General features: G+C 71.3%; 44 protein-coding genes and 1 pseudogene (2 of these 45 cut by a window edge). 25 read left to right on the forward strand and 20 right to left on the reverse strand.

Features of this window, described 5'->3' with window-relative positions:
• The 6 genes and pseudogenes from ACPXBU_RS30480 to ACPXBU_RS30505 all read right to left on the reverse strand — a co-directional run.
• On the reverse strand, positions 1 to 1,031 hold the 5' portion of the coding sequence (locus ACPXBU_RS30480; RefSeq protein WP_425760838.1) for a hypothetical protein. 889 nt of this gene lie to the left of the window's left edge; 1,031 of the gene's 1,920 nt are visible here — the first part of the coding sequence; its start codon is at positions 1,029 to 1,031; its stop codon lies beyond the left edge, outside the window.
• Positions 1,028 to 1,792, reverse strand: a complete 765-nt coding sequence (locus ACPXBU_RS30485; RefSeq protein ID WP_393371606.1) for an ABC transporter ATP-binding protein — start codon at positions 1,790 to 1,792, stop codon at positions 1,028 to 1,030. The genes ACPXBU_RS30480 and ACPXBU_RS30485 overlap by 4 nt, the downstream gene beginning before the upstream one ends.
• On the reverse strand, positions 1,789 to 2,259 hold the full coding sequence (locus ACPXBU_RS30490; RefSeq protein ID WP_425760839.1) for an ASCH domain-containing protein: 471 nt from the start codon (positions 2,257 to 2,259) through the stop codon (positions 1,789 to 1,791). Before ACPXBU_RS30490 ends, ACPXBU_RS30485 begins: the two co-directional genes overlap by 4 nt.
• A gap of 94 nt (positions 2,260 to 2,353) precedes the next feature.
• The gene (locus tag ACPXBU_RS30495; RefSeq protein WP_425760840.1) at positions 2,354 to 3,154 is read right to left on the reverse strand and encodes an FkbM family methyltransferase; all 801 of its coding nucleotides are present in this window, start codon (positions 3,152 to 3,154) and stop codon (positions 2,354 to 2,356) included.
• Positions 3,155 to 3,197: 43 nt separating this feature from the next.
• A pseudogene (locus tag ACPXBU_RS30500) lies at positions 3,198 to 5,754 on the reverse strand (CDP-alcohol phosphatidyltransferase family protein).
• Positions 5,755 to 5,918: 164 nt separating this feature from the next.
• A complete protein-coding gene (locus tag ACPXBU_RS30505) occupies positions 5,919 to 6,737 on the reverse strand; it encodes a helix-turn-helix domain-containing protein (RefSeq protein WP_425760841.1) in 819 nt (272 codons plus the stop codon).
• Positions 6,738 to 6,858: 121 nt separating this feature from the next.
• Here ACPXBU_RS30505 and ACPXBU_RS30510 point away from each other — a divergent pair, with 121 nt between their 5' ends.
• A complete protein-coding gene (locus ACPXBU_RS30510; protein WP_425760842.1) occupies positions 6,859 to 7,203 on the forward strand; it encodes a DUF1330 domain-containing protein in 345 nt (114 codons plus the stop codon).
• A gap of 84 nt (positions 7,204 to 7,287) precedes the next feature.
• Here the strand turns inward: ACPXBU_RS30510 and ACPXBU_RS30515 are convergent, their stop codons facing one another.
• Complete coding sequence (locus tag ACPXBU_RS30515; RefSeq protein ID WP_425760843.1) at positions 7,288 to 8,460, reverse strand: lactonase family protein; 1,173 nt, start codon at positions 8,458 to 8,460, stop codon at positions 7,288 to 7,290.
• A 300-nt stretch (positions 8,461 to 8,760) separates the two neighbouring features.
• Here ACPXBU_RS30515 and ACPXBU_RS30520 point away from each other — a divergent pair, with 300 nt between their 5' ends.
• The 4 genes from ACPXBU_RS30520 to ACPXBU_RS30535 are packed head-to-tail and all read left to right on the forward strand — an operon-like array spanning position 8,761 to position 12,003.
• The gene (locus tag ACPXBU_RS30520; RefSeq protein WP_425760844.1) at positions 8,761 to 9,687 is read left to right on the forward strand and encodes a hypothetical protein; all 927 of its coding nucleotides are present in this window, start codon (positions 8,761 to 8,763) and stop codon (positions 9,685 to 9,687) included.
• Positions 9,684 to 10,136, forward strand: a complete 453-nt coding sequence (locus ACPXBU_RS30525; RefSeq protein ID WP_425760845.1) for an ABA4-like family protein — start codon at positions 9,684 to 9,686, stop codon at positions 10,134 to 10,136. Before ACPXBU_RS30520 ends, ACPXBU_RS30525 begins: the two co-directional genes overlap by 4 nt.
• 5 nt (positions 10,137 to 10,141) lie before the next feature.
• Complete coding sequence (locus tag ACPXBU_RS30530; protein WP_425760846.1) at positions 10,142 to 11,380, forward strand: sensor histidine kinase; 1,239 nt, start codon at positions 10,142 to 10,144, stop codon at positions 11,378 to 11,380.
• Complete coding sequence (locus tag ACPXBU_RS30535) at positions 11,377 to 12,003, forward strand: response regulator transcription factor (RefSeq protein ID WP_425760847.1); 627 nt, start codon at positions 11,377 to 11,379, stop codon at positions 12,001 to 12,003. The genes ACPXBU_RS30530 and ACPXBU_RS30535 overlap by 4 nt, the downstream gene beginning before the upstream one ends.
• Here the strand turns inward: ACPXBU_RS30535 and ACPXBU_RS30540 are convergent.
• The 3 genes from ACPXBU_RS30540 to ACPXBU_RS30550 form a co-directional block, all read right to left on the reverse strand.
• On the reverse strand, positions 12,000 to 13,790 hold the full coding sequence (locus ACPXBU_RS30540; RefSeq protein ID WP_425760848.1) for a gamma-glutamyltransferase family protein: 1,791 nt from the start codon (positions 13,788 to 13,790) through the stop codon (positions 12,000 to 12,002). The genes ACPXBU_RS30535 and ACPXBU_RS30540 overlap by 4 nt on opposite strands.
• A gap of 161 nt (positions 13,791 to 13,951) precedes the next feature.
• The gene (locus ACPXBU_RS30545; protein WP_425760849.1) at positions 13,952 to 15,169 is read right to left on the reverse strand and encodes an MFS transporter; all 1,218 of its coding nucleotides are present in this window, start codon (positions 15,167 to 15,169) and stop codon (positions 13,952 to 13,954) included.
• Between the two features lie 163 nt (positions 15,170 to 15,332).
• Complete coding sequence (locus tag ACPXBU_RS30550) at positions 15,333 to 17,273, reverse strand: Na+/H+ antiporter NhaA (RefSeq protein WP_425760850.1); 1,941 nt, start codon at positions 17,271 to 17,273, stop codon at positions 15,333 to 15,335.
• A gap of 258 nt (positions 17,274 to 17,531) precedes the next feature.
• Between ACPXBU_RS30550 and ACPXBU_RS30555 the strand changes: the two genes are divergently transcribed.
• The 6 genes from ACPXBU_RS30555 to ACPXBU_RS30580 all read left to right on the forward strand — a co-directional run bounded on the left by ACPXBU_RS30555 (position 17,532) and on the right by ACPXBU_RS30580 (position 20,998).
• The gene (locus tag ACPXBU_RS30555; RefSeq protein ID WP_425760851.1) at positions 17,532 to 17,930 is read left to right on the forward strand and encodes a YbaB/EbfC family DNA-binding protein; all 399 of its coding nucleotides are present in this window, start codon (positions 17,532 to 17,534) and stop codon (positions 17,928 to 17,930) included.
• Positions 17,917 to 18,237, forward strand: a complete 321-nt coding sequence (locus tag ACPXBU_RS30560; protein ID WP_393371645.1) for a type VII secretion target — start codon at positions 17,917 to 17,919, stop codon at positions 18,235 to 18,237. The genes ACPXBU_RS30555 and ACPXBU_RS30560 overlap by 14 nt, the downstream gene beginning before the upstream one ends.
• Complete coding sequence (locus ACPXBU_RS30565; protein WP_425760852.1) at positions 18,234 to 19,394, forward strand: WXG100 family type VII secretion target; 1,161 nt, start codon at positions 18,234 to 18,236, stop codon at positions 19,392 to 19,394. The genes ACPXBU_RS30560 and ACPXBU_RS30565 overlap by 4 nt, the downstream gene beginning before the upstream one ends.
• 1 nt (position 19,395) lies before the next feature.
• Positions 19,396 to 19,593, forward strand: a complete 198-nt coding sequence (locus ACPXBU_RS30570; RefSeq protein WP_393371649.1) for a DUF4926 domain-containing protein — start codon at positions 19,396 to 19,398, stop codon at positions 19,591 to 19,593.
• 204 nt (positions 19,594 to 19,797) lie between these two features.
• Positions 19,798 to 20,352: a Uma2 family endonuclease gene (locus tag ACPXBU_RS30575; RefSeq protein ID WP_425760853.1), complete on the forward strand. Its 555-nt coding sequence runs from the start codon at positions 19,798 to 19,800 to the stop codon at positions 20,350 to 20,352.
• Positions 20,353 to 20,458: 106 nt separating this feature from the next.
• Positions 20,459 to 20,998 carry a GNAT family N-acetyltransferase gene (locus ACPXBU_RS30580; RefSeq protein WP_425760854.1) on the forward strand — a complete coding sequence of 180 codons (540 nt, stop codon included), beginning with the start codon at positions 20,459 to 20,461 and terminating at the stop codon, positions 20,996 to 20,998.
• A 37-nt stretch (positions 20,999 to 21,035) separates the two neighbouring features.
• Here the strand turns inward: ACPXBU_RS30580 and ACPXBU_RS30585 are convergent, their stop codons facing one another.
• Complete coding sequence (locus tag ACPXBU_RS30585; RefSeq protein ID WP_425760855.1) at positions 21,036 to 27,053, reverse strand: DUF4011 domain-containing protein; 6,018 nt, start codon at positions 27,051 to 27,053, stop codon at positions 21,036 to 21,038.
• A gap of 292 nt (positions 27,054 to 27,345) precedes the next feature.
• On the opposite strand from ACPXBU_RS30585, the gene ACPXBU_RS30590 reads away from it, so the two are divergent.
• A complete protein-coding gene (locus ACPXBU_RS30590; RefSeq protein ID WP_425760856.1) occupies positions 27,346 to 28,581 on the forward strand; it encodes a hypothetical protein in 1,236 nt (411 codons plus the stop codon).
• A 63-nt stretch (positions 28,582 to 28,644) separates the two neighbouring features.
• Here the strand turns inward: ACPXBU_RS30590 and ACPXBU_RS30595 are convergent, their stop codons facing one another.
• From ACPXBU_RS30595 to ACPXBU_RS30615, 5 genes are all read right to left on the reverse strand, one after another.
• On the reverse strand, positions 28,645 to 29,412 hold the full coding sequence (locus ACPXBU_RS30595) for a hypothetical protein (RefSeq protein ID WP_425760857.1): 768 nt from the start codon (positions 29,410 to 29,412) through the stop codon (positions 28,645 to 28,647).
• Complete coding sequence (locus tag ACPXBU_RS30600) at positions 29,399 to 29,911, reverse strand: SigE family RNA polymerase sigma factor (RefSeq protein WP_425760858.1); 513 nt, start codon at positions 29,909 to 29,911, stop codon at positions 29,399 to 29,401. The genes ACPXBU_RS30595 and ACPXBU_RS30600 overlap by 14 nt, the downstream gene beginning before the upstream one ends.
• Positions 29,912 to 30,063: 152 nt before the next feature.
• Positions 30,064 to 34,023, reverse strand: a complete 3,960-nt coding sequence (locus tag ACPXBU_RS30605) for a CHAT domain-containing protein (protein WP_425760859.1) — start codon at positions 34,021 to 34,023, stop codon at positions 30,064 to 30,066.
• The gene (locus tag ACPXBU_RS30610; RefSeq protein ID WP_425760860.1) at positions 34,020 to 35,981 is read right to left on the reverse strand and encodes a caspase family protein; all 1,962 of its coding nucleotides are present in this window, start codon (positions 35,979 to 35,981) and stop codon (positions 34,020 to 34,022) included. Before ACPXBU_RS30610 ends, ACPXBU_RS30605 begins: the two co-directional genes overlap by 4 nt.
• Positions 35,978 to 37,294 (reverse strand): hypothetical protein, encoded by a 1,317-nt coding sequence (locus tag ACPXBU_RS30615; protein ID WP_425760861.1) that lies wholly within the window; start codon positions 37,292 to 37,294, stop codon positions 35,978 to 35,980. The genes ACPXBU_RS30610 and ACPXBU_RS30615 overlap by 4 nt, the downstream gene beginning before the upstream one ends.
• A 470-nt stretch (positions 37,295 to 37,764) precedes the next feature.
• On the opposite strand from ACPXBU_RS30615, the gene ACPXBU_RS30620 reads away from it, so the two are divergent.
• The 7 genes from ACPXBU_RS30620 to ACPXBU_RS30650 all read left to right on the forward strand — a co-directional run bounded on the left by ACPXBU_RS30620 (position 37,765) and on the right by ACPXBU_RS30650 (position 44,742).
• On the forward strand, positions 37,765 to 38,532 hold the full coding sequence (locus tag ACPXBU_RS30620; protein ID WP_425760862.1) for a Crp/Fnr family transcriptional regulator: 768 nt from the start codon (positions 37,765 to 37,767) through the stop codon (positions 38,530 to 38,532).
• A gap of 285 nt (positions 38,533 to 38,817) precedes the next feature.
• On the forward strand, positions 38,818 to 40,587 hold the full coding sequence (locus ACPXBU_RS30625) for a hypothetical protein (RefSeq protein ID WP_425760863.1): 1,770 nt from the start codon (positions 38,818 to 38,820) through the stop codon (positions 40,585 to 40,587).
• A gap of 1 nt (position 40,588) precedes the next feature.
• On the forward strand, positions 40,589 to 40,786 hold the full coding sequence (locus ACPXBU_RS30630; protein WP_393371710.1) for a hypothetical protein: 198 nt from the start codon (positions 40,589 to 40,591) through the stop codon (positions 40,784 to 40,786).
• Between the two features lie 3 nt (positions 40,787 to 40,789).
• Positions 40,790 to 41,359, forward strand: coding sequence for a hypothetical protein (locus ACPXBU_RS30635; protein ID WP_393371713.1), 570 nt, complete (start codon positions 40,790 to 40,792; stop codon positions 41,357 to 41,359).
• Between the two features lies 1 nt (position 41,360).
• The gene (locus ACPXBU_RS30640; RefSeq protein WP_393371716.1) at positions 41,361 to 42,926 is read left to right on the forward strand and encodes an AAA family ATPase; all 1,566 of its coding nucleotides are present in this window, start codon (positions 41,361 to 41,363) and stop codon (positions 42,924 to 42,926) included.
• A 13-nt stretch (positions 42,927 to 42,939) separates the two neighbouring features.
• Positions 42,940 to 43,863, forward strand: coding sequence for a hypothetical protein (locus tag ACPXBU_RS30645; protein ID WP_425760864.1), 924 nt, complete (start codon positions 42,940 to 42,942; stop codon positions 43,861 to 43,863).
• A 42-nt stretch (positions 43,864 to 43,905) separates the two neighbouring features.
• Positions 43,906 to 44,742, forward strand: coding sequence for an aldo/keto reductase (locus tag ACPXBU_RS30650; RefSeq protein WP_425760865.1), 837 nt, complete (start codon positions 43,906 to 43,908; stop codon positions 44,740 to 44,742).
• 87 nt (positions 44,743 to 44,829) lie between these two features.
• Here the strand turns inward: ACPXBU_RS30650 and ACPXBU_RS30655 are convergent, their stop codons facing one another.
• Together ACPXBU_RS30655 and ACPXBU_RS30660 are read right to left on the reverse strand one after the other, a co-directional pair.
• Positions 44,830 to 46,899 carry a phosphocholine-specific phospholipase C gene (locus ACPXBU_RS30655; RefSeq protein WP_425760866.1) on the reverse strand — a complete coding sequence of 690 codons (2,070 nt, stop codon included), beginning with the start codon at positions 46,897 to 46,899 and terminating at the stop codon, positions 44,830 to 44,832.
• A 79-nt stretch (positions 46,900 to 46,978) separates the two neighbouring features.
• Positions 46,979 to 47,896 (reverse strand): AraC family transcriptional regulator, encoded by a 918-nt coding sequence (locus tag ACPXBU_RS30660; protein ID WP_393371727.1) that lies wholly within the window; start codon positions 47,894 to 47,896, stop codon positions 46,979 to 46,981.
• A gap of 102 nt (positions 47,897 to 47,998) precedes the next feature.
• Between ACPXBU_RS30660 and ACPXBU_RS30665 the strand changes: the two genes are divergently transcribed.
• The 5 genes from ACPXBU_RS30665 (at position 47,999) to ACPXBU_RS30685 (ending at position 52,674) form a co-directional block, all read left to right on the forward strand.
• Entirely contained in the window at positions 47,999 to 48,829 is an 831-nt protein-coding gene (locus tag ACPXBU_RS30665; protein WP_425760867.1) for an NAD(P)H-binding protein, read from the forward strand.
• Between the two features lie 65 nt (positions 48,830 to 48,894).
• Positions 48,895 to 49,941 carry an SEC-C metal-binding domain-containing protein gene (locus ACPXBU_RS30670; protein WP_425760868.1) on the forward strand — a complete coding sequence of 349 codons (1,047 nt, stop codon included), beginning with the start codon at positions 48,895 to 48,897 and terminating at the stop codon, positions 49,939 to 49,941.
• A 43-nt stretch (positions 49,942 to 49,984) separates the two neighbouring features.
• Positions 49,985 to 50,734 (forward strand): hypothetical protein, encoded by a 750-nt coding sequence (locus ACPXBU_RS30675; protein ID WP_425760869.1) that lies wholly within the window; start codon positions 49,985 to 49,987, stop codon positions 50,732 to 50,734.
• Positions 50,735 to 50,759: 25 nt separating this feature from the next.
• Positions 50,760 to 52,031: an SGNH/GDSL hydrolase family protein gene (locus tag ACPXBU_RS30680; RefSeq protein ID WP_425760870.1), complete on the forward strand. Its 1,272-nt coding sequence runs from the start codon at positions 50,760 to 50,762 to the stop codon at positions 52,029 to 52,031.
• Between the two features lie 142 nt (positions 52,032 to 52,173).
• Positions 52,174 to 52,674 carry a DUF2231 domain-containing protein gene (locus ACPXBU_RS30685; RefSeq protein WP_393371741.1) on the forward strand — a complete coding sequence of 167 codons (501 nt, stop codon included), beginning with the start codon at positions 52,174 to 52,176 and terminating at the stop codon, positions 52,672 to 52,674.
• Positions 52,675 to 52,678: 4 nt separating this feature from the next.
• Here the strand turns inward: ACPXBU_RS30685 and ACPXBU_RS30690 are convergent, their stop codons facing one another.
• On the reverse strand, positions 52,679 to 53,335 hold the full coding sequence (locus ACPXBU_RS30690) for a DUF998 domain-containing protein (protein WP_425760871.1): 657 nt from the start codon (positions 53,333 to 53,335) through the stop codon (positions 52,679 to 52,681).
• A gap of 127 nt (positions 53,336 to 53,462) precedes the next feature.
• The gene (locus ACPXBU_RS30695) at positions 53,463 to 56,816 is read right to left on the reverse strand and encodes a S8 family peptidase (RefSeq protein ID WP_425760872.1); all 3,354 of its coding nucleotides are present in this window, start codon (positions 56,814 to 56,816) and stop codon (positions 53,463 to 53,465) included.
• 334 nt (positions 56,817 to 57,150) lie between these two features.
• Between ACPXBU_RS30695 and ACPXBU_RS30700 the strand changes: the two genes are divergently transcribed.
• Positions 57,151 to 57,671: the beginning of a Xaa-Pro dipeptidyl-peptidase gene (locus tag ACPXBU_RS30700; protein ID WP_425760873.1), read on the forward strand. It continues 1,363 nt past the right edge of the window; only the first 521 of its 1,884 coding nucleotides appear in the window; it begins with the start codon at positions 57,151 to 57,153; its stop codon lies off the right edge, out of view.

The raw sequence follows: 57,671 nt of genomic DNA on the forward strand, positions 1-57,671 counted from the left end.
AGCCCGGCGAGCAGCGCGCCGTAGACCACCGCGAACGCCAGGTACTGCACCCGCAGCGGATGCCGCATCCAGGCCCGCAGCTCACGGCCGGCGACCGCCCGCGTCGCCGCCGGCACCCACGCCCGCCAGCCGCGCTCCGGACGCCGGTCCCCGGCCGCTGCCGCCGCCGTGGTCCCGCGCCGCGCGGCGGGCTGGTCGCCGCCGCGCCGGACGAGCGGGAGCGCGGTGATCCCGCGCGGCCGGAACGGCACGCCCGTGGTGATCACCCTTCGCACCAGCATGAGGTACGCGGCGGCGCCGAGCGCCACGATGCCCACCAGGGCCGCCATCAGGCGCACCCCCTGCCCGGTTGGTCCGGACGCGGCGGTGACCGGCCAGGCGCTCGGCACGTACCCCATGGCACCGACGACCTCCTCCGGCGCTGCCACGAGCAGGACCGACACCCACGGGAAGACCGCCCAGAGCGACCCGGCGACACCCATCGCCGTGCCGGTGAAGACGCCGGTGAGCAGCGCCCCGGCCGGACCACCCGCGTGGCCGACGATCTCCAGTGCGATCGCCGAGCCGATCAGTCCGCAGAGCCAGAGCAGCACCGCGCCGACGGCGGCGACGAGGACCGCGACAAAGCCGTGCCGAGCGGCGTGCACGGGCAGCGCGGCGAGCGCCACGAGCGAGACGGCAGGGCCGACGCCGATCGCCGACGCGGCGAGCAGACCTGTCGCGGCCGGGACGCCGCCGATCGGCTCCAACCGTAGGTGTGCTGGACGGACCCGGCCACGCCCGCCGCCGAGCAGCAGCGGCAACACGATCCAGCCGAGCACCCACGCCCCGACGAGCAGGGCGAGGGTGTGCTGGTCACCGCGCAGCGCGTACCGGATCAGCCAGCCGGCGGCGAGCAGACCGGCCAGGCCGGCCACCGTGGGTCCCGGATGCTCGCGCAGTGAGCGACGCAGCATGGCCGCGCGCATCCGGGCCGGCACCGCGATCGTGCGCAGGGCGCCGGCCAGCGCGGCGTCAGGTTGCGCGCTCATCGTGCCTCGGTCAACCAGTCCAGGCCGGCGCTGCCGGAGGCGTCGGCGCCGACCAACTCGACGAACCGTTCCTCCAGGCTGCTGCCGGCGGCGACCTCGGTGACCGGCCCGGCGGCGGCGACCCGGCCCTGATGGACGACTGTGACCTCGTCGCACATCTGCTCGACGAGCAGCATCGAGTGGGTGGACAGCACGCAGGTGCCGCCGCCGGCCACGAACCGGCGCAGCACCCGGCGGATGGTGGCCGCGGAGACCGGGTCGACCGCCTCGAACGGTTCGTCGAGCACGAGCAGCCGTGGCGCGTGCAGCAGCGCCTGGGCGAGGCCGAGCTTCTTGCGGGTGCCGGTCGAGCAGTCGGCGAGCGGTGTGCCGGCACCCTTGGCCAGGCCGAGCACCTCGATCAGCTCGGCGGCCCGTTCGGTTGCCGCGACCCGGTGCAGCCCACGCAGGCCGGCGCTGTAGCGCAGCAGTTCGGCGCCGGTGAGGCGCTCCGGGAAGTCGAGGCCGTCGGGCAACACCCCGGTCAGCGCGCGGGTCAGGGCGCGATCGCGCAGCGCGTCGTGCCCGAGGATCCGGATCTCACCGGCGTCCGGAGTGACGAGTCCGACGGCCATCCCGATGGTGGTGGACTTGCCCGCACCGTTGGGACCGACGATGCCGTGGAACGTGCCCGAGTGGACCGTCAGGTCGATCCCGTTCACCGCGCGATGCGCCCCGAAGGACTTCACCAGGCCGCGAATCTCCAGTGCTGGGGTGATCACGCGCCGAGCATAGGTGACCCCTCGCTCCACGGTGGACCGATCGCGGTTCGGACGACGTACACCAGTCGGAAGCGTTGGGTGACCACCGGCGTGTCGTCGTCGACGGTGAACCCGGGGTCGTCCAGCTCGGCGCGTACCTCCGGGCTGTGCCAGAACATCTCGTGCCCCGCCCGCCACTGCGCCACCGACTCGTCCCCCTCGCCCTCGGCCACGGCGTGCCGCAGGTCGACGTCGGCGAGCCGGAGCACTCGTACGTCGGTCAGCTCGATGACCGCGACCCGACGGCCGGCGGAGTCCACCACGGCGGACCGCTGCCCCACCTCGGGCAGCGTTTCGTTCGCGCGCTCGTACCCGATCAGCAGCCCGGTCGTCGACGTCTTCGCCCCGGACAGGATCGCGGCGACGAGGCTGTCGCGCAGCGGCCCCGGAAACGCGAACTCGGCCAGCGGAAGATCATCGAGCGTCATCCACGGAGGGTACGCGATCCGTTGCGCCGAAGGCGCTGGCGGCCCCGGTGGTCGGGGTGCACGCCGATCCTTCGGAACCCGCCGACCTCGATGTTCAGAGGGCGGCGGCGGTCTGGCGCACACCGGACACGCAGTAGACGTCGCCGGAATTCGCCTCGTGTGGCAGGTCGCGCAGGTGTGCCGCCATGTCGCTCGCGGGCACCCACCGCTCGAAGGTCATCGACTTGTCGTCGCCCAGCGCGACGTCGAAGCCGTCGAAACCGAGCACGGTCAGGCGATCGAGACACCGCCCGGCAACCGCGCGCGCGATAGTGGTGAACTCGAACGAGAGCGCCGGCAGCGGCCGGCTCAGGCCGGCCAGCACCTCGTCCTCGAAACCCTCCACGTCGATCTTGGTGAAGCGTGGTGTGCCGTACTCGTCGATCAGCGCGTCGACGGTGACCACCGGGACCTCGATGACCGAGTCCCACACCTCGCCCTCCCACCCACCCGCGCCCCGGGCCGCCCGTACGAAGTCGGGCGAGGCGGTCGACACGGTGGGGTTGGCCGAGTTCACGTGCAACCGGGTGCGGCCGGGGACCGCGCCACACGCGGCTCCGACGAGCGTCACCTGGTCGTCGTCGGCGTAGATCGCACGCAGGGCGCGCAGACACAGCGGCTGCGGCTCCACGGCGACGACGCGGGCGCCGAGGCGACGGAAGCTGCCGATGTGGTCGCCCACGTGGGAGCCGACGTCGAAGACGAGATCCCCGCTGGTGACGAACCGGGAGTAGAAGGCGTCCATCCGCGCGTCCCGTGCGGGATCGCCGTAGTAGACGTCGAGTGACAGGTGCAGCGGGGACATCGCCGGATCGCTCCGGAGCGCGGCGATCCTGGTGTCGGTGGTAGCCGTCATGCGTCTGGGTCCAGTCCGTGAGAGGGGTACGACGGGGGCCGGATCACGGTCCGAAGGCGGTCAGGAACCGGTCCCGGAAGCTGTCCATCCGCCAGACCGGTGCCGACGGTCCCGGCTTCAGCCCGTCCTGCCAGCCCCACCCGGAGATCCGGTCCAGGACCGCCCGGTCCTTCGTGATGATCGAGATCGGGACGTCGTGGCTGGCGTTCTCGCCGGTGACGACCGCAGCGGGCTGGTGGTCGCCGAGGAAGACGAACACGAGGTCGTCGTCTCCGTAGGTCTGCACGTAGGAGATGAGCGTGCTCAGCGTGTACTCGATGGACGTGCGGTAGTCCGCCCGGATCTGGGTGGCGCTCCGGCGCCGGTCGTCGTCCGACTCGCCCGCCCCGGCGGAGCGGAAGACCGCGCCGTCGCCCAGGGACGCCCAGTCGAGCATCGGCGGAACGGGCGTCCAGGGCGCGTGACTGGACACCAGCGCCAGCTCCGTCATCACGTTGCCGTCCGGCCTCGCCTGCTCCAGGCGCTGCCAGCGGGCCAGGGTGTACTGGTCCGGCATGGTGCCGAAACTGAACTTCGGGCCACGGTACGCGAGCGCCCTGGCGTCGTAGAACCGCTGGTAGCCGAAGAAGGACCCCTCCGGCCACGCCCTGCTGACCGCGGGCATCACACCCACGGTCTGCCAGTTCGCCCGCCGGAAGGCACCGTTGAGGGTCAACCTGTCACTCGCCAGCAGGGTGCGGTGCCGCTGGTCGTTGTCGATCCAGAGGCCGGAGAGCAACGTGTCGTGCGCGAGCCAACTGCCGCCACCGAACGTCGGTGAGGTGAGGAAACCGCTCCGCGCGGCGAACCCGGCCGCGCCCAGCCGGCTGGTGCCGCCGTCGAGGACGGCACCCACCTGCGGCGCGAACTCCGGGTCCTCGACGGCGTCCCGTCCGTAACTCTCCACGAAGGCGACAACCACGTTCTTGCCCCGCAGCGCGGTCAACAGTTGGTCGCCCGGGGTGTCACGGAAGCTGTCGGCCTCGATCAGGGTGGAGAACGTCTTCCGGTCGTCGAGGCGCAGGCGCACCTGGAAGCCGTGGCCGTTGGCCAGGGTCGTCGCGGACGTGTCGGCGACCGGTACGGCCGGCCCCACCCGCACGTCGAAGGCGGCGCAGGCCACCCAGACGACCACGAGCGCGGCCACCACCCGGGTGGTCCCGGTGCGGTGCCCGACCACCAGCCGCCGCAGTCGCCGCATCGACAACGTCACCAGGACGGGCAGTCCCACGAGCACCACCGCCAGGACGACCGCGACGCCGATGGCGGCGGGCCGGCCGTAGGACTCGCTGAGGAAGGCGAACCCCTCGTCGAGCAACGCCCAGTCGAGCACCGGGTCGAACGCCCTGCTGAGCGCGGCCGTGAACCCCAGGTCGAGCAGCTTCAGCAGGCCGAGCAGGCCGAGGGCCACGCCGGCGAGGGTGGCGACCAGTCGGCTGCCCCGCCGCGGCAGGGCGAGCAGGAGGGCCACGACCAGCAGCGCCTCCAGGGGGATCCGGACGAACGCCGCCGGGGTGAGGCGGCCGAAGTCGTACGGCACGGTGAGGACGAACACCACGAGCAGCGCGGCCAGGACTGTCGTCAGCCGGGCGACGACGGTACGCGCCGCTCGCCCCGCGCCCACGGTGCCGTCGTCGGCGGTAGCGCCCGGGAGTCCGTCCCTCATCGCCTTTCGCCGTTGGCTCGGCAGCTCACGTACTCGCGTCAAGAGCGACAACCCGGGCATCCTTCCGTGGTCCTGCGGAGTGCGGCGTACGGGCGACTCAGACGCGGGCGATGTCGCCGCGAGCCACGGCGACCGTCGGGCGGTGGCCGCTCACGTGGACCATCGTGGCCGGTACGCCCGGGATGGTGTGGAGTGGGGTGCGGCGACGGTGCCGGGTCACCCACAGCCACGCCACGTCGCGGCCGAACGACTCGATCAGCAGCGCCAGTGACGCCACCAGCACGACTGCCGTCAGCGGTCCGGGCAGCGCGTCTCCCATGGCCACCAGCAGCACCACGCCCTGGATCGCCGCGACCACCTTTCGCCAGTAGCGCGGCGGCAGGGACCCGCGCATCCAGCCCAGCACCCAGCTCGCGGCGACGAAGACGTAGCGCATCGCGCCGATCGCGAGCACCCAGCCGCCCACCGCCGGAGCGACGTGGAGGCAGAGCACCAGCACCAGGAAGGAGTCGATCTCCATGTCGAAGCGGGCGCCCAGCTCACTTGTGGTCCCGGTGCGTCGGGCCGTGTACCCGTCCACCGCGTCGAGGGCCAACGCCACGGCCGTCAGGACGACAAGCACCGCGATCGGCGCCGGCCGGGTGAGCGCGTCCGCGGCCAGGGCCGTCACGCCGCCGACGAGGATCGCCCGGCTCAGGGTCACCCGGTCGGCCGGGCCCAGGCCCCGCGCACCCGACCGGGACAACCCCCGACCGAGCAGGAGGCACAGGCCCACCCCGTACGCCAGGCCGGCCACCCACCCCGCGGCGCCCAGACCGACAGTCCCGGCAAGCACCGCCAGCAGCGCGATCTGCACGAGCAGTCCGATGACCGGACCAGTTCGAACCGTTGACATCGTGCCTCCGCGACTCAGGGGGGTGACTCACCGGGAACACGGAAAATATGACCGATCGGTTCATTCTGAAACGCACGCCGCCACGCTGGCACGGCGGACGCGGAGGAGTCGCCTCGGCCGAGGCGCGCCGACCGGCGCCCCGGCCGTGACGGTGGGCGCCGAGGTCAGCGCGTGCCTGCTCCGGGCGCGCCGAGGGCGTGCAGCGCGGCAGTGGTCACCGGATCGGCGGGGAAGAAGGCTTCGACGGCCAGCCCGGCGACGGTGACGTCCAGCGGGGTGCCGAAGAGGGTGGTGGTGCTGATGAAGGACAGCTCCCGCTCCCCGTGGCGGTACCGCAGGGGGATGACGACACGTGGCCGGTCGGCGCTTGTCGGCGCCACGGCGTCGTCGCCACCGGGATAGCCGCGAAGCTCGTCGAGCAGGTCGGACAGGACCGGGTCGCCAGTCGTCGCGGCCTGCTGACGCAGCCGTGCGAGCAGGTGAGCCCGCCACTCGGACAGGTTGGTGATTCGCGACGCCATGCCGTCGGGGTGCAGGCTGAGCCGCAGCACGTTGATCGGTGGGGTCAGCAGATGGGGTTTCGCGCCAGCGGTGAACAGGGCGACGGCGGGGTTGGCCTCGACGAGCCGCCAGTGCTTGTCGACAAGCACCGCGGGGTACGGGTCGTGCCCGTCGAGCATCCGCCGTACGGCGGCCCGGAGCGGGGCGAGTTCCGGGTCGCCCACCTCGTGGCGGGAATAGGCGGGGGCGTATCCGCCGGCGAGCAGGGCCGTGTTGCGCTCGGCCAGTGGCACGTCGAGCTGCTCCGCCAGCCGCAGGATCAGGTCCGGGCTGGGCCGGGACCGCCCGGTTTCCACGAAGCTCAAATGCCGGGTCGACACCCCCGCCCCGATCGACAGGTCGAGCTGACTCAACCCGCGGGTTCGACGCCAGTCGCGCAGCAGCTCCCCCACCGTTCGGCCCGGCCCGGTCCTGGTCGTCACGCCCCGACCTTAGTGAACAGCACGGGGTTGGCCCCATTACCTGCGACGTAATCGACAGGGAGCACGGGCGCTCGCCATCATTTCCGGCAGGGCGACAACCCGTCCGCGACGAAGGAGAATCATGACCGCGTACGCGCTTGCTCATCTGCGCCGGGCACCCGTCCATGCCGAGGTGCTGGAATATCTGGAGCGCATCGATGCCACTCTGGTGCCCTTCGGTGGCCGGTTCATCGTCCACGCCGGGCCCATCGAGGTGCTGGAGGGTAGCTGGCCGGGCGACCTGGTCATCATCGAGTTCCCCGATCTGGCCACGGCCCGCTCCTGGTACCACTCGCCCGCGTACCAGGAGATCAAACCCCTGCGGACGAGGCACCTCGCGGGCGAGGCGATCCTCGTCGAGGGAGTCGGCGCCAACCACAGCTCGGCGGAGTTGGCCGCCGCGCTCCGGCAGGCCGACGGTTCGTAGCGTCGGGTCATGGCCTCGGCAGGGGCGGTACCACACGGAGCTGGTCCCGGTCGGCGAGCGACCGGGACCAGCGGGTGACGCCGTTCAGGAGGCGGCGATGCCCTCCATGCCGATGCCGTTCTCGAACTTCGGCAGGCCCTCCACGGTGGTGACGAGCTTCAGCGAGCCGTCCTCGTTCACCTCGTAGCCCTGCACGTTGCCGGCGGTGGCGTTCTGTACGTACAGGAAGCCGTCGCTCGTGGTCATGTCGATCGACCCGCCGTTGGTGTCGGCGGCGACGTTCTTGACGATTTCGAGCTTGCCGTCGTCGTTCACCCGGTAGGAGCTGATGGTGGAGCTGCCGGCGTTGGCGACGAAGAAGTAGTCGCCGACGCGTTGGATCCAGCACGGCGCCTGCTGACCGTTGGGCACCGACTCCCCGACCTGGTCGAGCGTGCCGTCGTCGTCCAACTCGAACCGGCTGACCGCGTTCGCGCCCGACTCGGTGACCAGCACCGAGTCCTCGCTGTCGAAGGTGAAGCCGAACGGGGTGTTCCCGGCGTCGCTGATGACGGGGTTCGAGGCCAGCTCGCCGTGGCGGCCGATCTCGTAGCTGAACATGACGTTGTTGCCCTTCGTCGACACCAGGACGAACTCGCTGTCCGGGTCGATCTTGATCTGGGCCGGGGCGGTGGCGAACGCGGGCGGGTTGCCGTTGTGCAGCCCGAGCGAGCGGTTGGCGTCCTCGATCCGCGACAGGTGGCCCTTGTTCAGCTCGAAGCCCTGCACCGAACCCTCGCCACCGGCGTTGACGACGTAGACGAGGTCGCCACGGGCGGCGATGCTGACCGGCAGCAGGCCCCCGGACCAGATGACCTGGAGCTTGTGCAGCTTGGTGCCCTCGACACCGAAGACGGTCACGGTGTTGCTGCCGGCGTTCACGGCGAAGAGCAACCCCTTGTGGTAGATCAGGGAGCCCTGCGAGGCCAGCGCGTCGAGCGGCGCGCCGATGGTGAAGCCGCCCAGCCCGCCGGTCTCGTACTCACCCGCCTTGGTGAGACGGCCGTCCTCGTCGCGGTCGTACACCTTGATGGTGTTGCCCTCGGCCTTGTTGGTCTGGACGAAGAGCGCGCCCTCGTCGCCGTGGTGGTAGTCACCCCCCTTGCGGTCGTCGTGGTATCCGGGGCCGCCACCGTCGGCGAGAGCGGTCCCGGGGGTTGATCCGACGCTGGTCAGACCCGCCAGGAGGGCTGCCGCGAGCGCAACGCTGCGCTTCATCACTGACTCCTTTACGCACACGAAGGGAGGAATACGAGTTTTCCTCTACTTCGAAAGCTATCGGAGGATGTAGTCGTGATAAGTGCCGTTACCCTAAAGGGGTAATTTCGTGCCGTTCCATGAAATGACAGGACGTACGCGCTCCGATGGCATATCGCAAAGCGGACGGCCGGCCCGACCGGGCCGAAACTCGGCGGCATTCATCTCCTACCCAGGGAGGAGGCCCGCTCCGACCGCCGGCCGCAACCGGGGCTCGCGGTCGGACGCTTTCCACGGGAGGGTCCGCGAGCATCTACAGGCATGACTACCGTGCTGCGTCGGGCGACGCACTGGAACCGCCCACTGATGGTCCTGGTCTCCGTGATGGCCGTGCTCACCGTCATCGCCGCGGTCGGCGTCTTCGCCGACTCGCGCGTCCTCACCGGGGCGCCGGTCTGGCTCAAGCCGTTCAAGTTCGGCGTGTCCTTCGTGCTGTACGGCGCGACGCTCGCCTGGATGCTCTCCCTGCTGCCCCGACGCAGCCGGGCCGTCGAGAGGGCGGTCGTCGTCATCGTCGCGGTGGCGGTCGTCGAGAACGCGTGGATCGTTGGTCAGATGCTCCGCGGCGAGACCAGCCACTACAACATCTCCTCCCCCCTGAACATCGTGTTGACCGCGTCGACGGGCCTGGCGATCATGTTCCTGTTCGTCGCGCACCTCGTCATCGGGATCGTGGTCCTGATCCAGCGGATCCCCGACCGGGTCGCCGCGACCGCCGTCGGGTGGGGCCTCGGCCTGTCCCTGCTGGGCATGCTCGCGGCGGTGCCGATGGTGCTGCCGGCGCAGGATCCGGGGATCGAGGGGATCAGTGGGGCGCACAGCGTCGGTGTGCCCGACGGCGGGCCGGGGTTGCCGATCGTCGGCTGGAGCACCACGGGTGGTGACCTGCGGATCGGGCACTTCGTGGGGTTGCACGCCCTTCAGTCGCTGCCGATCCTGGCGATCCTGCTGACCCGGTTCGCCACGCGGCTGGACGCGCGTACCCGCGTCCGCCTGCTGGTCGTCGCGGGCAGCGCGTACGGCGTACTCATCGTGTTGTTGACCTGGCAGGCGCTGCGCGGACAGCCGCTGCTGCGCCCGGACGCCGGCACGCTGGCCGCGGTCGCGGCCCTGGTGGTCGCGACGGCGGCCGCCAGCGGCCTGGTGCTGGTCCGCCGACGCCGCCCGGAACTGGCGTTGGCCGCGTGACCGAGACGCTGTTCTCCCTGACGTTCACGGTGGCCGCGCCGTTCTGGGCGCTGATGATCCTGCTGCCGCGCTGGTCGTGGACCGCTCGGATCATCTCCTCGCCGCTGATCGTGCTGCCGGTCGTGGTGATCTACGCCCTGTTGGTGATCCCGGCGTTCGGCGACGTGCTGACGGCCGTGGGGTCGCCGACCGTGGACGGGGTGCGTGACCTGCTCGGCACCTCCACCGGGGCGGCGGCGGGCTGGGCCCACATGATCGCCTTCGATCTGTTCGTCGGGCGCTGGGCGTGGTTGGACAGCAGGGAACGGGGGGTGCCGGCGCTGGTGATGGCGCCGGTGCTGCTGCTGACCATCCTGCTCGGACCGCTGGGCCTGGCCGCGTACCTCGCGGTCCGGACCGGGTGGCGGCGACCGTCGGCTGCCGCCACCGGCGCGCAGCACCTAGGCTGACCACCGTGGGATGGCCGGGGCGACTGTTCGACATGCGGGACACGCTCGTACGGATGGTGCTGCTCGACCTCAGCGGGCTGGGTTTCCTGCTCCTCATCCCCCACAGCCGCACCACCAGCACGACACAGTGGATCCTCGCGGTGGTCGCGTTCGCGGTGGCGCTGGCGGCACACCGCCGGCCGGTGGTCAACCTGGTGATCCAGACCGCCCTGCTGGCGGTCGCGCTCGGCCTGGTCGAGGACTTCACGATCAACCAGGTCGGTGCCAGTTGGGCGCTGCTCGAGGTCACCATGCGGGCACACCGCCCCCGGGTCATCTGGCTCTGCGGCGCGCTGCTGGTGGCGGTCGACCTGGCCGACACGATCGGCGCCCCGAGCGACCAGGTCGCCTCCGGCGTCGTCGGGCTGACCCTGGAGGTTGGCGTGCCGGTGCTGCTCGGCCTCGTCATCCGCACCAACCGGGAGTTGAGTCGACAGGCCGTCGAGCGGGCCGTGGCCGAGCAGCGCCAGCACGCGTCGGAGAACCGCGCGGCACGCGCCGACGAACGCGCGGCCATCGCCCGCGAGTTGCACGACGTCGTCGCGCATCACGTGGCGTCGATGGTCCTGCGGGTCGGCGTGGCCCGGCACGTGCTCACCGACCTGGATCCCCGGGTGGGCGAGGTGTTCGACGACGTGCACGGCACCGGCACCGCGGCCCTGGCGGAGCTGCGTCGGCTGGTCGCGGTGCTGCGCAACCCCGACGGGGTACGCGGTGACGCGGCGCTGACCGCGATCGAGCCCTCCGCGCTGCCGGCGGCGATCGGCGCGTCCATCGACCGGGCCCGCCAGGCCGGTGTCACCGTGGAGGCCGACCTGGACCCGGCGATCGGCTCGCTCGACGCGGTCCGTGGCCTGGCGGTGCTGCGACTGACCCAGGAGGCGCTGACAAACGTGGCCAAACACGCGGGTACGTCCGCGCGCGCGCACGTCGTGATCGCCGTGCGCGACGGTGCCGTGCACTGGGAGGTCGCCGACACCGGGCACGGTGGGGTGCCGCCGGGCGTGCCGACCGGCGGCGGGCACGGCATCACCGGCATGCGCGAGCGCGTCGAGGTCCTCGGCGGTCGGCTGGAGGCCGGCCGAACCCCGACGGGGTGGCGGGTGCGTACCGTGCTCCCGGCCTCCGCCGCCGAGCCGCCCGGCCACCCGGTGCCCCGGGAACGCACGGCCCCCGCCGGATCACCCGCGCCGGAGCCGGCGTGATCCGGGTGCTGCTGGTCGACGACCAGCACCTGATCCGCGCCGGGCTGCGCATGCTCTGCGACGCCCAACCCGACATCGAGGTCGTCGGTGAGGCCGACAACGGTCGGGACGCGATCCCGCTGGCCGGGCGGCTCCTGCCCGACGTCGTCGTCATGGACCTGCGGATGCCGGGTGTCGACGGGATCACCGCGACCAGCCGGATCCTCGCCGACCGCCCCGCCACCCGCGTCCTGGTGCTGACCACGTTCGGCGACGACGACCACCTCTACCCGGCCCTGACCGCCGGCGCCTGCGGGTTCCTGCTCAAGGACGCGCCCCCGACCGAGTTGCTCGACGGCATCCGGCGGGCCGCCGTCGGTGACAGCCCGTTCAGCCCGGAGGTGCTGCGGCGGCTCGTCCAGCGCGCGGTGCACGCCCGACCCGAGTCGCCACGGCTGGTGCAGGGTCTGACCGCCCGCGAACGGGACGTGCTGGACCTGGTCGCCGAGGGCCTGTCCAACACCGAGATCGGCGACCGGCTGCACATCGGCGTCACCACGGTCAAGACCCACATCACCAGCCTGATGACCAAGACCGACAGCCCCAACCGGGTCCGCCTCGCGCTGTTCGCGCGCGGCGTCTAACGGCCGCACGCGTAACCCTGCATCCCCCGGGGGTTCGCACCGGCGGACAGCACGCCCGTCGCCGGATCACGCGTCACCGCGCAGAGCCGGCCCAGGCTCCACCCGTCGGTGACGCGCACCCGGTGCCCGTACGCCCGCAGGGCCGCCCGCACGCCCTCGTCGAGCCGGTCCTCCACCACCAGGACGCCGGGCTCGACGTCGCGGGGATAGAACGACCCCGGCAGGCTGAGCGTGTGCCACGCCGGCGCGTCGATCACCTCCTGGAGCGGCTGGCCGCCGACGAGATGCCGCAGCAGGAACGCCAACTGCCACTGGTCCTGCTGGTCCCCGCCGGGGGTGCCGCAGGCCAGCACCGGCTCGCCGTCGCGGTGCACGATCGTCGGGCTCAACGTCGTACGCGGTCGACGGCCCGGGACCAACGAGGAGGCGAGCCCCTCCTCCAGCCAGCACATCTGCAACCGGCTGCCCAGCGGGAAGCCGAGTTCCGGAATGGTCGGCGAACTCTGCAACCAGCCACCACTGGGCGTCGCGGAGATCATGTTGCCCCAGCGGTCGACCACGTCCACGTGACAGGTGTCGCCCCGGGTCACCCCGTCCGACCGCACGGTCGGCTCCCCCGTCGTCGGGTCCGCCGCGTACCCACGCCGCGCGGCAGCGCTTCGGACGTGGGCCGGCAGGCGTGGCCGCGCCCCGTCGGGACGCCCCGGCCGCAACTGCGCCGACGCGCGATCGCCGATCAGGGCCGCCCGCTCGCGCGCGTACTCCCGGGAGAGCAGAGCCGTGGCGGGCACGTCGACGCCGTCGCCGTACCAGGCCTCCCGGTCGGCGAAGGCGAGCTTGAGCGCCTCGACCTGGGCGTGCACACCGGCCGCCGTCGCCGGGTCGTACGCGCCGGGGTCGTCGAGCGCGTCCAGGGTGGCAAGCGCCTCCAGCAGCACCGGGCCCTGACCCCAGAAGCCGGTCTTCGCCACCGAGTAGCCGTGCCAGTCGAGGGTGGTGGGTGCCTCCCAGGTCGCCGAGTACGCGGCCAGGTCGTCGCCGGTGACCAGCCCGGCGTGCGGCCGTCCGGTGGAGTCCCGGAACGGCTGGCGGCTGAACCTGTCGATCGCCTCGGCGACGAAACCCGTGCTCCAGGCCCGGCGCGCGGCCTCGATCTGCGTCTCCCGGTCCGCGCCGGCCGCCTGTCCCGCCTCGACCAGCCGGCGCAGGGTGTCCGCGTACGCCGGGTTGGCGAACAACTCCCCCGCGGCCGGTGGGCGGCCGCCGCGCAGCCAGAGCGCGGCGGAGGTGGGCCAGTGCTTCTCGAACAGCGACCGGACGGCCGCCACTGTGGCACCGACCTGGCCCACGAGCGGGTGCCCGGCGCCCGCGTAGCCGATGGCCGGCTCCAACACCTCGGCGAGGGTGCGCGTGCCGTGGTCGCGCAGCAGCAGGAGCCAGGCGTCCACGGCGCCGGGTACGGCCGCCGCGAGCGGTCCGGCGCCGGGGACGAGGTCCATCCCGAGGGACCGGAAGTGCGCGACTGTGGCACCGGCCGGCGCGGGCCCCTGCCCGCACAGCACCTTCGGCCGGGGGTCCCGCGCGGTGGCCACGATGGCCGGCACCTCGCCGCCCGGCCCGTTGAGGTGGGGTTCGACCACGTGCAGGACGAACCCGGCGGCGACCGCCGCGTCGAAGGCGTTGCCGCCGCGTTCCAGGATGCCCATCGCCGACTGGCTGGCGAGCCAGTGCGTCGAGGAGACCATGCCGAAGGTGCCCCGCAGCGTGGGCCGGGTGGTGAACGTCATGACCACACCTCACTCGGCTCCGCGGTGCGAACGCAAGACCTCCGGATCCGCACGCACGCCGGCCCGGCCGGTGCTCAGTGCGCGGGCCGGGAGCGGCCGAGGCTCAGTGCGCGGGCCGGGAGCGGCCGAGGCTCAGTGCGCGGGCCGGGTCCGGTCGGCGTTCAGTGCGCGGGGCGCGTCCGGTCGCCGCGGAAGAGGCTGAGCAGGACGACAAGGGCGAGCACCGCCACCACCGCGCTGAAGATCTCACCGGCGGGACGCAGGCCGGCGCTCTGGATCAGCAGGCCCACCCCGACGGCGGGCACACCGAGCATGGCGAACAGGATCGCGAAGAAGGTCGACACCGCCTCGGCCCGATGCTGCGGTTCGGTCTTCGTCGTGATCGTCGCGATGCCGTCGCCGACCGCCACCCCGGACGCGACCCCCATGATCGCCGCGCTGAGGACGAGCGTCGCCAGCAGCGCCATCCACATGCTGAACGCGAGCAGTCCCGCCCCCACGATCAGACCGACGCAGGCGCTGGCCAGCGCGGCACGCGAGGACAGGACGCGGGTCAGCAGCTGCCCGAACGCGGCACCGGCGAACGCCACGAAGACCACGAGCGCGGCCAGGGTGTGCGAGGTCTCGTGCAGGACCATGCCGAGGAACAGTCCGCTCACCGACGTGAGCACCCCGAGCGCGGCGAACCCCGAGCCGGCGGTGATCGCCGAGCGGACGAAGGCGCCGCGAATGGTCGCCGGCACGTGCAGCCGTTGCACCCGCAGCGTCACCGGCGAGCGCTCCCGCACCGTCTCCGGTACGCCGCGCAACGCGATGATCGCGACCACGGCCAGGACCAGCACGATCACCCAGGGCAGCCGGAGCGGGTCGGGCGCCACGTCCGACACGATCCCGGACAGCAGGGTGCCGGTGGCGAGGCCACCCAGGTTCGCGAAGATCGACACGGTGGCGGCCCGCTTCGGGTGCCGTGGGCTGATCAACTCGGCCAGCGCCGCGGTGGCCGCGCCGATGATCAGCGCGGCGGAGAGACCGGCGAGGACCCGACCCACGATGATCATCGCCAGGTCCACGGCGGCCAGGAACACGGCGTCCGCGGCGACCGAGAGCAGCAGCGCGACGAGGATCACCGGACGTCGGCCGATCTGGTCGGAGAGCCGACCGAACACCAGCAACCCGACGACCACGCCCAACGCGTACAGCGCGTAGACCACTGTCACCGTCAACGACGAGAAGCCGAACTCCATCTCGTAGAGCGGGTAGAGCGGTGTCGGCACGGTGGTGCCCACAAGCGTGATCCAGAAGGCGAACGTGACCCGCACCGCGCCGGACGTGGAACCCGACCGTGTCGTTGCGCCATCGGCACGGCTGGCGTTGGACATGATCGGTCCCTTCGGGCTCGGACGCCCCTGCTGCGGGCCATCGCGGCTCCTGTCCCCCCGTGCAGCATGGGTCCTGGCCCGCCACGCAGGTGCGACAACGGCCCGAAACGCCCCTCATCAGGTGGCGGGCGGGGCCCGTGCGCCGCCCGCGCCCCGCGACCGATCACGCCGGGTACGACGGCCCGCCCTCGCGTCGCCCGGGAGGTCGAGGGTGGTACTCCGGGCGTAGCCTCGCGCTGGCGAACGCCCCCCGCACCGCCGCCGAGAGCGCCGTCATGTCGTACGCGCCGTGGTGCCGCCGACCGTTGATGAAGAAGGTAGGGGTGCCGGTGACACCGCTGAGGTCTGCGGAGTCGACGTCCTCGGCGACCCGGTCGACGCCCATCCGTTTCACCATGTGCTCCCGGAACCGGTCGAGGTCCAGGCCGAGCCGTTCGGCGTAGCCGAGCACCTCGGTGGGGTCGAGGGCGTCCTGGTGCGCGAGCAGCAGATCGTGCATCTCCCAGAACGTGCCCTGCTCCCCCGCCGCCTCGGCGGCCTCGGCGGCGAGTTGGGCGTGCGGGTGGACGTCGGTGAGCGGCAGGTGCCGCCAGACGTACCTGACGTTCGCGAAGTCGGCCAGCAGTTCCCGGACCACCGGCTCGGCCTGCCCGCAGTAGGGGCACTCGAAGTCGCCGTACTCCACGACCGTCACCGGCGCCTCGACCGGCCCGCGCATGTGGTCACGCTCCGGGTCGACCGGCAGCATCAGGTCGACGATCCCCTCGGTGACGCCCAACAGCGCCCGCGCACGCCGTGCCGGTGACAGTCGTCCGACAGCGCGGAACACCAGCCAGGTGACGAGGGACGCGCCGGCTGTGGCGACGAGGATGCCGAGCTTCGCCTCGTCCAGGGCCGGGCCGCTCAGGGCATGGGTGGCGATGAGCAGCGCGACGGTGAACCCGATGCCGGAAACCGTGCCGACCCCCACGACGGCGCCCCAGCCGACGGGTGGCCGGAAGCGGTTACCGCTCAGCCGGGCCACCAACCACGAGGTGGCCACGATCCCGGCCGGCTTACCGACGACGTACGCGACCACCACACCGAGCGCCACCGGCGAGACCACGGCCCTGGCGAGCAGGTCGCCGTCGATCACGATCCCCACGTTGGCCAGCGCGAAGAGCGGCACGACCAGGTAGCTCGCCCACGGATGGAAGATGCTCTGGAGCCGCTCGTTTGGCGACACCGCCGAGATCAGCCCGGCCCGCGCCATCCGGGCGAGCTGCGGGGTGGGCTGCTCCCGGAAGAGGCGGAACTGGTCGCTGGCCCGTCGCAGGTCGCTCCGGTCCGGGGCGTAGGCGTAGGTCAGCAACCCCATCACCAGACCCACCACGACCGGATCGACACCGGACTCCGAGACCGCCACCCAGGCGGCCACACCCAGCACCGCGTACACCGGCCCGAACCGCACACCCAGGGCCCGGACGACCAGGACCACACCGAAGATCACCACCGCGACGAGCAGCGCCGACAGCGAGGGATGATGCGGGTACGCGATGGCCAGCACCGCGATCGCGAGCACGTCGTCGACGACGGAGACGGTCAGCAGGAAACCCCGCAGCCGATCCGAGAAGCGCGGCCCGAAGACGGCCAGCGCGCCGAGCGCGAGCGCCGTGTCCGTGGCCATCACCACGCCCCAGCCCCCGGCCGTGGTGTGCCCGGCGTTGATCACGAGATAGATCGCGATCGGCGCCAGCATGCCGCCGAACCCGGCGAGCATCGGCAACGCCAGCCGTCGCCGCTCCCGCAGCTCGCCGATGTCGAACTCGCGGCGCAACTCCAGCCCGGCCACCAGGAAGAAGAAGGTCATGAGGCCGCTGTTCACCCAGGTACGCAGGTCGTGTGACACGGACCAGTCGCCGAGCCGAACCGAGAGCGAGGTGCCCCACACCGACTCGTACGACGAGACGTGCAGATTGGCCCAGCCGAGGGCCAGCACCGCAGCGACCAGCACCACCCGGGCACCGCCGGTCTCGGTGCGCAGGAACGCGCGCAGCGGAGCGTTGAACCGCCCCTCCCAGGCGGTCCGACTGCTCCATCCCCGCAGGGGATTGCTGCTCGTCACGGGAACAATACTTGTCGAGCCGATCGGCACGTGGTTCGGAATCGGACACCTCGTGACGGGCCGCCGCGGACCCGGGCCCACCGCGCCTGTCGCGTCGATCTTGCACTTTCTGTCGCCGAGATGCGGGACTCTGCGTCATTTGTCGCGACAGCAAGTGCAAGATCGCGCGGAGGGCCGGCGACCACCCTGAGGGCACGCACGCAGTGCGACTGGTTGGTAGCGTGCCGGTGATGTCGCCGGTTCCTGGGGAGGATCGACATGTGGGTGGACGACGCCGCGCTCGACGCGGCCGAGGGCCGACTTGACGAGTGGGAATCATCGCTCGCCGAGCGGGCGGAACGAGCCAGGACTCTGTCGGCGACGATGCGGGAGCTGACCGGCACCGCCCGCAACGCCGCTCGGACTGTCCACGTCACCGTCGACTCGGCTGGTCTGCTCGTCGACCTGCGGCTCGACGAGCTCATCCGGCACCAACCCGCGGCGCACACCGCTCGGCAGATCCTGGAGACCACCACCGCCGCGCGCGCCGACCTGCTCCGACAGGTCGGCGACGCGGCCACGGAGTCGTTGGGCGACGACGCGAGCACCCGGGCGATCATCGACTCGTACCGCAGCCGGCTTCTCCCCGACCAGGGATCAGACGATGCCCGCCGGTGACGGCATCGAGGTCGACCCGGACGACCTCACCGCCCACGCCGCACGTCTCGATCGCTGTGCCGACAGCCTCGACACCGCCCAGCAGGCCGGCCAGCACGTCCGGTTGGGCACCGACGCCTACGGGCAGCTCTGCGCGCTGATGCCGACGCTGCTCGACGGCCTGCAGCGAACCCTGGTCGACGGCATCGGCTCCGCAGCCGGGTCCGTGCGGGACACCGCCGGGAGGCTGCGGACCAGCGCGGACCGCTACCGACACTCGGACGCCCACGCCAGGCAACTGCTCGACGGGGTGCGGCAGCAGCGGTGACGTCCAATCCACTCGTCGCCGCCGCTGCGGACACCCCGCCCAGCGCCTGGGCGGGCGTGTGGATCTGCGAGGACATCGAACTCATCGCGCAGGGCGTCCGCAACGGCAGTTGGATCGACGGCAGCCTCGGCGTGGTGAGCGCCGGCCTGGACGCCCTCGCCTTCGTCTCCGACCCGGTCGGCGCCCTGCTCCAGTACGGGATCGCCTGGCTCATCGAGCACGTCAAGCCGCTCAGTGAGGCGCTGGACTGGCTCGCCGGCGACCCCGCGCAGATCACCGCACACGCCCAGACCTGGCGCAACGTCGCCGCATCACTGCGCGAGGAGGCAGGCGCGCTGACCCGCGCCGTTCGCACCGACGTCGCCGGCTGGGGCGGTAGCGCCGGCCCCGCCTACCGGGGCTGGGCCGCCGAACAACAGCAGGCCCTCAGTGGCCTCGCCCAGGGCGCCGACGCCATGGCCGCGATCACCGAAGGCGCCGCCGGCCTGGTGGCCGCCGTCCGACTCCTGGTCCGCGACGCCATCGCCAGCTGCGTGTCCCGCCTCATCGTGTACGCGAGCGAACTCGTCATCACCGGCGGACTGGCCGCGCCGCTGGTCGTCGAGCAGGTGACGACGTTGGTCGCGTCGTGGGGTGCGCGGATCGCACGGCTGCTGCGCGGGCTGCTGGCCAGCCTGCGGCGCTTGATCCCGGAGGTACGCCGCCTCAGCGACCTGATCGAGAAGCTCAAGCAGGCGCTGGGTCGGCTCCAGAAGCAGTCGCCCGATCCCCCGAGGCCCGACAGTCCCGGGCCGACGAAGATTTCGGCTGATCCCAGCCGACCGGACTTCACTCACGCCGAGATCGACTCACGGAAGATCACCGCCTACGCCATGAACCCGGACCACCCTGTCGGCAAGAACAAGTATCGCGTCATCAACTCCGCCACTGGCCTCGGCCCGGACGACGCCGACGCAATCCTGCAGCAGATTCGCGAAGGCGTAATCGCCGGCAAGCCCATGCTCGGCAAGGCGGACGAGTTCGGCCAGCGGTGGAACGTGGACCTGCCCCTGACCGGCCCCGATGGCACGATCACCGTCCGCACAGCCTGGATACTGGAGAGCGGGGCACCTGCACCTCGGATGGTGACAATATCGTTCCCGCCAAAGGAAGGTTGACATGGTGGAGCTGTACGACGTGATTGAACTGCGAGAAGCCATTCCGGGAGAAGAACTGCCCGCCGGGGCAACGGGAACCGTCGTGCATGTCTTCAACGGCCCACCGCCTGCGTACGAAGTCGAGTTCGCCGACGCCGATGGCCGTACGGTCGCCATGGTCACGCTCCGGACAGACCAGATAGTGCACCGCGACAGATAGGTCGGAGGCAACGGGCTGGTACGACTGGCGAGCGGTAACTGCTGGAAGCCGAGCACAACGTCGATGTTGTCCGCCACCTACCAGGAACGGGTGGCCGCACCTACGCATCCGAGACCCACGGATCGAGCAATCCTGCTCTAGTTGCTGGCGCACCGCGCGGTCCATCACCGCAGGCGGTGGGCTGCGAACCGGTAGGATGCGCCCATGAGCTCAGAGGCGGTTGGCAGGTACATGCCCACGGTCGTGACGCTCGACGACCTGACGGCGATGATGGCCGCGGACGAGAACCACCGGTACGAAATCAGCCCCGAGGGAGTCGTCTCGATCATGCCGCCGCCGGGCTACAACCACGCGATCATCGCGACGCGGCTCATGGTGTGGCTGGCCCAGGGCGGTGTCCCGGCGGAACACATTGCCCAGGCGGTCGGGTTACGCATACCGGGCCGTGACGGCGGTATCGGCGGCCGGATCCCAGACCTGGTCATCTGGAGCAAAGCTCAAGCAGACGGTGTGTGGCTGCCGGTCGCCGACGTGCTCCTCGTGGTCGAGATCGTCTCCCCCGGCTCCGAGGGTGTCGACACCGTTACCAAGCGCAGCGAGTACGCCACCGCCGGCATTCCTCAGTACTGGCTGGTCGATCAGGATTCAGGGCAGACCGTCACCATGTACCGCCTGGGCGGCAATCAGTACGTCACTCGGGCGACCATGCCGCTCGCCTGGGTCCTCAATACGCGGCCGGACGAGCACGACCTCGGCTGAGGCGGCCCAGACCTCGCCACCTGCCGGGCGTCGACACGCCGTCGAACACCGTCCTCGGTAGGTACCACCCTGCCCGCCACTCGGCAGTCTCTGCGATCATGTCCGGATGGTTGGCGGTGGCAGCGACGACACGGTCACCTTTCGGCGTGCCGGAGTCGACGACATACCCGACGTACTCCGCGTCCTCGACGAGGCGGCGGCATGGCTGCGCGAACGCGGGATCAGTCAGTGGCCCGCGCGTTTCGAGGCGGGCTGGATCGACGACGCGTGTCGCCGCGGTGAGACCTGGCTAATCGAGATCAACGACAGGATCGCCGGGACCGTCACGCTGGACTGGGCGGATCCCGTCTGGGCCGACATCAGCGGGCAGGCGGCGTACGTGCACAGGATGGCCGTGTGCCGCTGGGCAGGCGGTCTCGGCGCCGTCATCCTGGCCTGGGCTGCGGACACCGCCCGTTCTGATGGCCGGGATGCTCTCCGCCTGGACTGCGTGGCATCCAATCGTCGGCTACGCGCCTACTACGAGGCCTCCGGGTTCGTTCACCGCGGTGACGTGGCCGTGGGTGGCGCACCCGGCCAGCGAGAACAACAGGGCCCCGTCACCATTGTCAGCCGTTACGAACGGCCGCTGCACGCCGCGGGCTGAACCACGGTCTGGTACCGATACGAGTGAAGGGGTCTCGTCAACCCTGGGTGAGGCGGCCGTCCTGGTCGAAGCGGAGGCGACCGCTTGTCACGGCGACGTGCAGCCCGTACCGGAGTAGTTTGTCGATCTTCTCGGTGCGGCGGCGGTAGCCGAGCCGTTCCAGGCCGGCGCGCAACAGCCGTTCCTCGTCCATGCTCGGTACGCCCCGCAGCACGTGCACGAGGGCGTTGGCCACCTCCTCGGGTGGCACCTCCTCGAACGCGCGGTCGTTGCTCGCCTGCGTGACCCGGTACGCGCGGTACGTCTGCGGGTCGGTGTCCTCGGGCCAGGCGTACCGGCTCACGCTCGGGTGCGGGTACAGACGGCGGGAGTCGACGAGCGAGAGCACTGCGGTACGCCGGTCCTCCCGGGTCCGGAGGAAACCGAACCGGGCGAGGGCGAGGCGGGCGAGCCGGTGCTGTTCGATGGGTCCCTCGGCCTCGATGATCTCGTGGAGGGCGGTCCGCAGCAGATCACGTACCCGCCGATCGGTGGCCAGCAGGTCGAGGTCGGCCTGGTCTCCGAGCGGGGTCGGGACGTACGGAACGAACGGGCCCACCGTGATCGTGTCCGCATCCGAGGGTGCCGTGACCTGCGGTGCGGCGAGTGCGGTGACCGGTGGCGCCGACACCTCCCGGAACGGCTCCTCGTCCAGCGCGGGGCGCGGCTGGGGCACCTCGGCGGCCGGTGTCGGGCGCGACGGCTCCCCATCCGACTCGGAGCGCGGCTGTGGCAACGCGATGGTGTCGGGTGCCGAGGCGACCGCCGACGGCTCCGGTTCGGCGGTCGCGGCCGCGTCGGCCCGGGTGACCGCCTCGTCGACCCGGTCGAGCAGCGCCGACCGGTCGTGGATCCACGCCGGCAGCCAGAACCGGACGACCTCCGGCCAACCCATGATCGAGCGGAGGAGCGCGGGCGCCGAGTCCCGGTCGGCCACCGTCGGGCGGGCGCCCCACTCCGGACCGTCGAGCATGACGGCCACCTGCCACAGCGGTGCGCCTGGTCTGCGTACCGCGATGTCCACCGTGAAGTCGGAGAGACCGTGCGAGGTACGAACCTCGTGGCCGCGGTCGCGCAGCGCCGCGGCCACCTCCGCGCGGATCCGACTGCGCCGCTCGGTGCGGTCGGCGGTGAGGTCACCCAGGCGTTCCGCGCCGGCGGCGGCCATCTCGCAGTACGCCCGCAGGTGCTGCGTGCCCAACGCGGACGTACGGGACAGGTCGATGTCCGACGGGTCGAAGGACGAGTAGAGGACGACCTGGCGGCGGGCGCGGGTGATGGCGACGTTGAGTCGCCGCTCGCCGCCGGCCTGGCTGAGCGGACCGAAGTTCAGCGGGAGCTGACCGGTCTCCGGGTTGGTGGAGAAGGCCAGGGAGAACAGGACGACGTCCCGCTCGTCGCCCTGCACGTTCTCCAGGTTCTTCACGAAGATCGGCTCCGCGACCGCGCCGGAGAGGTGCTCGCGGATGATCGGATCGGTGCTCTCCTCCAGCAGGTTGAGGATGAGGTCCCGCTGCTGGATGTTGAAGGTGACCACGCCGACGGACTGGGTGGCGGTCGCCGGCTCGTGCAGCCGCCGGGTGATGTCGGCGAGGATCGCCCGCGCCTCGACCTCGTTGGTGCGGGACCCGCCCCGGTCGTACTGGCCGTCGACCCGCCGCCAGCTGACGCCCGCCGAGCTGGCGGCACCGGGCGACGGGAGGCTGGAGAGCTTGTTGTCGTAGTAGTAGCGGTTGGAGAAGGCGATGAGTGACTCGTCGTGACTGCGGTAGTGCCAGGAGAGCCACCGTTGCGGCAGCCCCGACTCGACGGCCTCGCTGAGGATGCTCTCCAGGTCCTCCGGCACCGGGCCGTCGCCCACGTCGGCCTCGTCCACACTGTGGCTGGCCTGCATGATGCTGCTCGGCGGCATCTGTCGGGAGTCACCGACCACCACCGCTGCGCTGCCCCGGCCCATCGCGCCGATCGCCTCCGCCACGCGGATCTGCGAGGCCTCGTCGAAGATGACCAGGTCGAACCGTTGGCTCCCCGGCGCCAGGAAGTTCGCGGCCGACGCGGGACTGACGAGCACGCACGGAGTCAGTGCGAGCACCGCGTCCGGGTACTGCTCGAACAGCTCCCGGAAGGACCGCCCGCCCCGCTTGCGGCGCAGCTCCGCCGCGAAGTCGGCGAAGCGGCCACGCCGGTCGGCCGGGCTGAAGGGGCGGCGGCGGACCAGCACCGACGGCAGCTGCGTCGGCAGCGCGGACCGCAGCTCACCGGCGGCCGCCTCGAACTGGCTGATCTCGTCGTCGTGCAGTTCCGGGTCGAAGTACTGCAGGCCGCCGGCCCGCATCCGCTCGGCGAGGGACGCCGTGGCGACTCCCCGCCGGTAGACCTCCTCGGCGAGATGCCCGGCCACCTCGGCGCGCAGTAGCTGGTCCTGGTAGTCGGTGAGACCGGCCGAGGCGAGCACGTCGGCGTGGGTCAGGACGGTCGCCCACCGGCGCAGCGGGAACAACTCCTCGCTCCGCAACTCGTGCAGCCAGGCCACGCCGTCGCGCTGCCAGGCGTCGACCCAGTGCGAACCGGCGGCCCACCGGCTCAGCTCCGACCCGCCGGAGCGCAACACCCCGCGCCAGGCCCGCCACCGCGAGGCGACCCGGTCGAGCAACACCGCGTCGACATCGGTGAACCCGCTGTGGAACAGCTCCCAGGCCTGCGGGTGCCGGGCCAGGAGCGTCCGACCGACCTGGGTCGCCTCGATCGCCTCGGCCAGCCGCTCCTGCGCGTCGGGGTCCGTGGGCTGCCACCGCGACAGCCGCAGTCCGCCCACCGCCACCCACTGCTGATCGAGGGCCGCCGCCTGCGCCTGGGCCGCCACCAGCCGACCGCTTGTGACCTCCACCCGGTCGACGTCGAGCGTCGCACCGGCGACCAGGTGCACCGCCAGCCGATCCACGATGGCCTGCCAACGCTTGCGCTTGCCGAACAGCCTCTTGGCCACCCCCTGCGCCTCGGCGTGCCAGGCGGTCAACTCCGGCCGGGCGAACACGTCCGGCCGGAAGTCGGCCAGCTCACCGGCGAAGCCCTGCCGGAAGGCCGCCAGGTCCGCCTGGAGCCGGGCCACCGCCTCGTCCCACCGTCGGTCGCTGGCGTGCAGGGTGGTCTGCCGGTCCGGCAGCAGTCCGCGTACGGCGAGCCACGCGCCCGCCTGCAGCTCGCTCACGGTCTCCGGGGCGGGCAGCGTTCGCAGCAACTCGACCAGGTGCGGGTGGGTGGCGAGGTCGGCGCGGAGGCGTTCGAGTTCACCGGCGATCTCGGTGACCGCGGCGCCGTGCAACCCGTCGAGGGTGCGGCAACCGCTGAGCGCCCACGGGTGCGCGGCCCGGAGTCGGGCCGATCGTGCGGCCGCCGGGAACTCCCGCAGGGTCGTCTCGACCTGCGCGCGTGCCGGGGCGGGCGCGTGCAGGTAGGCCACCGGGATCGGGGCGACCGGGCCGTCTCCGTACGCCAGGGTCTGCTCGTAGGCCGACCAGAGCGACATCCCGACGGGGTTTGCGGTGTGCACCTGGGCCGGATACTCGGCCAGCGGGGCGAGCCGCGTCCGGTAGGCCGTCTCGACGGCCGTCCACGAGCCGTCGCCGCCCTGGTCGTACTGGTCGAGGGCGTCGCGCAGCTGCTGGCGGATCGCGTTGAGGGACTGCTTGCGCCCGTGCAGGTCGAGCGCGAACGGCCCGAGGCCCACCTGCCTGAGGCGGCGCTTCACCACCTCCAGCGCGGCCTGCTTCTCGGCGACGAACAGCACCGACCGGCCCGCGCTGACCGCCCGGGCGATCATGTTGGTGATGGTCTGGGACTTGCCGGTGCCCGGCGGGCCCTCCAGGACGAACGAGTGGCCGCGCTCGGCGCGCACGATGGCCTGCATCTGCGACCCGTCGGCGGGGATGGGCAGGTGCAGGTCGGCCTCGTCGACGGCGATCTCGACATCGTGCTCCGGGCGGGCGGGATCGTCGAACGTGGCGCCGGAGGACTCGACAAGGTGCCGGACGACCGGGTTCTCCAGGAACCGGGGCCAGTGGTCGGTGAGGTCCCGCCACATCTGGAAGGTGGAGAACTGCACAAGTCGAAGGCTTGCGGTCTCGTCGATACGGTAGTTGAGCCGGTTGTCGAGCAGCCCGGTGTTGATCGCGGCCAGGGTCTTGGCGATGTCGATGCCGTGCTCGTCGAGGACCGGTCGCTCCAGCTCCGGGATCCGCACGCTGTGCTTGACCCGCAACCACTCGATCAGGCAGTAGTTCGGGCTGGCGACCTCGGTGCCGTCGATGACCATCGCGTACGGGCGACGGCCGTTGCCGCCCTCGATGCGCACCGGCAGGAGGAACAGCGGCGCGTACGCCTCTCCCCCGGTCGTCTTCGTGTGCACCAGGGTGCCGATGGTCAGGTAGAGGTAGTTGCTGCCCGTCTCCTGCTCCATCGTGCGCGCCTCGCGTTGCAGCGCCCGCATCGCGGTCTTGTAGCGGGCGTCGGTGACCGCGCCGTAGACCCGCCGGTCGGTACGCAACTCCCGGGTGAGGATCTCGCCGTCGAGGTCCTGCGCCCGGCGCGACCCGGCCAGCTCGTGGACGTGACTGATGTCGTCCTGCGGGATGACCTGCACCTGGCGGCCGTCGTGGATGAGGTCGTCGAGCAGGGCCAGCGCACCGGCGGGCACGTGCAGGTCCAGCCCACGGCCGCGCTTGGGCAGGTTGAGCAGCGGATTACGCAGGCTCAGGTCGAGCAGCGACTTCTTCCACTGCTGGACGCGCGCCGGCGACCCGTCGGACTGGTACGGCACCTCCTCGCCCTCGTCGGCGATCTGACGCAGCTTCGCGGCGGCGACACCGGGCGGCAGGTCGAGGGACGCTGTTATCTCTGGCGTCGCCTCGGCTGTCGTTTCCTTGAGCAGCGGCGTGGCGACCAACTCGTCGGCTGACGGCAGCGGGCGGATCCCCGAGCGATGGGCCAGGTGGACGTCGACGACGCCCTGCATGCGGTCGCCATCGCCGCGGAAGTGGCCGAGCCCGACGCGTACCGCCTCGGTGAAGGTCGCCGACTGCGCGCCCGGCCCGATGCGGGTCAGCTCGACCGAGACGGCCCGGCCAGAGTCCACCATGGAGATCAGCAGGTTGGACTCGGTCACCGCGGCCGAGCCCAGCCGTTCCTCCTCCAGCAGGAAGCCGCCGAAGGCGTGCCCCGCGCTGATGAAGATGAGCGGGTGCAGCCCCGCCGCCTCCAGACACGCGGCGTACGTGACGGACAGGTCGAGGCAGTTGCCGAGCCGCCCGTCGAGCACCGCCGCCGTGGTGCGCACCTTCTGGCCGGTGTGCTCGAAGGACGCCGGCAGCGTCTGGTAGGTGATCTCGAGCTGGCGCAGCGCCTCGTAGACCGCGCCGGCGATCAGCGCCGCCCGCTCCGAGCCCTCCTGGTAGCCCTGCAACGAGCCGGAGCCGGTCCGCGCGAGCAGGAGCTGGGCGGCCGACCGCAGTACCGCCTCCACGGCCTTGGTGTTGGGCTGCACGAACGCCGCCAGGCTGTCGTACAGGACCGGGCTGTTGAACCACTCGTTGTGCGCCAACACTTTCGACGGCGCGACAAGCGTCAGGCTGGTGTCTTGTGTTTCGGCTGCGTTGTCGGCTGTCTCGGCTGTTTCGACGGTGAGACGGTAGTCGACCGGGAATGCCTCGTCGGTGCGGTACAGCAGCGTGCGGTCGGGAGTGAAGTCGCGGAAGTCGTCCCAGCTCGTGCTGGCACCGGGCCGCAACGGCGCGGCGAGGGTACGCGTCCACGGCTCGGTCAGCGCGCCGTCCGGGCCGCGCAGTTCCAGGGTCACCGTGACATCGGTCAGCGGCACCGCGCCTCTGTTGACGAGCGTGAGGTGACGGACCAGCGGCACCCGGTTGTGCACCAGGGCCGCGTTGATCGCCGGCTGCACGATCAGCCCGACGTCGAGCTGGTCGTCGGTGACGGTGAACTGCGCGAAGACGCTGTCGGACATGGGCATCCCTCCAGGTGGGGAGACCAGGGAGGGCCAGCCTAGCGGCCACCCGACCGGCGGAGAGGGCCCCGGCCGTACGACGATCCGACCTGGTCGCGAAGCTGTGCCAGCGCGGCTGTGAGGTGAGGCGCGACGACGAGCTCCCGGAATAGCAGAAAGAATCCCCGTTCCAATCGCGTGCTGCCCGCCTGATGTGGGGCAGATCGTCATTTGTGCTGGTTAGCCCGCCGGGGCATCGAGGCTCGTCGTGGACCAATAGGCTCCGGTTTCCACTCGACACAGGGAGACTTGGATGCCCAAAAAGCGGGGGGCTGCCGTCATCACGGTGACCTTGCTAGCAACGACTGCGATGTTGAGCAATCCGGCCGCAGCTGATCCGCCTCAGTTGACGAACCAGCAAATCGCTGCCATGTCGCCCGCCGAGCAGGGTCTTCTCCTACAACCGCTGCGGCAGATCGCCGATGCGACCACCACGGTCGGGGCTGCGTCTCACAGCGGCGTGTTCTCTGGTCTAGAGCTTGACGGGACGACCGGAACGGTAAAGATCTATCTGACGGATCTCGGTGCGTCGAAAGGCTTCCTTACTGCGGTGAGGAAGACCGATCCGACGATCGAAGCCGACCGGATCGAGCTGAAGCAGGGGCGTCACACTCTGAGCGAGTTGAAGTCGGCGAGTGAACGCCTCATCAACGAGCAGCAGCGTGCGGACTTGTCGATCGAGAGCGTGGCGGTCCCCGCCGACGGCAGTGGTCTGACGGTTCGCGCCCGGGATGTCGTACGCGCTGTGGAGGCGTTGACACCGTCCGCCGTCGCCCGGCGGCCCGTCGCCGAACTCGTCGGCGTTCCTACCGTCGTCGAGCCGGCTCCCGCGACGGCCGACGTGTCGCGGCGGCGGGACACCCCTCAGTGGATCTCCGGTGCAGCCCTGACCAGGCCCGGAACAACGCAGAGCCAGGGATACGACTGCTCGTCCGGGCTGCCTGCCCGCCGGAACTCCGACGGGCGGTCCTTCCTCATCACGGCTGCGCACTGCTTCGCCAACAGCGTGACGGTCTACACCGGGTGGGAGGGCGGTGGACGCAACAAGATCGGAGTTACCACCACCCGATCCGACTACTACGACGCGGTGGCAATCGATACCTCCTCCACGGGCACGACAGCGAGCCGGACGTGGGACGGAAAGCCGGGCAACTACACGGTCAACGACGTGACCAGTTCTGCTCTCTCCTACGCCGGGGACTGGGTCTGCCACACGGGCTATGTCTCCGGTGTCGTGTGCGGCGTCCAGGTGACCAAGAGCTGGCTCACCTGGGTGGGGTCCAATGGCATCACTCACGGCGGCGTCGAGGGCCAGCAACGCGACGGCCTCCAGGCGGTTCGAGGCGGTGACAGCGGAGGACTTGTGTTCAACGTCAGTGCCAACGTTCGTCAGGCTCGCGGGATCGCGAGCGCGGGTAACGGCACGATGATGAGGTGGACGGAGGCGCCGGCCATCTTCAACATCTTCGGAATGTCACTCGCGCCCTGACTCTGACATCGACGCACTCCCTGCGGGGCCCTGCAGTCGGGGCTGCGCGGGGACAGCGTCATTTCAGCCCGGCAGTGCCGCTTTCACCACCAGCGAGGCGGCAGCGGGCGGGAGCGGAGCATTGATAACGAGGTCCTCCCCGCGGTCTTCGAGCGGGCCGAGCACCACGGCGACCTCGTAGCGATCGGGCTCGGCCCAGATCTCGGACCAGGTCAGGGATGGGCACAGCAGCTCTCGCGGACCGAGCTGCTGTTGGTGAGGTTTGCCGGGAGCGAGAACGAACCCATATCCGATCGCGTCGATGCTCTGGGCCCTGGTGTCGCCCGGATTGTTGACCATCGGCCCTCCGCCGACGATGACGCCGTCCTTCAGGTAGAGCACCTGAAGGAGTGTCGGCGGACTGGAGATCACCTGGACCGCCCGCGTGGCGACGAATGTCACGGTTACCGCGGGACCCGAGTGGCTATTCACCTTGGCTACCGAGGACACCTCTGCCGTGAGGATGCCCCCCGAAGTTGAACCGGGGTGGTCGTAGCGGTCGCCGCAGACGTACACCCCAGGCTCCTTCTCGGTGGTGGCGGTGGGCCCGGCGGAAGTCGACGGTCCGGGCGTGGCGCCCGTGCCGATCGGATCACCGCCCCCGACGATCCCGGCCGCGGCGACCGTCACCAGCGAGACCACCATGATCGACGCGGCGCCGGTGCTCGCCGCCAGCAGACCGCGCCGTCGCCGGATGCGTGCACGCAGGCGATCGGTGGCAAGCGACGGCGGAGCGGCCTGGTCTGCCAAGCTTGCCAGGCGCTCCCGCCACAGACGATCATCGGACGGCACAGTCGTCCTCCCTGGTGTCGTCATCCAGCAGCCCGGCCAGGCGACGTCTCCCGTCGTGCAGGTAGCGTTTCACCGTGCCGGCGGCGCAGCCGAGTTGTAGGGCGATTTCCGGAATGGGTAGATCAACGTGGTAGTAGAGGACCACACACGCCCGTTGTCGTGGGGTGAGGGCCAGGAGCGCCGCCCGTAGGTCGTGTCGGGCATCGACGGCAGGCGAGTCGTCCTCGATCCGGTCCGGTGCCACCGCAAACGGCATTACCCGCTGCCACACGCCGCGCCGGCGGACCCGGTCGAGGTAGAGGTTGAGTACGGCCTTGCGGACGTACTGCTCGGGGTTGTCAATCGCGTCGCGTCGCGGCCGGGTGAACGCCCGCACCAACGCGTCCTGCACCAGGTCTTCGGCGTCACTGCTGTTGCCGCACAGCAGGTAGGCGTAGCGCTTCAGCGCCGCGCCTCTGGTGCTGACGAGGTCCGTCAGCACCTGCTCCCAACCGGCCACAACGGGTCCCCTCGGTGTTGTCCTCAGTATCTTGGACGAACCAGAGGCCGCTCCGGTTGGGGCATCGCGTGACGGTTTACTCAACGGCGTACACGGAAGGGTTTCTCCGGCAGTGCGGCACCGGGCGGCGGCGTCGGTCACGAAGCCGCTGGTCATCGCCCGAGATGCGTGAAGGCGGCCCAGTTCAGCGGCGCGGCGTTGTCCGGGCGATCACACTGGGCGGCCAACTCGGCCGGCATGCCGTCGGGTGGCTGCCGGGCCGGATCCAGCATCCACAACTGGGCGCGGTGCAGGGCGTCGGCAGGATGGTGGCCCTCCTCGTACAGGAAGTGGTGTACGAGATACATCAGCAGGGACGTCCCCACGTCGGGCACCGACCAGAGCGACCCGAAGACCGTGTGGGCGCCGGCGGCGAGGAAGGCGGTGGCGAGGCTGAAGGCTTCGTCATAGTCGGCCCCCACCAGGTTCGTGGTGCAGGCGGCCAGGAACACGTGGCCGAGGTCGAGCGCGGCGAGTCGGGACACCTCCAGCAGGTGGCGCGCGGGTAGCTGACCTCCGGCGAGCACCAGGTAGGAGTCCGCGGGCCGTACCGGGTCGACGCACCCGTGGCAGGCCAGGTGCAACAGGGACGCCCCGCGCCCACCGACGGCTCTGATCCATTCGAGGACGCTGTCGGGGTGGGCGATCCGGTCCGGTCCCTCCTCGGGGCCGCCGAGGTACTGGCCGTCCTGGTGGAACCGCTCGTGGATCGCTCGCGCCTCGACGCCGGCGAAGGGCAGGTCGCCGAGCGGGTCCCCGACGACGAGTGTCGACTGGATCGGGCGTGGCGGCCGAGCCGCTGCCGTACAGAGCATGCGGGCCGACGGGCTGTAGGACAGGACGAGGTCGTGTACGGCGTACCGCCGGCCTGTTGGGGTGTTCTGGTATGCGGCGTGCCAGGGTACGAGCCCGAGGGCGCCCATCGGGATGAGCACCAGCCGCGGGGGCGCCGACTGGCGCGTTGACCGGGTCTCGGCGACGAGCCGGGCCATCGCCGCCCGCCACGCCCAGCGACAGAGATCATCCATTCGGGCCCCCACCGACGGCGGCATCGGCGCGCCGACCGGACCGGCGTCTCGTGGCCGGCTTTCCCGGGTGTCCGCTCCGCGTCCCGTCACGGCCGGACCCAGCGCCGCCTGGAGGAGCTTCTGCATCGGTGATCCGTCGCCGACCACGAGATCGGGCAGTTCGATCACCTCGATCGTCCCGGTCGCGGGGACGATGGCCGCGAACCCCGGCACCGGACGCGCGGCCGGCACCAGGTAGACGAGCGCGTCCAGGTCGAGCTCGGTAAGCGCGGCGCGGATCTCCGCGACGGGCACCTGGGCCAGCGGGCCCTGCGCACTCGTACCCGCGTTCTCCAGGGCACGCAGGACGCGCGGCCGTAGGTCGTCCGGCACCTCGCCGGCCGCGAAGAGCGCGCCGAGCGGGTCACCGGTGGTCTGATCGCGTCCCAGGCCCGCGGTCTGCCGCCACTCCTCAGCCAGGTCCGGCTGGCCGGCCTCCCGAAGCGAGTCGGCGATCGTGCGGGACGCGGTGGCGGCGTGCAGGACGAGACCCCGTCCGGCGTCCAGGGCGGTGACCAGGTCGTCGTCGGCCCGGTCCTGCAGGCACCACCGGACAACTGTCGTGGCGTCGGCGGCGGCCACTCGGGCGATGTCCATCGCGTGATCGGTGCCGGCCTGCAACAGGACCCGCCGGGCGTGGCCGTGCAGCGCGGCGAGTCCAAGGCGCCGGGTTCGGGCCCGATCCGGGTCGCCGGACCTGCGCAGCGCCTCGGCGTGGTCGCGGGTCAGATCGGTCCAGAGCACGTTCGCCGGGCCGCCGGACTCGGCCGTCGCCGCTTCGAAGTGCGAGACGGCGCGGCCTGCGGCCGCCCGGTCGCCAAGCCGGCTCGCCGCGCCGAGTTCGGCCTGGGCAGCGACGGCCAGACTCACGAAACGAGCGGTGTGTCCGGGCTCCAGCCGGTGCGCCAGGGCGGCGAGGTGGTCGGCCCACCTGCGCAGCAACGGCAGGTCCCCACGTCGTAGCGCCGCGGCTACCTGGGTTGCGCCGACAAGTACCGTCACGCCCAGTTCCCGATGCGTCAGCTGCCTGGCCGGCAGTGGCACGGGTGAGCGTGGCCGTACCTCTCCCCTTCCTGTTGCTACCGTCACCATGTCGTCAAGGACGCGCATGGTCAGTCGATACGACGTGTCGTTCTCGAACGAGGATCCGAGTCGACGTGCCAGCGCCCCGGCGTGTGCGATCGCCCTCCGCAGACCGACGACATCACCCTGGCGCGCCCGCTGGAACGCCACCATGGCGGCTGCCCACACCCGCCACTCAGCGGTGAACGGGTCCTGCGGCCGACCGTCAGCGACCCCGTCCGTCGTCAGGTTGCCGGCGGCGCGAGACCCGCGCAGATCTCCCAACTGGGACGCACGAGTTTGCAGGGCGAAGGAGAGCAGCGCCGGTATCCGGTCGCCGCTGACCTTGCTGAAGCTCTCGTCCCGCCCAGCCCGCAGCAACGCCTTCACGGCCGTGTTCGAGTCCCCCGTCGCGGAGCTGGCGTTGGCGGCCTGCTCCACTATCCCCTCGGCCATGTCGAGAAACCCCGCGAGGCGCGGCGGAGCGTCGGCGCCAAGCGCTCGACCCAGCGTGATCAGGTGGCGCAGTCTCGGCAGGTCGAGCGCGTCTTCTGCCTCGCTGAAGCGAGCGAAGTCCGCGTAGACCAGCACCGTGGCGAGGTGGACACGTGCGCGGGTCGTCGCGGACCCGAGGTTTTCCAGCACCTGGTCTGCTTCGTCGAGCGCGGCTGCCAGGTGGTCGAGGCTTGTCTGCGCTGCGGCTGCCTCCTGGGCGGCGTCGTACTCGAGCACTTCTGTGGCGAGGACCAGACGCGTGGTGTGCGCCGCCAGGACGTCGTCGTCGGTGTCCGCGGCGGCGAGGGCGTGTTCGACAGAGCGGGCGGCGGCGGCGAGGCTGGCCTGGCCGCGGGTGAGCTGCCAGTTCAGCCGGTGGGTCTCGGCGAGCTGCCGCCACCCGGGCGCCTGCTGCCCGATCGAGGGTAGGGCCTGCTCCAGCAGGGTGACGGCCTCCGCGAGACCGCTCGGGCCGCTGGCGTGTTCCGCACCGCTGCGCAGCAGCTCGGCGAGGGTGACCGCGACGGTCGGGTCGGCGTCGTCCTCGGCGACGGTTCGCCAGCTCCCGATCGCCTTGTCGAGGGCACCGGAATCCTCGCCGAGGTCCCACAGGACCTCGCATGCCATGGCCCGGCAGCGGTGCAGGCTGAGCCAGCCAGGCTGCCCGGGTCCGCTGGCGTCGATGCCACGGTCTGCCACGGTGGCGGCCAGCTCCACACTCCTGGGGTCCTCCCGCAGTCCGGCCATGTCCAGATGGGCCGCCGCCAGGTCGGCAGAGGCGGTGGCGTACCCCGGAGTGAGGTCCGGTGGCAGCTGCGCGAGGGCGGCCGAGAGGACGTCGATGCCGTGCTCCAGATCCTGCTCCCGCTCGCCGCCGTAGTCGTACCGGGCCAGGAGCGCCATGCCGCGAACCATCTGCACGTACGCGGCGAGATCGGTGGCCGTGGCGCTCACACGAATGGCCTCGATCGCGGCCACCACCTCGTCCGCGTCCGCCGCGGCGGCCTGGGGAGGGCGCCCGTCGTCCAGGCACCGCCCCAGGAACCGGTCCCAGGTCGCGTCGAGCAGGTCCACCGCCACGAGGTCACGCTCGGGATCATCGGCCGGCCAGCCCTGATAGGCGGCGGTCAGATGACCGATGGCCTGGTCGTGGTCGGTCGAACCCGCACCGAGGCGTGCCCGTTCGGCATGGGCCACGCCGAGCCCCGCGTGCCAGAGCACCGCCTGATCGTGGTGTGCTGCGCCGTCGATCGCCCGGTCGAGGTGCGCGATCGCGACGGTGAGGAGACCCTCGTCCGGCTCCGCCTCGTACCACTCCAGGTACGCCTGCCCGAGCATCCCGGTCAGTTCGGCGAGGTCCACGTCGGGCGGCGGGTCCGCGATGAGCGCGATCAGGTGGGCGACCCACTCGTCGAGGGGCACACTGTTCGTGCTGTCCACGGTGGTCACCCGCTCGCGCTCACCTTCTCGTCCCGGGCCGCCGGCACCCGTGTCACCACCGGCACCGCGAGGGTGACCCAGTCGCAGGCGCTGTCCGCGGTGCCCCCGGCGTCGCGGTGCACGGCGGCCAGACCCAGTCGACCCAGCAGGCCGGTCACGGCGAGCGGCGCCCGCGTACGGCCGGGCCAGGCCTCGTCGACCGCGGGCAACTCGAACGGTGACGAGCTGAATTCCTTCTCCGCGGCAAGCAACACCAGCCAGTCCTGGGTGGTGGCACCTTCTTCGACCGGCGTGCCGACCGGGAGCCGCAGCTCGACGGGCCGCCCGTACAGCGCCGCGCCGACGCGACCGGGCGCGACCTGGGCGCCGGGGAAGAGCCCGGCGTGGACGCGGTGTTTCTCCGTGATGTTCAACAGTACGTAGTACAGGGGGCGGTCACTGTCGTTGCGGAGGCGTACGAAGATCGTCGGCGGTACCCAGCGCCCGTGCTCCTGCCGGTACCGCAGGTGCACGGCGCCGTCCTTGCTCGGACGCAGCGCGGGTCTGTGCAAGGGTGCGGTGAGCTCGCCCGGGAACGCGTCGACAAGCTCCACGGATACCGCGTCGACAAGCGCGGAGAACGGATTCACCAGAGCTTTGACCCGACGAACTCGCGCCAGGTGTTCGAGTGCCGCCGCGACCCGACGGCCACCGTCACGCTGAACGTCGGTCATCTCGTCGCAGAGCGCGGCGCCCTCCCCGTCGCGGATCCGCACCCGGCCCGGCTCGCGGACGTCGATGACCAACTCCGGCGTCCGCGTCTCGTGACGGCGCGCCGTGCGCAGATGAGGAGACGGGCCGCCACCCGGCCCCAACGTCGCCAGCGCCGCCAGCACCTGATCCCCCGTTGGCGCGTGTTCGCCGTCGACACCGACACTGACCGCCGGGGTGGGCACCCGGCTGACGACGACCGGGTACTGGAGATCCTCGTCGGGCTCCCAGCCGAGCGGTCGGACGACGCTGCGCTCCGGGTGGACCCGCACCACGCGCGCCTCCCGCAACTCCGGGCCGGGTACGGCCACCCGGACGTCGTCGTTGTCGGGACCGACCGACAGCCCGTGGCAGGAGCCGGCATCGATCTCCCAGTCGCCCCGGGCACACCGCATCCGCATGCCGGTCGCCGACGGCGTGATCCGACCACCCAGGAACGGCTGGTCCGCGATGCCGGGAGTGACCGGCTGCAACTGGGGGACCTGCTGGAAGGCATGCCGTTCCACGTCGCACCGCGCGGCCGTCAACAACTCGCGGTAGGTCGCCGACGGGCCGAGCCGTCGCATGGCGCTCACCAGGGACCAACTGAACAGGCCGTGCTCTTCTCCGTCGGCCCACGTCTCGACGGCCGACTCAGCCGACGCGCAGGCGGCCAGCTCGACATGCTCGACCGGGGGCAGGGCGGCGAGGCGGCGTAGCTCCGGCAGCAGCGAATCGATCTTCGGGGCGGTCGTCAACGGCGGCACGGCCCGAATCGTGTCGCGGGTGACGCCGAACGAGTGACAACTGTCGGCCACGACGACCACGTGACACCCGGTCACGGCGATCCCGCTGAGCAACAGGGACAGTTCCTTGTCCCAGAGATCGGCCACGTCGCCGTGGCGGCTGTCGTGACAGAGCAGCGTCTGCATCGTCCCGCTCGGCTCCAGGTGCCACAGCCCGTCGGGGACCTTCGCCCGCGACCCGTGGCCGCTGAACCAGAACAGCGCGGTGTCGCCCGGCCCGGCCTGGCCCAGGTGGTCGCGTAGTCCGGTGATGACCGCGTCCCTGGTGGCCTGCTCGTTCTTCAGGACGCGGAGGTCCGGTCGCCCGTGGCCCCGGACACGGACGCGCAGGAACTCCTCCACCACTCGCACGTCGTTGCCGCACCCCTGCAGGGGCGAGGCGGCCAGATAGCGATCGATCCCGACCAACAGCGCGAACACCCGCCTGGTCATGTCGCGTTCCCCGTCGGAACGTGCAACCAACTGTGCTCGACGAACTGCTTCTCGGGCAGGTCGACGGTGACCTCGGTGAACGCGTCGGGCAACGGCGGCAACGCGGAGTGCCGGATGACGTCCCGGTACAGCACGTCGGGGAGCCCGAGGACGTAGTCGACGCCAGGGTTGTCCCGCAGCGCCGCGCGCAGTGGAGGGCTGTCGAGGATCCGGTGCACAGCTATCGCCGCGGCACCGACCCAGCCACTGTCGGCCGGCTTCATCAACCCCCGGTGCAGGGCGACGCGCAGCCGCACCCGCTCCGCCGGACCGAGACCGACATTCGTTCGGCGCAGGGCGTCGGCCAGGCCACCCACCAACCGCGGGATCACCGTGGACTCGTCGATGCCGACGGGCAGGACGGCGAACTGCCCGTCGCCCTGGGCCTGCACCGCCACCGCCGATTCGTCGAGACCGGCGGCACGACGCGCATCGGCGAGCGCTCGTACCAGCCAGGACTGGGTGCGCTCGGCCAGATGGTTCGGTCGCTGGCTGTAGCTCGCCACATCCGCTGCCATGCAGAGGCGCACGGCAGCGCTGCTCGCTTCGGCGTGTCCCGGTAGGGCCTCCTGGAACACCACGGCGTCCCGGAGGGTCGCCTGCCGTCGGATGGACCGGTCGCGCCAGGTCCCCAGTGTCTCGACACGCAGTCCGATGCGCCCGGACAGGACCGTCACCGACGCCGGCACCTCGACGAGCGCGTGCATGCCGTACGTCAGCGGAAGGAACATCCGCCCGGACGGGTCGGCGTAGGTCCAGCCGAATCGGTGCCGGTGCATGCCGAAGGACCAGGCCCGGGGGCGACCGGCTCGCGGGGCCATCCGCGCCAACCAACCCGGCCGGGCGACACCAGCCAGGACCGCACGGTCAGCCGCGACGGTGACCGGTCGGGGCGGGCCCTGACCGTAGGTCAGCCCGAGCGCCCCGCCGTCGCTGTCCAGCCGCACAGCGACCGCGTCCTCGGTGTCGAAAGCGATCTCGAAGCGGACCGACGTGTAGCGCCGGCCGTCCGCCAACTCGTCCAGGTCGAACGCGGCCAGGAGGCCGAAGTATCGACGTCCGGACACCTCGGCACGCAGCCGCAGCGGCTTCGGCAGATCCTCCCCCGCCACCGGAAAGAGCAGCGGACGACCGCAGGTGACCCCGGTGGGCCCGAACGACGAATCCGGTTCGTCGGGATCCCGGTTCTGGCTCGGTCGCAGTAACGAGCGAGCCAGGACGTCGGACGCCCGCAGCGGCTCGTCCTCGGGCAACGCCCAGTCGTCCCCGGTCATCTGTCCTCCAGCTCAGTTGGTCGATCACTATCCGGCGAGATCGGATCAGTAGTGGCGGATCAGCTGACTGACCGAGTCGTCCATGCCGCGCCTGTCACGCCGGCGTTACGACCGATATCCCGGTCACCGTTCCGCGCCCGTTACGACCGAGCACGTCCATACCAATTGGCGAGGAGCCCGATCATTACCGACCGACCGCGCGGCCAAACAGGTGTGTCAGCCAGCCGACAGGCGAAGCATTCGGTCGGGTGGGCGATCCCTCGCCCTTTCGTACACATCTTCATAATCCCCCGGGTCGCCGGCGGAAATCCCGTACTAATCCGGGATCGCGCGGCCGGGCAGGTGCGAGAGTCGGACGCGTCGGCGTACGCGAGGGGGAGCCAGTGCGAGCACGAGCGTCAACGGGCCCACCACGATCGTTGGTCGGTGCCGCGACCGTCCACCATCGAGCCGTTGCAGGCCGCGGCCCGGTGCCCCAGACTTGGCGGATCATCAGGGGTGTCGGCGGGCCGGGCGAGGTGGCGGTGGACGGTGTCGTACGACGCTCGGACGCGCCACCCGCGCGAGGATTCCTCGCCCGACTGCCGAGCGCCATCCGCGAGGAGCTACTCGGCCGCGGCCACGCCTGCCGCTACGAGCCGGGCGACCTCCTGCTCCTCGAGGGTGGCACCGACACGTACGTGATCTTCCTGATCAGTGGGTTCGTGAAGGTGACGAACAACGTGGAGGGCGTGGAGGCGTTGGTCGCCATTCGCGGCGCGGGCGACATCGTCGGGGAGTCGGCGGCCCTCGCCGATCTGCCCCGCATGGCCAGCGTCACCGCCTGCGGCGTGGTGACCGGGTGCCTGGTCACCGCCGAGGCCTTCCGCCACGTCCTCAACCGGCATCCCGAGGCCGCCCGGCTGGTCACCACGACCGTGGCCGAGCGACTGCGCTGGGCCAACCAGCGCCGCGCCGACTTCGTCGCCTACCCGGTGGAGATGCGGGTGGCCCGGGTCCTGGCCGAGATCGCCCGCACGCACGGACGGCAGGTTGACGACGGCACCGTGGTCATCGACGTGCCGTTGAGTCAGCCGGAGTTGGCGACAATGGTCGGCGCGGCGGAGGCTACCGTCCACAAGGCGTTGCGAGCGCTGCGAAAGGCCGAACTGATCCGCTCCGGTTATCGCCGCATTGCGATTCTGGATCCGGCTGCCCTGCGGCGGATGGCCAACGAGCCTCCCGACCGGATCTCGTAGCCGAACGTTCGCCCGGGTCGCATGATCGGTGCTGGACCGACCCCACTTTCGATATCCGTTCGGTCGAGCCTTCGACACCTTTGGTCGACGCGACGACCGCTGCACCGCGGCAACCATTCATAACGTCACATTGAGCACCACGAACCTATCCCTATTCATGCCTCCTCCATGCCGCACATCCCAGTACCGTGCACGGGATCGGCCGGGAAGAGAACGTCGCCACTGACCGATCCTCCGGATCCGCATGGCGGTCACCTCCCCTACTCGTCACGTGGACCGGAGACAATGACTGATCTGAGCGGCCTGCACAGGCAGATTCACCGCACCCACGAGCTGGTCGCCTCCCTGGGGCAGGCCATCGGCCAGGTCGACACCCGGGTCGGCGTCCTCGGGCAGAAACAGGAGGCCGCCCGGAGCGATCTCCTCCAGCTCCGGGCGGATTTCGCGGAGTTCGTGGAGCAAGCCCACCGAGACGCACGTGTCAGCGACGCCAACCTGAAGATCCTCAAGCTCAAGGGCGAGCTGGAGCACCAGTTCGGTCACCACGACGTGGTTCGTCGCACAGCGGTGGGCATGCTGCAGGCGTTCGACCTCGGGCTGGTGCGCGAGGAGACGGTCCGTGCCATCGGTGAACAGCTGATGGTGCAAACCCCTCGGTACTGGCTCGCCCCGGTGCTGGTGGCGCTCGCGGCGTGGTCGGGAGACGACCCGGACCGGTGCGTCCGAGCGGTGGAGGAGGCGTACCGGCGGTCGCCGGGCCACACGTCGCTGTTCCTGACGTTGGTGCTTCGACGGCAGGGGCGACGATCCAGCGCCGTGCGATGGCTGGAGCACTACCTTGAGGCGCAGGACCCGGCGGCACTCCACCGCGAGTTCGCGGTCGTTCTGGAGGCGGTCGCCCAGGGCGCCTTCGGCCCCGGTGGCCTGGAGGTCGTCCGGGGCCGGGTCGACGGCTGGCACCGCCTCCTGCTGGACGACGAGGCCGTGACGCTCGCCCAGGTCAACCGCTGGCGTCGGGAGATGGAGACACACGTCCAGCCCGACGCGGTCGCGAACGACTTCCCACGCCTGGCCCAGGCCTCGCCGGAATGGCCCCAGTTGCACCGCGCCCTGTCCTGCGCCGAGGCACACCAGTCGATCGTCGACAGCTACCGCGAGCTGATGAACGCGGACGCGCCGCCGAGCAGCGGCATCGAGGATGCCATCGACGACATCCTCGATCAGTTGGTCGAGGAGTACGACTTCGAGGAACTGCCGCTACGCCGGGAACTCGTGGCCAACGAGGCGATCGTCGCGGCCCGCGGCAGCCTTACCGAGGCGCGGGCGGTTGAGCGTGAGTCCACCGCCCTGAACGACACACGGGACTACCTCACCATCCAGACGGAGTCGGCCCTCAATCCCGACGAAATCGGCGTGTCGACGCAGACCCAGCGGCTGGCGGTGGCCTTCTGCCATGACTGGATGAGCACGTCCCACGCGGCGTTCACCCGCGACTACCGCGTCGGGCTGCCCGGCGTGGTCTCGGTGACCTTCGACCTCACCGACAACCTCGGCGTGCCCGGGCTGCGGCTACCGCGGTGGACCGGCTCCTTCGATCGGCCGGTGAAGGTCCTGGAGCAGTCCCTGAGCGCGCACTGGAACCGACACACCGAGCGGTTCCTGAGTGGCCTCACGTTCGAGTGGCACAAGCGTGTCGTCGCGCCGGCGGTGGTGCTCCTCCTCGTCCTGCTGGTCGTGTCCGTCGTCGGCGTTCTGTGGTTGGGCATCCTCGTGACGCTCGGAGCTGGCGTGATCTGGGGCCTGGTTCTCAAGTCGCAGGCCGACGACGCGGCCGAGGAGCAGCGGAAGGCCCGCGAGCGCGTGGCGCGGGCCACGAAGAGGTCGCTGGTGGAGCTGCGAGCCGCCGGTGCGGAGCTGAGCGACTGGACGAGTCGGTTCAGCGCGGCGGACGCCAAGGAGGCGGACGTGAAAACCCTCATCGCCGATCTCGCCACGATCGGCGCCCCGAGCAGCCCGTACGAGCGGCGTGTGGTCGGCCGCCTTGAGGAGGCATGACATGACAGCTCAGGATCCAACGACCGATGCCGCGTCCGACGCGCCGGAGGAGGCCGGGGCGCAAAGCGTCCCGTGGGCGCGTCAGCCGAACCCGGCGAGGCGCCGAACGACGAGTCGCGCCCGACAGATCGTCGAGACGCTTCCCGACTGGGAGCCGATGCCGCCGGGTGTGGCCGTCCGCCGGCCCCGGCAGGACTGACGCGTGGCAGTCACCGGCAGCGGCTACCAGGCCTGGGTAACGTTCCTGGACCGGTGGCGAGCCGGCCAGGCAGACGATGCGCGAGAGCTTCCGCTCCTCGCCGAGCAGGACTATCCGGCCGACAGTTGGTCTCGGCTGATCCGACGGATGACGGAGGTGTTGGCGTCCCGTCTGCGCGCCTGGGCCGACGGGCTCCTCCGTGCCATGGCCGAGGCCAGGGACGAGTTCGAGGTGGCACGTGCGCTGACGCAGTCCCGGCAGGGCCTCGCCGTCATTCGGGCGGTCGCGGCTCATCCAGGTCTGCCACCACAGCTGTCGCGCCAACTCCTCGACGCGGTGAACGAAGCGATCAGCGCTGCCCAGCAGGCGCTGCTGGACAACATCGAATCGGCCCGCCGTGCCGGCGTGGACGACCGGATCGTCCAGGCCCGGCTCCGCACCCTTCGCGACAACCCGATCACCGTGCACACCGCAACGGCTCCGCGGCGCACCGACGCCTGGTCGTGCGACCCGTCCCGGCCACCGCGCCGGCAGATCCTCATCGATCCCCCGCCTCTGCGTCCCGAGGAGTAGCGTGTCCCATTACGACGAGGCCCGCCGGGATCTCGACAGTTACATCGCCGCCCGGGTCCCGCTCATCGGCATCCGCAGCGCCGAGCAGTCGCGCGCGACCCGCCTCCTGCGGGAAGCCGCCGCAGCCCCGCGCAGAGCCAGCTTTCCCTTCTGGATCTACACCCGGGCCACCGGCCTGCGGGACCTGCGGACCAACAGCCCGGTCCAGGAGGACCGGTCGCTTGTCGCCGCCATGGAATTCGCCGCGGCCCAGGTGACCCGGCGGGCGCAGGCCACGATCGTGTTCGTCGAGCCGGACGACCTCAGCGGGGACTCTCCCGTCACCCGGCACATCGCGGAGCTGGCTCGCCTCGCGGACACCCAGTCCGGCAGCATTGTGCTGATCACGGACACGCCGATCTGGAGCGGTCTGCAACGCCTCGGGATGAGCATCTCGCTCGATCCGCCAAATGCCGCCGAGATGTACGGCATCGTCGTCGAGTTCCTCAAGGAACAGCAGGGCGCCGTCACCATCGACTGGGCCGAGGCGGAAGCCCGGCGCGCCGCCGAGTTCCTCGTTGGAGTGCCGGAGGGTACCGCCATCAACATCCTGGCGACCATGGCCGCCGCGGGGCGGCTACGGCGAGAGGACGTGGACCGCCTCGCCGAGATCAAGGACAAGCACTTCTCGGATCTCGCGGGCCTCGAACGCGTCCCGCTCGGCCAGAACGATCACAAGATCGGTGGACTGAGCTCCCTGCGCACCTGGTTGGACCGCCGTCACCAACTCATGCTCGCCGACCTGCGTGGCGCCGGGCTGCGTCCCCCCAGGGGGGTGCTCCTGGTCGGCGTACCCGGATGTGGCAAGTCGCTGTCCGCCAAGGCGGTGGCGGCCCAGTGGCGGTTGCCTCTCTACCGCCTCGACTTCGCCGCCATCCTCGGCATGTACGTGGGGCAGTCCGAGGCTCGGCTGCGCGAGGCGCTTGACCTGGCCGACCGGACGGCCCCCTGCGTCCTCTGGATCGACGAGATCGAGAAGGGGCTGGCCGGGCAGCACGACTCGACAGGTGTCGGCCGCCGCCTGGTGGGGCAGTTCCTGTTCTGGCTACAGGAGTCGCCCTCCCGTGTGTTCGTCGTGGCCACCTCGAACGACATCCGGTCGCTACCGCCGGAGCTGCTGCGCAAGGGGCGATTCGACGAGCTCTTCTTCGTCGACCTCCCCGACGACGCGGATCGGGCCGAGATCATCCAGCTCTATCACCGTCGGTACGTCCACGAGGAGGTTCCCCCGGACCTGCTGGAGAGGTTGGTGGCCCTCTCCGACGGATTCGCCGGCTCCGACATCGAGTCCGCACTCGTCGAGGTCGGGTACGAGGTGATGCTGCTGGAGGGCAAGGGCACTGTCCGGGCGGACTTCGTCGTCGACACCTTCGTCAACACCAATCCGCTCAGCCGCACGCACCCGGAGGAGATCGCGGAGATCCGAGCCTGGGGCCGCGACCGGGCGGTGCCCGCCGGCGCGGCCGGAACTCCCGGCACGTCCGGTCCTGGCGCCCGCCGTCGAGTGATCGTTCCTGGCGACGCGTAACTCGGAGGATGAGATGAGCAGCGACAACCAGCCCGACCGTGGGGCGATCTGGAACGTCCGTGACCTCGTCGGGGACCTGGCCGACGAGGTGCCTCCGGCGCCTGCTCCGCGGACGTCGGCTCGTCAGCTTCCGGCGACCGGCGACTCCTCCTCCGCCCGCCCCCGCGACGTCGGCGAGGACTCCGCTGGGCGCCCGGTCGACATCGCCGCCGAGGTGCCCGCCGCGAGGGCAGCCGACCCGCCGTGGCGGGGCGAGCTGCTCGGCGCCGAGGTGATGCCCGCGAACCCGAGCGGGACCTCGATGCGGACCCTGACCGTGTGGGCGGGGATCGCACTTGTGGCGGTGCTCGTGGTGGCCGTCGCGGTGGCCGTGGGGCAGGACGGTGACGCCCAGCCAGGATCGTCTTCCGTCGGTGCGGTCCCGACCGAGCCCCGGGAAACTTTCGTCGACGGGGAGCCGGGCGGTCCCGTCCCTTCGGAGGAGCCGATCCCCTCCGCCACGACGATCCTGGATCCGGAGGACGAGGCCCTGTCGGCACTGCACGAGCTGAACGGTCAGGACCTGCCCACGGTGTCGCTCGAAGGCCGGTACGCGGCACAGCTCGCGTCGAAGACAGTGGGCATCGTGGATCCGAACCAGGTCGCGGAGAACGGTTCACACACCTTCTACGCACAGGACATCCTGGCCGAGCACAACCGACTGCGGCAGATGTTCACCGGCGAGGCCCGGCTGGTCCTGCTGCTCAGCACGGACTACGGACGACAGCAGATACTCGGTGGCCAACCCCTCTGGGTCACGTTCGCGCTCGTGCCGGACTCCTCGAAGGAGGGTGTCGCGACCTGGTGCGCCGCGCAGTTCCCGGCACTCAGCGCGGAGGGCCTGGAGAATCAGTGCGTGCCGCGCCGGCTGAACCCGCTCGGCGCATCGGCTGGCTGACTCCGACCGGGCCGAGAGGTGTGTGCGGGTAGGGTCCCAATCATGACGATTCCCCACCTTGCGGCAGCCGACGGCACCACCCTGCCGGCGATCGGGCTCGGCACGTACCGGCTGAACGGCTCGGCGGGCGTCGACGCGATAGGCCGGGCGATCCGGGCGGGCTACCGGTTGATCGACTCGGCGGTCAACTACGAGAACGAGGGTGCCGTCGGTCGGGCCGCCCGGTCGGCCGGTGACGTGCGGGACGAGCTGGTCGTCACCTCGAAGCTGCCGGGGCGGCACCACAGCTACGACGAGGCGTTGACCACCATCGAGGAGAGCGTCTTCCGCACCGGCCTCGACCGGGTCGACCTCTACCTGATCCACTGGCCGAACCCCAGTGTCGACAGGTACGTGCAGGCGTGGCGGGCGCTGATCGAGGCGCGCGAGCGCGGCCTGGTCCGGCACATCGGTCTCTCCAACTTCCTGCCGGAGCACATCGACCGGCTGGTGGCCGAGACCGGGGTGCCGCCGGTGGTCAACCAGATCGAGGTGCACCCGTACTTCCCGCAGCAGGAGGCGCTCGACTACCACCGCGAGCACGGCATCCTCGTGCAGGGCTGGAGCCCGCTCGGCCACGGCAACGACCTACAGAAGCACCCGGTCATCGGGGAGATCGCGGACGCCCACGGCGTCAGCCCGGCGCAGACGATCCTCGCCTGGCACGTGGCCCGCCAGGTGATCCCGCTGCCCAAGGCCGCCTCCCCGCAGCGGCAGGTGGAAAACCTGGACGTCTTCGGCATCACGCTCACCGACGCGCAGGTCGAGGCCATCACCGCGCTGGGCCGCCCGGACGGGCGTCTCGCGGACCAGGACCCGGCGGTGTACGAGGAGTTCTGACCGACCCCACCCCGCCGCCGGTCGGTGGGCTGGCCGCTGCGAGGTGCGTCGCCCGGGCCGGGAGCGGCCCGGGCGACGCGACACCGGTTAGACCAGCCCGCCGAGGGCCGGGTCACTGATGCTGTCCTTGCCGTTCTCCACATGACCCGCGCAGCGGTACGCGAAGTCGGCGTCACCGGCGACGTGGACCGTCAGGTCGTACCAGCCGTGCGTGCGGGCGAGCGCCCACGTGGCGCGCTCGGTCGCGCCGGGGCGCAGCGACAGCGTCACCGGACGGGCGTGGTACCCGTCCCGGACGGTCAACTCGACCCGCTTCGACCCGCGGTTGGTGAGCGTGAGGGTGAGCTTGTCGTCGCGCTCGTGGTACTCGGGGGTGACGTCGAGGTGGGAGCGACCGTCGGTGAACCGGCGAAAGAACCCGTTCGGCCCGTGCACCGACAGGTCGTACCCGGAGGTGACCGGCCAGGTGTCCGTGAGGTGCTTGCCCGGCTCGACGGTGTAGGTGCGCGGGGCGTCCACGCTGTCGGCCTGACGGACCTGGAAGACCGCGGCGACCCCGCCGGCGTTGCGGAAGTCGATCCGGAGCGCGCGGCCGTCGACCCGGGCGTCGGCGTGCAGGGTGTACGGGATCGCGCGTGCCGGGCGTACCCCGTGCTCCTGCTTCGGTAGCCGCTGGTCGGCCGGCGGGACCGGCACCTCGTCGGGGTGCCGGACCAGATCCTCGGGCTTGAAGTCGTCGGTGTCGGGCAACCTGACCTCGCGCGAGCGGTTCGGGTGCCGGAAGTCGAAGGCCGTGGTCAGGTCGCCGACGACGGCGCGCCGCCACGGGGTGATGTTCTGCTCGATCAGGTCCGGGCGGCCGTGCCCGAACCGCGCCTCCAGGAACTTGATCAGTGAGGTGTGGTCGAAGACCTGCGAGTTCACGTAGCCGCCACGCGTCCACGGCGAGACGATGACCATGGGTACCCGGATGCCGAGGCCGTACGGCCCGGCCGGGTGGTCGGCGTCGCCGGGGAAGATCTCGTTCGTGGTCGGCACCGTCGACTGCCCGTGTTCGCGGGTCTGCGGGGGCGTCGGCGGGACCACGTGGTCGAAGAAGCCGCCCTCCTCGTCGTACGTGATGAAGAGCGCCATCTTGCTCCACACCTCGGGGTTCGCCGCGAGGATGTCGACGACCTGGGAGATGTACCAGGCGCCGAACGCCGGCCCCCAGTTCGGGTGCTCGGTGTACGCCTCGGGCGCGGTGATCCAGGAGACCTCGGGCAGGCGTCCCGCCTCGACGTCGGCGCGGAAGTCGGCGAGCAGCGCCTCCGGGTCGCGGCCCTGGGTCCTGATCTCCGTGCCGGTCTTCGCCTTCTCGGCGAGCGGTGTTCCGGGCTGCGCGTTCTGGTACGTGTGGAAGTAGAGCAGCGAGTTGTCGCCGTAGTTGCCGATGTACGGGTCGTTCGTCCAGCCCCAGGAGCCGGCGGCGGTGAGGCCGGTGCCGACGTCCTGGTAGATCTTCCAGGAGATGCCGTTGCGCTCCAGCCGCTCCGGGTAGGTCGACCAGTCGTAGCCGGCCTCCGCGTTGGTGATGACCGGGCCGCCGCCCCTGCCGTCGTTGCCGACCCAGCCGCTCCACATGTGGTAGCGGTTCGGGTCGGTCGGGCCCATGAGAGAGCAGTGGTAGCTGTCGCAGACGGTGAAGGCGTCGGCGAGCGCGTAGTGGTACGGCAGGTCCTGGCGGGTGTGGTAGGTCATCGCCGTGACGCCCTTGTTCGGTACCCACTTGTCGAACCGGCCGTCGTTCCAGGCGGCGTGGCCGTCGTTCCAGCCGTGCGGCGGGTCCGGCAGGAAGGTCTGGCCGAGGTCCTTCACCTCGGGGCGGAACGGCAGCAGCTCGTCGTCGCCGTTGGGCTGGTGCCACACGTCCCTACCGGACGGCAGTGTCGCCGGATGGGGGTCACCGAAGCCGCGTACGCCGCGCAGGGTGCCGAAGTAGTGGTCGAAGGACCGGTTCTCCTGCATGAGGATGATGACGTGCTCGACGTCCCTGATCGAGCCGGTCCGGTTGTTCGCCGGGATGGCGAGCGCCTTGCTGAGGTCCAGCGGGAGCGCCGCGCCGATCGCGGGAACGCCCATCGCCTTGAGGAAGGTACGTCGATCCACCGTGCCCATAACTCCGCCTTTGTGCGATCTCGTCGAGAAACTGGCGACCGGAGGTTATCGACGATGCGTTGACGGCAGATGGCCGTAGTTAGTCGGTTTTGCGACCGTTCGACGACCGGCTCCGCGCCGCGCTCGGGCTCATCCCGTGCACCCGTTTGAAGGCCGCGCTGAAGCCGAAGGCGTCCGCGTACCCGAGGTGTCGCGCCACGGCGGCGACCGTCGCCGTGGATTCGGCGAGCATGTCGGCCGCCAGGGTCATGCGCCAGTCGGTCAGGTAGGTCAGCGGCGGTTCGCCGACCAACGCGGTGAACCGGGTGGCCAGTGTGGACCGGGAGACTCCCGCCTGCGCGGCGAGGCTGGCCAGGCTCCACGGCCGGCCCGGCGCGTCGTGCATGGCGCGCAGCACCGGACCGACCGTGTCGTCGCTCAACGCCCGGTACCAGCCGGGAGCCTCGGCCTCCGGCTGGTCGAACCAGTCCCGCAGCGTGCACACCAACAACCAGTCCAGGAGACGGTCCAGCACGACCTGCCGGCCGGGCCGACCCGCGTCGAGCTGCGCGTCCAGGTAGTCGCGTAGCGGGGCACAGTCCTGCTCGTCCGGGACGACGAGCACCGGCGGCAGCGCGCCCAGCAGTCGTTGGGGCACCAGACCCCGGACGTGGTAGACCCCGACCAGCAGCACCAGGCGGTCGGTGCGATCCGTGCCGGACGTGCCGGTGTGGCCGCGCCGAACGTCGCGGAGTTCCCCGGGCGCGAAGCTCGACCGTGGCTCGGCGGAGAAGACGAACGGCGCCGGGCCGCGTACGGTCGCGGCCTCCCCGACCCGGACCAGGCGGGGCTTGTCGCTCTCGGGGTGCGAGATCCACCCCTCGCCGCGCATGGGGACACAGAGCGTCAGTGGGGCGCCGTCGGTGAACCGCAGCGCACCCGGCGGGGTCAGCACCGACCGGCCGAAGGCCGCACCCTCGGCGTGCACGCCCCGCAGCAGACTGTCGAACGGGTCCATGACATCGACGATAGATCGCCGACGACGGGGCCCGGACGATCGGACATGCGCGGCGTACGACAGCACATGTACGGTGCGCGACCGGCCGCGTTGACTGTGGTCATGACGACAGACGCGGGTTCGATCCTCGTGCTGGCCGGGACCGGTAAGACCGGTCGTCGGCTGGTGCGGACGCTGCGAGCGGCGGGTCAGCAGGTCCGGGCCGCCTCCCGCTCCGGTGAGGTGCGGTTCGACTGGTCGCGGCAGACCACCTGGGGACCGGCCCTGGCGGGGGCCTCGGCGGTCTACCTGTTGGCCCCGGAGGACCCCGCGCTGGCCGCCGGCTTCGTGGCGCAGGCGGTCGACTCGGGGGTCGGCCGTTTCGTGGCGCTGTCCGGGCGTGGCATCGACCGGGTCGGTGACTTCTCCCCGGGCATGGTCGCCGCGGAGGAGGCGGTGCGGAAGTCCGGCGTCCAGTGGACGATCATCCGGCCGAACAACTTCAGTCAGAACTTCAGCGAGGACCTGTTTCGCCAACCGCTGCTCGACGGTCGGCTGGCCCTGCCGATGGGCGACACCCCGGAACCGTTCGTCGACGCCCAGGACATCGCCGACGTGGCCGCGACGCTGCTGACGTCACCCGGGCACCACGAACAGGTGTACGACCTGTCCGGTCCGCGGGCGCTCACCTTCGCCGAGGCGGTGGCGACGATCGCCGCGGCGTCCGGGCGTTCGATGCGCTACGTGGAGCTCACGGCGGAGCAGTACCAGGCCGAGCTGCTCGCCGAGGGTTATCCGGAGGAGGCCGCCACGGCGTTGAACACCCTGTTCGCCGGGATGCGGGCGGGACATCTCGCCGAGCCGACCGACGGGGTGCGGCGGGTCCTCGGACGGGACCCCCTCGACTTCGACAGCTACGCCGCTCGGGCCGCGGCGGCCGGCGCGTGGTCGTAGCTCCGCAGGCGGCGTAACGGGTGATCTGCCCGCATACTCCGAGCACCCCGACGTACCGTGAGGACGTGCCGACGAGAGACGTACTCACCAAGGCTGACCTCGCCGAACGACGCCGCTCGGCGCTCGGGACGGCCGACCCGCTCGGTGTCGCCGCCGACCTCGCCGAGGCGGCGGAGCAGGGCCGGCTGGAGGATCCGGACGACGCCGGCGACGCCCTGACCCTGGCCGCCGAGATCGCCGAGATCCGGGCGAGACCCGAGGCCGCCCTGCGGTACGCGGAGCGGGCCCTGGCGGCGTACCCGTCCGGGGACGACCCTCGCGCCGGGTTCGCGCGGGCGCTGCGGGCCCGGGCCCTGTTCCGGGCCGGCGGTCGCGACGACGAGGCGATGGCGGAGTTGACCGCGCTGCGCCCGTTGCTGCTCGTGCAGCCCGACGCCCCCGCCTACCTGAGTGCCGCGCTGGACGCGGCCGGTCGTTCGTCGACCGCCGAGACCTGGCTGAGCGAGGCGGTCGACACCCTGCTGGGCGACCGCGCGACAGCGGCCGGGACGTCCGGGCAGGCGATCACCGCGACCGACCCGGTGGCGGATCTCGGCCCGCCGGACGCGCCGGGTGTCCTCTTCTTCCTCCTGCAACAGCGGCACCGGGTACGCCGGAATCTGAACCTGCCGCACGATCGACAGGACGATCTGGCCGACCGGTTGGAGTCGCAACTCGTGCGCCGGGCCGGAGAGCGCCGCGACGCCGGGTCGGATCTGCTCTTCTGGCCCCGGGCCGAGTTCGATCGGCTGCTCGCGGAGCATGCGACGCTGAGCGAGGTGTACGGGCCGGACTGGGACGCGCATCGGGGCCGGCTGGAGACGGAGCTGGTCCGGCTGCGGGGTGCCGGTCAGGCCGGGCTGGGCGTGTTTCGCGCCACCGTGGACGGGCTGAACGCGTTCGCCGGTCGACGGGACGGCGACCCGAGCGACGCGGCGGTCCGGGCCGGCTACGCGGCCGAGGTGCAGGCGCGACCCAGCGCGCGGATCCCCTGGCCACCGGAGCGCAACGACGCCTGCTGGTGCGGCTCGGGCCTCAAGTACAAGAAGGACTGCCTGCCGCGCTCCCGGTAGGCAGGGGCACCGGCCTCGCCCCGGTTGCGACATAATCCCGAGTGTGGCGAAGGGTAGACGGTGGGGAATCGTCGGCGGAGTCGCGCTGCTGGTGGTGGCGCTCGTCGGTGCCGGTCTGTGGCACTATCTCCTCCGCCCGGACGACCCGACCCACGTCAGTGCCGTGGCCGACGCCGCGAAGAAGGTCGACCAGGTCCAGGCCAGATTCGTGGCCGACCACCTCTACCAGGCCGACAAGTACGTGCACGCGGCCGGCCAGCACCCCGACGTCGCGGTGCTCACGGTCACCGGTGACACGCACTGGGAAACCGGCGTGACGCTGGTGCTGCGGGTGGCCGGGCACGGCGTGGAGATCGGCGCGGACGGCTCGGTGATCGACGAGAGTGACGAGGCGATCTGCTTCCGCCTGCGTCTGGGCCCGCGCGACGACCGCCGCGACGACGACATCGAGTGCCCGCCGGACGATCCCATCCAGGTCGCCGAGGACCCGTCGCTCTACGAGGTCGACGAGCGGCTGAAGAGCGCTCTCGCCACAGTCGGCCCGGACGAGGCCGCGGTCCGCGCGGCGATCGACGGCCTGAAGCTGGACCCCGCCATCACGACTGAGGTGACCGCGGAGAACGGCCGGGTCGGCGTCGCCCTGCGGGCCGCCCAGTACGACTGCCTCCTGGCCCGCGTCACCGGCAACGGTGCGGAGCTGTGGCGGCCGGCACGCATCCAGTTGGCCCCGGGCGAGCTGTCGTGCGCCGCACGGATCTCGCTGAGCGGCTATTTCGGTAAGGGCCTCAGGTGAGTTCCGCTTCACCGGGAGTCCGCTGATGCGAGCCGGGTCGGCCCGTCGCGTGGCGGCGTCCACGGTCGCGGCGCTGCTGACGGCGCTCTGCGTACCCCTGGTGGTGCGCCTGGCGCGGCAGGATCCGGCCCCGGTGCTGGCCCGGGCGGCGGCGCAGCAGGACCCGGCGCCGGTGGCGAGCCGCGACCAGCAGCACTTCGCGGTCACCTGGGCCGCCAGCGCCGAGCGGCTGGGCGCCGGGCCCGCCGAGCGCAGCTACCGGCTCGTCGTCCGGACCAGCGTCGGTGGGGACGCCCTGCGGATCCGGCTGACAAACGCGTTCGGCGAGCACCCGGTCACGTTCGCCAGCGCCTACGCGGGGTTGCAGCGGCAGGGCGCGGAGCTGATCCAGGGCAGCAACCGGCCGCTGACGTTCGGCGGTCAGACCTCGGTCACCGTCCCGGCGGGCGAGGTGGTCATGAGTGACCCGCTGCCCGGCGAGCTGGCCGCGGAGAGCAACCTCGTCGTGAGCCTCCACGTCACCGGCGCGCTGGGCATGCGCAGCGGGCACATCCTGGCCCTCCAGACGTCGTACGCCAGCGCGGGTGATCACGCCGCCGAGGAGGCCGCGACCAACTGGGCCGAGACGCTCAGCTCCTGGTACTGGTTGGACGCCGTCAGCGTGCGGACGTCCACAGCGGTCGGCTCGGTGGTCGTCCTCGGCGACTCCATCACCGACGGGTTCGCCTCCAGCCCGGACACCAACCGTCGGTGGCCCGACTACCTGTCCCGGCGGCTCCACGCCACGCCGGACAGCCCGGTGCGGGGGGTGGCCAACGAGGGCATCTCCGGCAACAAGGTGCTCGCCGGCGGCGCCGGCCCGGCCGCGCTGCGCCGCTTCGACCGCGACGTGCTCTCCCACCCGGGCGTCGACACGGTGTTCGTCCACGAGGGGATCAACGACATCAAGGCCCACACCGGCGTCACGCTCGACGACCTCACCGCCGGCTACCGGCAGTTGGTCGACCGGGCGCACGCGGCGGGCCGGTGCGTCGTCGGCGCCACGGTCATGCCCTACCGGGGCTGGCCGGAGTACGACAACGCGGGTGAGGCCGTACGCCAGGGCGTCAACGACTGGATCCGGCGCAGCGGCGTGTTCGACGCGGTGGTCGACTTCGACGCGGTCACCCGCAGTCCGCACGACCCGCGGGCGCTCCTGCCGCTCTTCGACAGCGGGGATCATCTCCACCCCAACGACAGGGGCATGCGGGCGATGGCGGATGCCGTCGACCTGGCCGTCCTGCGCTGCGACCGCTGAACCCTCCGGCCCCGCTGGGTCGCCGTGGCGGGCCGGGCCGGGGCGCCGCTGGTGATCTCGGGGGCTGACACGCCCCGGCGCGACCGATACCGTCCATCTCTGGACGATTGACGTCCACCCGATGCCTCCGGAGGAGACGCCGATGTTCGAGGAGTTCATGGGCCTCCCCGCCCACCCTCTGGTGCTGCACGCCGCGGTCGTGTTCGTCCCGCTGCTGGCCCTGCTGACGGTCGGCTACGCGCTCGTCGCGCCCATCCGGCCGCACACCCGCTGGGTGCTGGGGCTGCTCGCCGTGGGCGCGCCGGTCGCCGCCCTGTTGGCGAAGCTCTCCGGGGATGCCTTCTTCGAGCGCATGCGCGCGGCCAACCGGATCACCCCCGAGTTCCTCCCGAAGATCGAGGCGCACCAGGAGTTCGGCGACATCACGTTCTGGGCGACCCTCCTGTTGGCGATCGTGGCGCTGGCGTTGGTCCGGTTCGTCCCGCCGCGGGCCGCTGAGGTGAACGCCACCGGTGACGGGCGGCCGGGTCGGGCGTTGACGGTGGTGTTGCAGGTGCTGTCGGTGGTGGCCGCCGGCATCGTCGTCTACTACGTCGTCCGCACCGGCGACTCCGGCGCGAAGGCGGTCTGGGAGGGCCAGTGACCCCTCAGGCGACCTCGTCGCGTACCCGCCAGGACACCGCGACGAGCCAGCCGGAGATGAGCACCGCTCCGACGGCGAAGCGGATGCTCGCACTCCCCTCGCTCCAGGGCAGGGCGGTGAGCACGAACGCGACGCCACCGCTGGCGGCGCTGTAGAGCGCCCATCCCCGGTGGCCCTGGCCGGCGAGACGTCGGGCGAGCAGCAGCCCGGCGGCGATGAGCGACAGGAACGCTGCCGCGCCGCACACCGTGTGCAGGATGCTGCCCGTGCTGGCCTGCTCGGGCAGCCCGCTCGGGGCGCCGGGTGGCCAGCCGAGCGCGGGATCGGGGACGAAGACTCCGCCGCCGACCATCGCCACCCCGTAGACGCCGACCAGCACCGGCACCACAGTTCCGGCCCGGCCCGGACGCAGTGCCCGCCACAGGCCCACCGCGAAGGCGACGGCCAGCACGCCGGTGCCCGCGAACGCGATGACCTGCAGCCAGCCGAGGTCACCGAGGGTGAGTGCGCTGACCGCGTGCCGGCGCAGGTCGAACCCGGATCGGGTGAACGCCTGCCCGAACGACAGGGCGGGGAAGAGAACGCCGGCCGCTGTGCCGCAGCCCAGCAGGAGTCGCGTTCGGCGGAGATGGGTCTCGGGGACTGTCGTCCGGGACGTCATTGACGTACCTCTCGGGTCGGCGTCTCGTCTCACCGTCACGACGAACGAGGCGAGCCCGGATCGACACCGCGACGCGGAACGGTGGTGCGGTCCGGCCGGGGCCGGGGCCGCACCACCGCGTCGACCGTCAGCCGGCGTGGTACGCCCGGATGATGGTCTGGTCGATGCCGCTACCACCGTTCGCGGCGGCCTTCACCCGCAGCGAGACGGCCTGCCCGGCGGCGGCCTTCGGCAGGGCGAGCCGGTAACCGTCGCCGCTCGCGGTGACCCGGGCCGACGTCCAGGTGGCGCCGTCGTCCGTCGAGGTCCAGGCCCGCACCGACGTCACCTTCTGCGCCTTGACGCCGTGCGCCTGCCGGACGGCCAGCTCGGCGGTCGCGCCGGTGACGTGGTTGGCGGTGTCCATGGGCAGCGCGTAGTCCACCGCGAGCAGCGGCAGCGGGACGCTTCCCGTCCCGTCCGGCCCGGCGGACCGGAACGTCCAGGAGGTGGTGACCTTTGTCGAGATCGGCAGGATCAGGCTCGTGTCGACGTCGAGGTTCAGTCGGTAGTCCGCCATCTGCTGCGGCACTGTGAAGTCGGCGAGCGGCCGGTTCCGCTCGTCGACGAGCTTGCCGTCGCGGTACAGCGACAGCTTGCGGTTCACGCCGATCGAGTCGCCCTGGAGGCAGTCGGCCCGCTGGTGCTTGTCGGTGAGGGTCACCAGGTCGATGTGCAGGTTGCCCCGGGTCCGCGACGGCGCGGTGGCGCAGCTGTGGCCGACGCCGGCCGGGTCGTCGTACCAGCCGGAGTGCAGCGGCTGCCGCGCCCAGACCTTGGCCTGCCGGCTGCCCGGCTGGTAGCTGCGGGGTGCCTCCTGGGCCGACAGGCCACCGTAGACGCCCTCGTCGGCCCAGAGGTAGCCGGGCGACAGGTAGTCGGTGCGGTACGGCGGCAGGTTGCCCTCGTGGGTCTCCGTCACCCACACCCCGTCCGGCGTGAAGCCGGTGCGGATCAGCTGGGTGGACATCCCCTCCGAGTCCGCCTGGTGGAACCGTTCCTCGATCCGGGCGAGTTTCGCCTGCTCCGCCGCGTTCACCCGGAACGCCGGATCGGCCGGTACGCCGAACGGGTACTCGTGCACCAGGTTGTAGCGGTACGGCTTGGCCGTGCCGGCAGGTGCGTCGAGGTTGACGGCGGCCCAGCTGCGGAGCGATCCGACACCGGGCTTCGGCAGGGCGGAGGCGCGGACGGCAGTCGCGGTCCCGTACCCGCTGACCTGGTTCCACACGGACAGCCCGTTCGCCGCGGTCTGCACGTTCGTGAGATCGGTCTTGGTGGCCTTGGTGGCGACGCCGTCGACGGTGGCCGTCACCGGCTTGGCGCGCGCCGGGTCGAGCGTCACGCCGCGGTTGCCGGTGACGGTCAGGTCGGTCTCGCCGACAAGTGTCGTCTCCAGCACGTCGCTGTCGACGTAGTAGGCGACCGAGGCGCCGAGCACCGAGTACCGGCCGGCCGGCACCCGCAGCGTGAAGTCGTCGCCGGGCGCACCGCCCGCCCCGCCGTAGAAGATCACCGGGTCGGTGAGGTTGGTGATCGCGAGGTTGATCCAGCTCTCCGCGCCGTCCTTCAGACCGGCAAGCGGCTTGGTGTGGATGGTCAGGTCGTAGCTGGGCTGCTCGACGTAGAAGCTCACCGGCGTGGTCGCGACAAGCTTGCGGCCGGCGGTGCGGGCGGTGACGGTGGCCAGGTAGAAGCCCGGCCGGGCGGCCAGCGCCGCGCGGTTGACCCGCAGGGTTGCCCCGGCGGTGGCGCCGCGCGTGAGCGTCACCCGGTTCGTCGACAGCGACGCCGCGCCGCGCGGCACCGGCTGGCCGTCGTGGTTGACCACCGACACGTCGAGGTCGAGGACGCTCGTCGCCGGGGTGGCCGCTCCGGTCCAGCTCAGCTTCGCCTCGCTGGTCCCGGACTGCGGGTACGCGAAGGTGCCGAGGTTGACCACCGCCCGGTCGCTGGTCGGGCCGCCGAGGGCGCGGGCCGCGTTGAGCCGGCCGGCACCGACGGCGTACGCGTCGACGCCGGTCAGCGGGTCCGCGGCGCCGACGAGCGCGGCCTTGATCTGCGCGCCGGTCCAGTCCGGGTGCCGCTGGACGAGCAGCGCGGCGGCACCCGCGACGTGGGGGCTGGCCATCGAGGTGCCGCTGATCGCCTCGTAGTGCGTGTCGATCGGGTCCTGCAGGTTGGTGCCGGCGGCCCGCGCGGCGACGATGTCGACGCCGGGTGCGACAAGCTCCGGCTTGGCCACGTTGCTGGTGACGAGCGGCCCTCGGCTGGAGAAGTCGGCGAGCTTGTCGTCGCGGTCGACCGCGCCGACGGTGAGCGCGCTGGCGGCGGAGCCCGGCGAGGAGATGGCCCCGCCGCTGTTGCCGGCGGCGATGACGAACAGCACACCGGTCTGCTTGCTCAGGCCGTCGACGGCGAGCGAGAGCGGGTCGTTGCCGTCGTCCGGGTCGCTGCCGCCGAGGCTCATGTTGATGACGTCGGCCCGGGCGGCGGCCCACTCCATGCCCGCGATGATCCCAGAGTCCTCGCCCGAGCCGCGGTCGTCGAGCACCTTGCCGATCACCAGCTTGGCGTCCGGCGCCACGCCGCGACGCTGCCCGTGCGCGGCCGCGCCGGTGCCGGCGATCGTCGACGCGACGTGCGTACCGTGGCCGTTGTGGTCGACGGCGTCACCGCCCTCGGCGGTGAAGTCGGACCTGTCGACGACCCGGCCGACCAGGTCCGGGTGGGTGAAGTCGGCGCCGGTGTCGAGCACCGCGACCCGGACGCCGGCGCCGGTGTAGCCGGACTTCCAGGCCTCGGGTGCCGCGATCTGTCCCAGGTTGCGGTCGAGGTCCCGCTGCTGTCCGCCGCCGGTCAGCGCGGTCGCGCGGACCTTGCGGTCGAGCCAGACCTTCTTCGCGCCGGCGAGCAGCGAGGTGGTCGCCAGCTTCGCGGTGGCCGGGCTCTTCTTGGGTACGCGGCCGGCCACCGCGCCGATGCTGGGCAGCGGCAGTACGTCACCGAGCGCGGCGACCCGGGCGGACGCGGTGGCGGGCTGCACGATGAGCGGCAGCTCCGCGGTGTTGTCGTCGTCGTACCCGTCGGCGATCAGCGTGGTGACGTCGAAGAGGTCGGGGTCGAGGACCGAGCCGATCTGGGACGCGACGCGGGCCGGGATGACGTGCAGGTGCCCGTCGGGGCCGCAGCTCTGGCGGATCACCGCGTTCTCGTCGGCGGGCTGGACGGTGGCGTGCGGGCATCCCGAGCCGGTGCTGCGGACGGTCACCACGTCCCCGGTCAGCAGGGTGACGGTGTGCGTCCTGCCGTCGGCAGAGGTGGCGGGTGGGCCGGTCCGGCCGATGCCGCTGGGTCCCGCCGTGGCCGTGCCGCCCGGTAGGGCGGTGAGCGTCGTCGCCGTGACGGCGACGGCCAACAGCCACCGTGTTTTCCTGAGCATGTTGCTCCTCGTCTTATGTGGACGAAAGCGCCTCTTCGGGCGCTTCCCGCAAGATCATATGCACGAGTACGTGATCTTCGGAGGTCTTCGACGACAGGTTTTTCCGCTGGTGTGGCCCGGATTTCCGCAGCGTGTCACCGTCCGGCTCGGTTCGATGACGTTTCGATTGCCGTCCGCCTCGTCCAGAACGGCACATTGCGAATAAAGGGCACATCCCTGTTCGACGGCATCGACGGGACCCGAGCCCGGACCTAGCATGGCGACGAATGGATCTTCGAGATAGGCCCCGCCCCTGCCGAGACCCGGCGACCAGCCCAACCGAAGGGAGACGCGCATGCGTCGACCCCGCCATCTGGCACTCCTGAGCGTCGGCGTGTCCGGCGCCCTGGTCCTGACCGCGGCCCCCACCGCGACCGCGGCGCCGCCCACGACCGCGACGCCCACCGGCATCGTGGTCAGCGACGGCATGACCCAACCGGTGTTCTCGCTCGCCGACGCGATCGAGGAGCGGGTGTTCGTCCAGACCCCTGTCGACACCGATCACGACGGTCGGCCCGACCGGGTGGCGATCGACATCTCCCGTCCCCGCGAAACCGCCACGCAGGGCTTCAAGGTGCCTGTCATCTTCGAGCACAGCCCGTACCGCAAGGGCACCTGGGGTGACGTGCCGTACCCGAGCGTGCTCGTCGACGACCTGCCGCAGAACGGTCGGACCGACCGGGCCGGGCGGCGGTCGCTCGACGCGGGCGCCCAGCGGGCCCAGGCGAAGGCCAACCTGCCCGGCTCGCTCGACGACTACTACGTGCCCCGCGGGTACGCGGTGGTGCTCGGTCAGAGCGTCGGCACCGGCGACTC

Source organism: Micromonospora sp. DT231 (assembly GCF_049847025.1).
Taxonomy (GTDB): Bacteria; Actinomycetota; Actinomycetes; order Mycobacteriales; family Micromonosporaceae; genus Micromonospora.

Excerpts from the sequence above, each read along its gene's own strand:
- ACPXBU_RS30490 (WP_425760839.1), bottom strand. The coding sequence starts at position 2,259 with ATGACGCTCGATGATCTTCCGCTGGCCGAGTTCGCGTTTCCGGGGCCG.
- ACPXBU_RS30495 (WP_425760840.1), bottom strand. The coding sequence starts at position 3,154 with ATGACGGCTACCACCGACACCAGGATCGCCGCGCTCCGGAGCGATCCG.
- ACPXBU_RS30510 (WP_425760842.1), top strand. The coding sequence starts at position 6,859 with ATGACCGCGTACGCGCTTGCTCATCTGCGCCGGGCACCCGTCCATGCC.
- ACPXBU_RS30515 (WP_425760843.1), bottom strand. The coding sequence starts at position 8,460 with ATGAAGCGCAGCGTTGCGCTCGCGGCAGCCCTCCTGGCGGGTCTGACC.
- ACPXBU_RS30520 (WP_425760844.1), top strand. The coding sequence starts at position 8,761 with ATGACTACCGTGCTGCGTCGGGCGACGCACTGGAACCGCCCACTGATG.
- ACPXBU_RS30540 (WP_425760848.1), bottom strand. The coding sequence starts at position 13,790 with ATGACGTTCACCACCCGGCCCACGCTGCGGGGCACCTTCGGCATGGTC.
- ACPXBU_RS30545 (WP_425760849.1), bottom strand. The coding sequence starts at position 15,169 with ATGTCCAACGCCAGCCGTGCCGATGGCGCAACGACACGGTCGGGTTCC.
- ACPXBU_RS30555 (WP_425760851.1), top strand. The coding sequence starts at position 17,532 with ATGTGGGTGGACGACGCCGCGCTCGACGCGGCCGAGGGCCGACTTGAC.
- ACPXBU_RS30560 (WP_393371645.1), top strand. The coding sequence starts at position 17,917 with ATGCCCGCCGGTGACGGCATCGAGGTCGACCCGGACGACCTCACCGCC.
- ACPXBU_RS30570 (WP_393371649.1), top strand. The coding sequence starts at position 19,396 with ATGGTGGAGCTGTACGACGTGATTGAACTGCGAGAAGCCATTCCGGGA.
- ACPXBU_RS30575 (WP_425760853.1), top strand. The coding sequence starts at position 19,798 with ATGAGCTCAGAGGCGGTTGGCAGGTACATGCCCACGGTCGTGACGCTC.
- ACPXBU_RS30580 (WP_425760854.1), top strand. The coding sequence starts at position 20,459 with ATGGTTGGCGGTGGCAGCGACGACACGGTCACCTTTCGGCGTGCCGGA.
- ACPXBU_RS30585 (WP_425760855.1), bottom strand. The coding sequence starts at position 27,053 with ATGTCCGACAGCGTCTTCGCGCAGTTCACCGTCACCGACGACCAGCTC.
- ACPXBU_RS30590 (WP_425760856.1), top strand. The coding sequence starts at position 27,346 with ATGCCCAAAAAGCGGGGGGCTGCCGTCATCACGGTGACCTTGCTAGCA.
- ACPXBU_RS30610 (WP_425760860.1), bottom strand. The coding sequence starts at position 35,981 with ATGACCAGGCGGGTGTTCGCGCTGTTGGTCGGGATCGATCGCTATCTG.
- ACPXBU_RS30615 (WP_425760861.1), bottom strand. The coding sequence starts at position 37,294 with ATGACCGGGGACGACTGGGCGTTGCCCGAGGACGAGCCGCTGCGGGCG.
- ACPXBU_RS30625 (WP_425760863.1), top strand. The coding sequence starts at position 38,818 with ATGACTGATCTGAGCGGCCTGCACAGGCAGATTCACCGCACCCACGAG.
- ACPXBU_RS30630 (WP_393371710.1), top strand. The coding sequence starts at position 40,589 with ATGACAGCTCAGGATCCAACGACCGATGCCGCGTCCGACGCGCCGGAG.
- ACPXBU_RS30645 (WP_425760864.1), top strand. The coding sequence starts at position 42,940 with ATGAGCAGCGACAACCAGCCCGACCGTGGGGCGATCTGGAACGTCCGT.
- ACPXBU_RS30650 (WP_425760865.1), top strand. The coding sequence starts at position 43,906 with ATGACGATTCCCCACCTTGCGGCAGCCGACGGCACCACCCTGCCGGCG.
- ACPXBU_RS30655 (WP_425760866.1), bottom strand. The coding sequence starts at position 46,899 with ATGGGCACGGTGGATCGACGTACCTTCCTCAAGGCGATGGGCGTTCCC.
- ACPXBU_RS30660 (WP_393371727.1), bottom strand. The coding sequence starts at position 47,896 with ATGGACCCGTTCGACAGTCTGCTGCGGGGCGTGCACGCCGAGGGTGCG.
- ACPXBU_RS30665 (WP_425760867.1), top strand. The coding sequence starts at position 47,999 with ATGACGACAGACGCGGGTTCGATCCTCGTGCTGGCCGGGACCGGTAAG.
- ACPXBU_RS30680 (WP_425760870.1), top strand. The coding sequence starts at position 50,760 with ATGCGAGCCGGGTCGGCCCGTCGCGTGGCGGCGTCCACGGTCGCGGCG.
- ACPXBU_RS30685 (WP_393371741.1), top strand. The coding sequence starts at position 52,174 with ATGTTCGAGGAGTTCATGGGCCTCCCCGCCCACCCTCTGGTGCTGCAC.
- ACPXBU_RS30690 (WP_425760871.1), bottom strand. The coding sequence starts at position 53,335 with ATGACGTCCCGGACGACAGTCCCCGAGACCCATCTCCGCCGAACGCGA.
- ACPXBU_RS30695 (WP_425760872.1), bottom strand. The coding sequence starts at position 56,816 with ATGCTCAGGAAAACACGGTGGCTGTTGGCCGTCGCCGTCACGGCGACG.